We start from the raw sequence: 57,671 nt of genomic DNA, 5'->3' as shown, positions 1-57,671 counted from the left end.
AACGAGCTCCTTGATCGACGATCGACGCCGCAAGATTGACGCCGCAAGCCTGTCGAGACCTCGAAGTCTCGGACCGGACGGCCAGAGGAGGCAGGCTCGTCCCAGAGGCTCATTCCATTCACCAAAGCCTCCGGCATGCCCGTTACCCCCCCTTAGTACGTTAAACATCCGCCCCTGCGTTCCTTCACGGACACACGGGGCGGCGAAAGCGCGACGCCGGCCTTGAGCCGTGACGGCACCGGCCGGCGTGGCAAGCACCAGATCAGAGGGGCGGGTCAGCGGGTCTCAGCGGGTCAGCGTGAAGTCCCCGTCTATTCTCACCCCTTGGAGGGTGTCGGACACGGGACAGCGAGACTTTATCATCTTGACCAGCTTTCGGACGTTCTCCTCGGGCGAGCTGGATGTTATGTTCATAGTGAACCTTATGTGCTGGAAACCCGTGCGAACGTCCTCGCGCTTTCCCATGAATCCGTCGGGATCCAAGTCGCCTTCGAGGTCCACGCGGAACCCGTCGAGCCTCACACCGCACGTCGGAGCAAACGCAACGGCGCAAATGGTGATGCACCCTCCCAAGGACGAGAGCAGAAGCTCCACGGGATTCATCGCCTGGTCTCCGCCTCCCAGCTCTTTCGGCTCGTCCATGGCCACCTCGAAACCCCGGACGTTCGCCTTACACAGGAGCCCTTGTCCCACACTGCGCACCGAAGCGCGAAAGGTCTCAAGCGCCATCGTCCATCCTCCTGTTCCCTCGGCGCAAGTAGGGTTCTTCAGCTAGTATCTCCTGACCGCGTCTGGCGTATAGATTACGCAGAGGAAGACGCTCCGGCAGGTAACCGCGGCCAGCCTCGTACCGATCCCGAGGACCGCCGCCGGCTCGATGCAGCCTCTAGCAACCTTCTCACGCCCGGTGGAATGAAGGCATATCGTATACTGGAAGCCCCCCTTGCCGCGTCGCGGAGGGTTGCGATCGAAGCGATCGGCCGGGGAATACGAGGAGGCAAGCCAGGGGCGGGAGGCGCTCTTGATGGAGCCCGAAGTACCACGCTCGAAGGTGCTCCAAATGGTGGTTAAGATCCAGTGGACCGTGGACAATCTGCGGACCCTGGGTCCCGGCAGCATGTACCATCTAGCGTACAGACCAAGCGAGATCTCGTACGACGTTCTCGTGGACATAAACTCGGGCAAGCTAGGCCCCGGAACGCCAGCGGAGGTCATATTCGTCGGCGGACAGCGTCCAGCGAAGGTGGCAGACGTGGTCATCGAGAACGTAGTCGCATCGAAGGGCTTTCGACGGTTCGACTTCCGGATCGTGCGCACGTTTCCCGCCGCTGCAAAGTGTACGAGCTATACGAACATCGGGATCCTGTGTCTCTACTCACCACCTCATTGACATCCGCGCGAGCCCGGCCTCGCTGCCCGCGCCGCGCTACCTTGGATCATCCCGGCCGGGCTCTCCCAACGTCAGAAGCTCAGAAAGAGGCACCAATCTGTAGCCTTTCTCACGAAGGCCGTCGATCACACGGGGAAGGGCTTCATGAATCTGCTTGCTCGAGTCACTCGCATGCATGAGAATGATTGCGCCCTTGAAAGCTCTTTTCAGCACCCGGTCAACCATGAAATCCGGCCCGGGGTTTTTCCAGTCGAGGGAGTCGACAGCCCATATCACGGTCTCGTACCCGCAGGCCTTCGCGACTTCAACGACCACGTCATCGTAGTCGCCATTCGGGGGACGGAAGAACGGCGCGACCCTTCCCGCCGCATTAAGAAGGTCCTCATGGGCGGTCCTGATGTTGTCCTCGACCACAGCCCGGTCGTAACGGCTGAGGTTGACGTGGGCATCGCCATGGCTGCCGACTTCGTGACCCGCCCGCACGATCTCCTGAACGAGCTCTGCGTTCCTTTTCGCCCACGGGCCCGAGAGAAAGAAGGTGGCCCTCACGTTCTTCTCGCGGAGGATCTCGAGCACACGCGGCGCGGTCTCGTGGCCCCAGCTAATGTCGAAGGTCAGGGCGATGGCCGGTTCCTCCGTCTTGACGTAGAAGAGGGGCATCGTGGTCCGGGGCAGCACCAAGATGGACTCGGTCACGGGAACGTGGCGAGTCACGACCCATTCCACGCCGCGTCCGGCAAGGAACCCGAGGCCCAACACGAGACAAGCCGCGCACGCGCCAACCAGGACGACCGCCCGTCTCGAAATCACCAGCATCTTGCCACCTCCCGCGTTTGTGGATCCGGATCTGAACAACCATCCCTGACAAATGGTATGACACGGCAGGTTTTCTTATTCTACCAACGCCGAACGGGCACCAAACCAGAGGGATGCAGCAGGATTCTCGGGATCTGACCGGGAAGTAGTGATTTGGGACTCGAAGGGCTGCAGTCTGTCGCGCGTACGCGCAACCTCGCCTGTCGTGCGCGACGTGACGGGTGGATAGGAGGGACGATCATCCCATGAGACTTGAATTCGTTGGCGCCACCCGAACCGTGACCGGATCGTGCCACTACGTGCAAACCGGTGTCACGGAATTCATAGTGGACTGCGGGATGTTCCAAGGAGACGACGAGATCCAGAAGCTCAATCGCCTTCCCTTCCCGTTCGACCCCTCGGGCCTCGACTTCGTCCTCTTGACTCACGCGCACATAGACCACAGCGGCCTCATCCCGCGGCTGGTGCGCGAGGGCTTCAAAGGCAAAGTGTACGCTACCGCCGCTACCATCGCTCTGTGCAAGATCATGCTCCTGGACAGCGCCCACATCCAGGAACTCGAAGCCGGTTGGCAGCAGCGCAAAGCCCGCCGAGCGGGCGAGGTTCCGTTCGAGCCGCTCTACACGCTGGACGACGTTGAGAGGAGCATTTCGAGCTTCGAGGCGGTTCCTTTCGGTCAGATCGTGGGGGTGGCTCCGGACGTTGCGGTGAGGTTCCGGCATGCCGGGCACATTCTCGGATCCGCCGTGATCGAGGTGTACTTGCGGCATCACGGGTCCGGAGAGGGCATGGCGCGGCCTTCCGCATCCGGCTCGCCGGCTGCCGCCGGTCCCGAGAGCGCTATGGAGCCTGCGCCCGCGCTCACCGGCGGCGAGGTGAAGATCGTCTTCTCGGGAGACCTCGGCAACGTGAACCAGCCGATCATCAAAGACCCAGAGTTCGTGTCGGACGCCGACTTCCTCATAGTAGAGTCGACGTACGGGAACAGGGTTCATGAAGACCGCATGGAAAGCATTGAGAGGCTCCGGAGAGTGATCTGCGACACGTGGGCGCGTGGCGGAAACGTGATCGTCCCTGCCTTTGCCGTGGCACGCACCCAGGACGTCCTTCACGATATCGCGAAACTGGCCTACAAGCAGGAGGTCCCACCCGTGAGGGTGTTCATCGACAGCCCGATGGCCGTATCTGCCACCGAGGTGTTCAGCTCGTATCGGGACGAGTTCGACATCGAGACCACGGCTCTCATTGAAGCCGGAGGTGATCCCTTCGACTTTCCAGGGCTCCAGTACGTGCGGACCGCAGAGGAATCTCGTGCCCTCAACGATATCACAAGAGGTGCCATCATTATCTCGGCCGGCGGGATGTGCAACTTCGGCCGGATCAAGCACCACCTGAAACACAACCTCTGGAGGCCGGAGTGCACAGTCCTCTTCGTCGGATTCCAGGCGCGAGGCACGCTCGGTCGTCTGCTGATGGATGGAGCCAAGAAGGTCAGGATTTTCAACGAAGACGTGGTCGTGAGCGCGTCCATCGAGTCCATAGACGGGTACTCGGCTCACGCTGACCGCGACGCTCTGCTCTACTGGGTGAGAAGCCTTCGCAGCAAACCGAGGCGCGTCTTCGTGGTGCATGGCGAGGAAGAATCGGCCGAGGCCCTCGCGGTGACCCTCGAGAACACCCTGGGACTGTGGGTGGGAGTTCCCCACAGAGGAGACACCGTGGACCTTGTAAGCGGTGAAACAACGGTGACTCCGGGCGTGAGCACGGAGGGAGAAAGGGCACTCTCGTTGAAGGCCGCGAGCGAGGAGCTCGACCACGCATATGCCGCGCTCCGGAAAGCGCTTGACCAGGGGGGATCGTTGAGAGACCCGGCGGTCTTCCGCGCGTCTCGTGAGGAGATAGCGAGGCTCGTGGCGCTCATGAGGAGTCTCGCACGGGAAGACCGCACGGCCTGATTAGGTATGACGGGGCACAGTCAGGGGCCGGCGACCTGGCGTGCCCCGTGAAGCCTGAGGAGACGCGGCATCCGGCTCTAGCTGTTCAGACCTATGACAATGCGCGCGACCTCGAAGTACACGATGAGACCGATGATGTCAACGACGGTGGTGATGAACGGGCCGGCCATCACCGCCGGGTCCACTCTCAGCCGCTTGGCGGCGAGGGGCAGGAAGGCGCCAGCCACGTTCGATACCGCTATCACCACGAGCAGCGAAAGCCCGACGACAAAGGCGATCCTCACGTCGGCCTGTGTGAGGTAAGCCCGCACGTAAGCGAATGCGCCGAGAAAGAGCCCCAGCACCACTCCGATGGCGCATTCCCTGAGCATCACCCTGAACCCCTGCCGCAGGTCTATCTCGCCAGTGGCCATGCCCCGGATGACGAGCGTGGCTGACTGGGTCCCGGTGTTTCCCCCTGTGTCGATGAGGGTGGGTATGAAGAACGCCAGTGCCACCACAGCCTCGAGGGAAGCTGAGTAGACCTTCAGGATGTTGCTGGAGAAGCTCTCGAAAAGAACGAGCAGCGCGAGCCATCCGACACGCTTCTTCACGTTGTCCGCAAGGCTCATCCTGAAGTACTCCTCCTCAGGAGCACCCAAGCCACCCATCCTGTGAATGTCCTCGGTGTCTTCCTCACGAACGACCTCGAGTATGTCGTCGTGGGTGATGATCCCGACGAGGCGGTCCTCTCTGTCCACCACGGGCACGGCGAGGAACCCGTAGTCCTCGAAAACCCGGGCGACATCCTCCTGGTCGGTATCGGTCGAGACCCTCACCACGTCCGGGTGCATTATCTCGCCGACCAATCTATCGCCCGGCGCCAACATGAGCTCCTTGAGAGATAGCCCACCCACGAGCCGCCTATCTCGGGATATGACGTACAAGTGGTATATGGTCTCCTTGTCCGGTGCCGTCTTTCTCACGTGCGCGAGGGCATCGTCGACGGTCTGATCCTCCTTTAGATCCACGAAGTCTGTGGTCATGAGACGACCAGCAGACTCCTCCCTGTATCCCAGGAGCATGTTGGCCACGTGCCGTTCCTTGTCGGACAAGAGCGAGAGATACTTCTTGACCACCTTGGCGGGCAGTTCCTCGAAGAGCTCCGTCCGATCGTCCGGGCTCATCTCGTTGAGGAGCATCGCAACCATGTCTCCACCGAGGGATCGCAGAAGGACCTGTTTCCTATCGACATCCATGAAGTCAAAGACCTCAATGGCGAGATTCTTGGGGAGAAGCCTGAATACGAATCCGATTGAGTCCGAGGACAACTCGTCAATGACCCTTGCGATGTCTGAGGGATGGCACCTTTCAAGAGCCCGCTTGAGTCCAATGTAGTCCTTCTGAGTAAGAAGCCCCTGTACTCTGTTCGTGAGGTCGATGGCCACCTGCATCCCCTCCCTTACGGCGTCGTCGGTTAGTCGCGAGCGGCGTTCAGCCTCAGACGAGGCGTCCGACGCAGCACGGCGCGGAGGCGAACAGGTGCGGGCATGCCGAGCAGGGACGTGACGCGGACGATTGGCGTCCCATATTCGAAAGCGCCCTTGGCCCGTCATCCCGACGAGCCAAGGGCGTGTGACGAACAAGACTCACCCAGCTCCGGGAAACGACGAAGACGGACATCTCGCACGAGCTAGCGCCGCGTGCGCCGTTCTCTGGTACCTTATGCTGAAGCTACTACTCCCTGGGTCAGCGTCCATCTTCATCATCTCCTTTCGCGGATGCCTGCGTTAGTGGTGACGAATCCTCGTTGGAGGCCCTTTCCCGCTTCAGCTTACGCTCTTTCTCCACACTATGTCAAGCCTCCGCTTTTGGGGGACCCTCCGGCCGCCGAAGGGTCCCTCACGGCTTAGCGAGCTTCCACCTACCTCCTCGGAACCTAAACGTTATGATCGCGGAGCGCACGACCTGATCTATCGCCATTGCGATCCACGCGCCCACGAGCTCCATGCGTGAGATCACCGCGAGCACGTATCCTAGCGCGACCCTGAAACCCCAGATCCCGACCGCCGTAGAGTAAAGCGGCCACTTCGTGTCGCCTGCCCCGCGCAGCCCGCCCGCGAGGATGAATTGCGTGGACTGGGCCGGCTGCACGAGTCCAATGATGCGCAAGACGATGGCTGTCTTCGCCACGACTATGGGATCATTGGAGTACAGCATTGCGATGTACCTGCCGAACAGAATGAAAACGAACGCCATGAAACCGGAGACGATCATCCCGATGCGCCGGGTCTCGAGCGCTCCCCTTTCCGCGAGATCCGGTCGACGCGCGCCAAGGCCCTGTCCCACTAGGGTCGTCGCCGCCACAGCGAACGCCTGGCCCGGCATGAAAGAAAGGCCCAGGATGTTCATGGCGATTTGGTGTGAAGCCACCACGGCCGTCCCGAAACCCGCCACAATTCGAAGGTAAGCGAGCTGGCCCCCTCGAAGGATGATCTGCTCAATAGCAGCGGGAATCCCGATTCTAACTATGCGCCTGATGAGGGGGGCGTCAAGTCGAGTCGGTCCCGTGAGGTGCAGAGCGAATCTGCCTCCGGTTACGGCGCGCAAGATGAGCGCGAATGCAATGGCCCTCGATACGCTGGTTGAGAGCGCGGCTCCCGCCACGCCCATCCTCGGGAACCCCAGCTTCCCGTATATCAAGACGTAATTCCCGATGACGTTGAGGACGTTGCAGAACGTGTTCACCTTCATCGGCGTGGTCGTGTCGCCCGCCCCCCTCAACGCCGCGGCGACGTTCATGGTAAGGAGCATGAAAACGAGACCGGCCGCGACTATCCGCATGTACGCCGCGCCCAGGGGTATGACGTCTTCCTCCGCTCCCATCAGTACAATGACGCCGCGTGCTGACAGGACTCCCAGCACGCTCACCCCGATGCCCATCATGACCGTGAGCATGAAACTCTGCCTGAGGGCGTCGTTCGCCACCTCTCTCATTCCGGCACCGACGGCTCGGGCGATGACAGCCGTTGTGCCGACGTTGAGGGCCATGAACACGGCTTGTGCGAGAAACATGGGCTGGTTGGTGAGCCCTACAGCGGCAATGGCGGCCGGGCCTATCCTGCCCACCATTATCATGTCCGCCATCCCGACCAGGGTGACGAGGAACATCTCGACTAGGGCTGGTCCCGCGAGGTCTATCACGCGACGCCTTATCCCTGGAATGGCGTCCACGGACACGGGAGGCGAGGTGCGCGCCTCTACTGCTTCTCCCAGATCGCTCATTGGGAATTCTCACCTTCGCTACTTGAACTTGGCGATGTGCATGTCACAGTCCCACCTGGTTTGACAGGAGCGAGTACACCCTTGCCAGCAGGTCTCGAAGCGTCGCTTGTTCCTCGTTCGTCATCTCCTCGAGGACGCGACCGAGGTGCCTCCGCCGCCTCTCTCGTACCCTTCCGAGCACCGCCTCTCCACCACGCGTGATCCTCACACGCACCACCCTCCGGTCGTCGCCATCTCGGACGCGCTCGGCGAGACTCGCCCGCTCCATGCGGTCCACGAGGTCCGTGACCGTGCTGCACTTGACTCCCAGCCGCTCGCTCAGCTCGCTCATGGTGAGGTCGCTGCCGCACAGGGCCAACAGCGCGTGGAATTGGTCCCTCGTGACGCCGAGATCCGCCAGTTCCGCCCTTCCCTGGGTCCGCATGAGCCGCTCGATGCGCGCGAGGAGCATCTCCACATCGTCCACGAACGAAGAGGAACCGCTCTCATGGCGGGCGCCAGCATCATCACCGGGAGAATCCACTAGCATCGCCTCCATCTCTTCACCCTGCACGGACAGCCTGGATTCCGGGTCCCGTCCTTCCCGCGCTGAATCTTCGTGTCCCAAATCATACGTGCTACGAAATATTATACCTTGCGCACCTGATTTTGCCAAGACCGCTCCACACTTAACTTCTCAAGGTCTCGCCTTAGGCCCAGTCTCTTCCGTTCCTCTCCATTCCTCCAGTGCGCGGCATTGACGCGTCGGGTTGCGGGGCGTTATATTATGATTAAGCATTTATTCAATTGATACATTGTGGAGAAAGTCGTTCCGTTTACGGAGAGACGGAGAGCCGGATAGTCGCCCGTGACGTCGGGCGGACGAAGGCCCTGAAAGCGACCGATGAATGGTGAGGGGATCGAGCATGCCCGCCAACGACGTCTGCGCCGCGTTCACTCCTTTGAGTGAGAAGGCTGCTAAACTCAAGGAAAGGCTCACGGACGTGTCCGGGCTTTCAGAGATATTCAAGGTGCTCGGCGACGACACGCGGACCAAGATCATCTACCTGCTGTCCCTCGAAGAGCTCTGCGTGTGCAATTTGGCTCAGATTCTGGACATGAGCGTCCCAGCCGTGTCGCACCACTTGAGGCTCCTGCGCGTTCTGCGATTGGTCAAGTACAGGCGCGAAGGCAAGACAGTGTGGTACTCCCTGGACGATCACCACGTCGTGGACATGATAAGACGTGCTCAAGAGCACTTCGCAAAGAGCACGTGACGGCGGCAAGGGCCTTTCCCCAGATTCCCGCAGGCAGGCGCGCCAGCCATAGTAGCAGCGCCCCCATTAGGAGAGCGAGGAGAGAAAGACAGGATGGACGCATCAGCCAGGAAATGCGGCACATGCCGCATGCTTGCCGAGCGACAAGAGGGCAAACCCGCCCCGAACAGGCGACGCAAGGACGAGCACGCAAAGGAACGTGGCAGTGCACACGCGAGTGTCCCCGCTCACCACGAGGAAGGAATGGACGACCCTAGAGAACGGCTCGGCAAGGCGGTGCTCGCGGGAGCGCTCCTCATCGCCGGCCTTTTGATCGAACACGCGCTTCACGGCGGCGTGTACCGGGTCCTAGGGTACGCCATCTATCTCCTGGCGTACGTCCTCGTCGGCAGCAAAGTGATCCGATCCGCCTTGCGCGGCCTCATGCGGGGCGAGCTCTTCGATGAGACTTTCCTCATGACCGCGGCAACTTTCGGAGCCATTCTCATCCGGCAATTGCCCGAAGCCGTAGCCGTCATGCTGTTCTACAGCGTAGGAGAGCTCGTCCAAGATGCCGCTGTGGATCGGTCTCGCCGCGCCATCAGCTCTCTCCTCGATGTCCGCCCCGACGTCGCCAACCTCAAGACGGGCGATAGGATCGAGCCGGTGAGCCCCGAGGAAGTACGCGTGGGCGATGTCGTGCAAGTCAGACCCGGAGAACGAGTCCCTCTCGACGGCGAGGTCATCGAAGGCGAGTCCTTCGTGGACGTGTCCGTGCTCACGGGAGAGCCTACCCCGGTGAGGGTGGGGCCCGGAGAGAAGGTGCTTGCGGGGATGGTGAACCAGGGAGGCACGTTCGACTTTCGAGTCGAGCGGCGGATGGATGAGTCCACGGTGTCAAGGATTCTCAACCTCGTGGAGAGCGCCGCGGCGCGCAAGGCCCGAACCGAGCGGCTCGTGACGAACCTGGCCAGGCGTTACACCCCCGCCGTGATGACCGCAGCGCTCGCCATCGCGATCGTGCCGCCCATCGTCATGCCTGGCGCCGTCCTCAGCACGTGGGTATACAGAGCTTTGGTGCTATTGGTCATCTCGTGCCCATGCGCTCTCTTGATCTCGATCCCCTTGGGTTATTTCTGCGGCTTGGGCGGCGCTTCGCGCCACGGCATCCTTGTGAAAGGAGCTAACGCTCTTGATGCTCTCACCGCCCTTCACACCGTCGTGTTCGACAAGACGGGGACTCTCACGAAGGGCGTGTTCCGCGTCACCGGCGTATCCGCCCGCAACGGCTACTCTAGGGAAGACGTCCTCGAGCTCGCCGCCCTCGCAGAGACGAACTCCGCGCATCCGATAGCGAGGTCCATCATGGACGCGCACGGACACCCGGTACAACCTGGCCTCGTACGAGATTACCAGGAGATTTCGGGCTACGGCGTGCGAGCCCTCGTGGACGGCAAGGAGATATTGGCAGGCAACGACAAGCTGATGCACAGGGAGATGATAGATCACGATTCGTGCGATCTGGAAGGGACAGTCATCTACGTTGCGGTAAACGGGGTGTTCGCAGGGTACATCACGATCTCGGACGAAGTGAGACCAGACGCCGAAAAGGCCGTCGCGAGCCTCAGAAGGCTCGGCATCAAACGAGTGGTCATGCTCACCGGAGACGATGAAGCAGCGGCAAGGGCCGTTGCGGAGCGCGTTGGAATGGATGAGTACTTCGCGGGTCTGCTCCCTGAGGAGAAGCTGGCAAGACTCGAGGATATCGAATCCCGAACGCCCGGTCCGCAAAGCCGGATGAAGCTCGCGTTCGTTGGAGACGGCATCAATGACGCTCCTGTGATCGCCCGGGCGCACTTGGGTGTGGCCATGGGAGGGCTCGGCAGGGACGCAGCCATCGAAGCCGCGGATGTGGTTATCATGAACGATGAGCCTTCCAGACTGGCAACCGCAATCCGGATCGCCCGGAGCACCCGCACGGTGATCCTGCAGAACATCTTGTTCGCCCTCGGGATGAAGGCGGCTTTCGTGCTGCTCGGCGCGGTCGGCGTCGCCACCATGTGGGAAGCGGTATTCGCCGATGTGGGTGTCGCCTTGGTCGCGATAGCGAACTCCACGCGGACCCTGCGCCGCAGGTACGATAGCCCGGCGCTCTCTTCGGAGCGGAGCTGACTTGGGTCATCAGGGCCTTCATCCTCATCAGTCCTCATCAGAGGTCCCGCCCGGCGCTTGGCGCCGGCTCCCTCGGCTTGCGTCAAGTTACAAGAATTCGGGGCTTTGGGGATAATAACCCTGACGATCCCGCGAGGGGGATGGATGATGAGGAGCATCGCCTACGCAATCATAGGCGCCTTCGTGGCGCTCGTAACGATGGTAGCAAGCCCCAAAACCTTTGATACCATTCTACAGTCGAGAATACTGGGAGACACTACGCTTCCCCGCTTCACCGACGGTACAGAGAAAAAGAACAGAACACCTGAGCCGCAGGACCTTGTGAAACTCTTTCCCGATGTCGTGGTGAGGCAGTGGACACCCGCGACTCCGGCTGTCGCAATAACGTTCGACGACGGACCCGATACCACCTACACCCCGAAGATCCTTGACGTCCTCGCGAGGCACGGAGTGCGCGCGACGTTCTTCCTCATCGGGCAGGCAGCGGAGAAGCACCCCGAGGTGGTGGCGCGCATAGTCAACGAGGGCCACGCCATAGGAAACCACACGTACTTTCATTCCAACCTTTCGCGCATGGCCGCTTGGCAGGTCCTGGCAGACCTTGAGAAAGCGCAGCAGGTTTTCTCGCGCTTGACGGGCCAGGAGCCCACGGTCGTAAGGCCGCCGTATGGAGCTCTGGATCCGCCTGCCGTCGAGGCCATAGGAAAGAGAGGCCTCAAAGTAGTTCTTTGGACCGTGGATTCATTGGATTGGTGGGGGCTTCGGAAAGACCAGATCCTGAAGAACGTTCTGCCTGCGCTCAAGAGTGGTGTCATAGTTCTGCACCATTCGTCAGGAGGCCCCGAGGAGGATCTCACCGGCACCGTCGAAGCACTCCCTGAGATAATCGCCGCCCTCAAGCAGAAAGGGTACCGCTTCCTTACCGTCCCCGAGGTCCTGGACGAAATCGCGCGACAGCGCGAGGCTGCCAAAGCAGAGAAAGGCGCGCCGGCGTCGGCCTTCCCCTCAGCGGGGAGCTCCTGACCTCCGGACATGGGGAGGCTGCGACCCCCGGACGTGTGGTCGGACACCGAGGACCGGGCGCCTCATCGCTCTCCGTGTGCAGAAGCAGCCCTGTCCACCTTTGAGGAGGTGGTCGGCTCCTCATCTCCGGTCACGCACTGATCGCCTTTGCCTGCGTCGCGGTCTTTCTCCAGCCCCGCACCGGCCTCATGTTTCCTACTGAAAGCGAGGAGCTTCTCGCGTAGCCGGCTCGCGCCCGCGATCCCAGGTCGGGTCATCTGCTCTGGGCTGAGTATGAGATTCAGTTCGTCCTCAGTGAGGAGGCCAGTCTGCAGAACCAAGTCCCTCACAGGTCTGCCAGACGCGAGGGCCTCCTTGGCGATGGCCGAGACAGTGTCGTAGCTCAAGTAAGGATTCAGGGCGGTAAGGATGCCCACGTTGTTCTCGACCACTGCGCGGCATCTATCCTCGTTCGCGGTGATCCCCGTGACACACTTGTCTACGAAGGTATTCACCGTGTTCTTGAGGATGTCTATCGATTGCAGGAGGTTGAAAACCAGGACGGGCTCGAAGACGTTCAGCTCGAGCTGGCCGGCCTGCGCTGCCAGCATTATCGTCACATCGTTCCCGATTATCTGGAACGCGGCCTGGTTCACAGCCTCGGGGATGACCGGATTCACCTTTCCCGGCATGATGGAGGACCCCGGCTGGACGGGCGGCAGGTTTATCTCCTTCAGGCCCGCGAACGGACCCGACGCCAGGAGCCTTAGGTCGTTAGCGATCTTGGACAGCGTGATCGCGCACATCTTGACTGAGGACGAGACGTCCGTGAACAAGTCCACGTTCTGCGTGGCATCCACGAGGTTCTCCGCGAGCCGAAGAGCGTACCCCGTGATGTTCTCGAGCTCTTCCACGACGAGCCTCATGTACTCTGGATCAGCGTTAAGGCCCGTTCCAACCGCCGTCGCGCCCATATTGATCGCAAGTAGTCCGTCGGCGCTCCGGGCTATGCGCTCGAGGTCGCGCTTGACCGCCCCGGCGTACGCCCCGAACTCCTGGCCGAGAGTAATTGGCACTGCGTCCTGCAGATGCGTGCGACCCATCTTGATGACGTCCCTGAACTCCTCGCTCTTCTCCCTAAGGGCGTGGACGAGCCTGTTCAGAGCTTTGATCGCGGGGTGTATCTGCTGCAGCATTGCGAGCTTCGCCGCGGTGGGAAACACGTCATTCGTGGATTGCGACATGTTCACGTGATTCAAGGGATGGACCATGTCGTACTGGCCTTTCCTGCCTCCTAAGATCTCGATGGCCCGGTTCGCCAGCACCTCGTTGACGTTCATGTTCATGGAAGTGCCCGCGCCGCCCTGGATGGCGTCGACTATGAACTGGTCCCGAAACCCGCCTGATACGACCTCGTCGGCCGCTTGAACGATGGCTCTGGCCACATCCTTCTCAAGGTAGCCCATGCGCATGTTGGCAAGGGCGGCCGCCTTCTTGACCATCGCGAAGGACGTCACCAGCGCGGGATGCATCCTGAGACCGGTGATCTGGAAGTTCTCCGCGCTGCGCAGAGTCTGTATCCCGTAGTAAGCGTCTTCCGGAACCTCGCGCGTTCCGAGCAAGTCCTTCTCAATGCGCGTCCTCCCCCGGTCATGGTCGTCTCTCTCTCCCATCTGAACACCCCCAGTGAGCCGTGCGTTGCGTTGCGCCTTGCTCTACGCCGTCGGTCGCGGTCCCGCCGCGCATACGACCCGCCCGCGATCATCCCACCGATCTTGGACCCGTCACTGCGCCAAGCGGGGCATCTGTCTCACCCATCGGAGCAGTAGGAGCTATCCCGATTATACGCCATCTTGAACTGGAAATGAAGGGACGCCGGGGCAGGGACGCCGGGACGTTGCCGCGGGGCTCGGGGCCGCGGCGACCTGAACAGGCGGAGAGTTCTGGCAGGAATTTCCCCAGACGCGGAGAATCAAGGGACTGTTGTGTGTACAGAGGGTTGCGGCGGCGCCTGCCTGAATCGAGGAGGTGCGCTCGCTCGGACCCGGCTTTTCCAGACCAGGGCACGGGAGGCTGGCTGAACTTGGCAAAGCGTCTCGAACTCATCGGTTCTGCGCGGGAATGCGGAATTGACGAACGCGGCGTCATCATGTATACGGATGGAGCTCGCGTGGAGGTACGACTCATCGCTAACGACCTCGTTCAAGTGGAGATGCGCCCGGCAAGTCCTCAGAGTGCGGACACGGGCATCGAGGAGGTCCGCTCGCGGAGATCGTGCGCCGGCACAAAGCCCTCATGGCCGCAAGTAGCGGCGACAATAGAGGACTCTTCCGACGCCGTGTGGCTTAGGACCGAGGCGGTCCTCGTGCGAGTCGCGAAGGCACCTGTCCGCATCGATTTCCTGAGGCCGGACGGAACGCCGATTTGTCTGGAGAGTCCCAGCTGCGGGATGGGATGGCGCGGCACAGGCGCAGGATGCAGCAAGCTCCTGGACGAAGGCGACCATTTCTACGGGTTCGGGGAGCGCACCGGGTTCCTGGACAAGCGCGGCTGTGCCATGACGCTCTGGAACACCGACGCAAATCCACACACACCCTCGACCGACTCGATGTATGTCTCGATCCCGTTCTTCATGAGGATCTCGCGGCAGGGCGCGTATGGCGTGTTCCTGGACAGCGCCGCTCGATGCTTGTTCGATATGGGCAAGTCGTCGCCTGACGAGTACTCGTTCGCCACGGACGAGAAGACTTTCCGCTACTACTTTTTCGCAGGACCCGACGCGAAAGGCGTCCTGAGACGGTACACCGAGCTTACGGGGCGCATGAACCTGCCGCCGCTCTGGGCGCTCGGGTACCACCAGTCCCGCTTCAGCTACCACCCTCAGCAGCAAGTCGAGGAAGTTGCCTCGCGCTTCCGGGAGAGCGGTATCCCATGCGACGCCATATACCTCGACATCCACTACATGCACGGCTTTCGCGTCTTCACTTTCGACCCGGAGGGATTCCGGGACGCGCCGGAACTCATGAGGCGGCTCGCGGCGATGGGATTCAAGGTCGTTGCGATAGTCGATCCGGGAGTGAAGGTCGACCCGGACTACGCCGTGTATCGGGAAGGCGTTAGCAAGGACTGCTTCGTGAAGTTGCCGGGAGGAAAGGTGTTCGAGGCGAGCGTGTGGCCAGGGCTCGTAGCCTTCCCCGACTTCACCCGCGAGGACGTGCGGACATGGTGGGCAGCGCAGCACAGAGCGCTCTTCGATGCCGGCGTTCGCGGCATATGGAACGACATGAACGAGCCCTCGTGCTTCGACACTCCTACGAAGACCATGCCAGGCCAGGCGCTTCACGGGGAGCCCGCAGAGGAGGTGCCGCACGCCCAGGTCCACAACGCCTACGCCAACTTCATGAGTGAAGCCACGTGCCAGGCGTTCAGAGAGCTGTTGCCAGGCGTGCGCCCGTTCGTCATCAGCAGGGCGGGGCACGCCGGGATACAGCGCCACGCGTGCATCTGGACGGGAGACAACTCGAGTTGGTGGCAGCACCTGATGATGGCGGTTCCCATGTGTCTCAACCTCGGCATGTCAGGTGTATCGTTCGTAGGAACGGACGTCGGGGGCTTTTCCGGTGACAGCGATCCCGAACTCGTAGCAAGATGGACGCAGTTGGGGGCGTTCACGCCCTTCTTCCGCAATCACACCACGCTCGGAAGCCGGCCGCAGGAGCCATATTCGCTTGGAGAGCCGTATGTGTCAGTGTGCCGGGACTACATAAGGCTCAGGTACAGGCTCCTTCCGTACATCTACACGCTCATGCGCGAGTCCGCCCAAGAAGGGATCCCAGCGATGCGAGCCATGTTGCTGGAGTTCCCAGAAGACGACAAGGCCCGCGCGGCCTTCGACCAGTTCATGCTCGGGCGGGACATCCTTGTCGCTCCGGTGTACCATCCAGGTTCTTCGTGTCGAATGGTGTACTTGCCTGAGGGGGACTGGGTGGACTTTCACACAGGAGAGAAGGTGCGGGGTGGACGATGCGTCATAGCTGACGCGCCCCTCGAGCGAATCCCCCTCTTCTACAGGGAAGGAGCGATCGTCCCGTATGGAAGGGAGATGAACTATGTCGGAGAGGTTCCCCAGGCGCTGGAGATCGTCGACGTGTACCCCTCTGCCCGTGTCCCGGAGCGAGCTTTCGAGCTATACGTGGACGACGGCGAAACCACGGACTACATGTCGGGCGCGTTTGGGTTCGTAGAGCTAAGATACAAGCTGACGGAGTCAGGAGGAGGACTCCCGGGCGATCCATGCGGCGCGGCGCGCGGCTTCGGAAAGGCCCTTAGCGTCACCGTGGACGCTCATGACGAACGCTACCCGTGCGCGCTTCCCCTCGGAGTGATCAGGATCTTGGGCTGTGATGCTCCCCCTTCGAGAGTCGTCCTAGGTGGCGAGGTGTTGCGCGAGGTAAGCAGCTTGTCGGAGATACGCGGTGGAAGGCGCGCGTACTTTGTGGACGCGGCGAGACACCAGGTGTACGTCGGCGTGCATGGAATAGCCCACGGCGTGCGCATCGAGGCACTGTGGGCATAGATTGTGGGCACGGGACGACGCGGCCCTTGGCTCCTTGACCGAAGGGAAGGAGCGACCCACCCCCCTCGCCGGCCCAGACGCTTCGCGCGTTCGCCGCGGGCCGCGGAGTGAGCGGCCGGTGCTGAGCGGCCGGTGCTGAAGGGAGGAGGATGATCAGAAACCGGGGATCGCGAGCATCCCTCGCGAGCGCCCCGGTTTTCTAGTGCAAGCCCTCTTCAGCATGGGCTATTCGGGCTATCTCGCTGTCAGCGGAAGCAACCCGGCCGTGCCCCAACCGCTGACCGACCGCCGGATGGTTCAAGCATTCAGCGGGATGAGAAAGATGAAGAAGAATGGGAAGACGATGATGGCAATGATGATGATGATCCACCACCAGTTGCCGCCGAACCAACCGGACTTGGGCTTGGTTATCTCTGCCATGTTGCCACCCCCTCGGCGTGCCGTCACCGGCTTGTCGTGGTCCGCGGATACCCCACAGCCACGATATCATATGTCCGACCTATTGGGGATGACACATCGGAGAGGCGGCGGTGTGAAACCAATGGTGGAGGCGGCGGGAGTCGAACCCGCGTCCGAAGAGGCAACTCGAGGAGCTTCTACGAGCGTAGCGTGGGGTTTCCGTTCGCCCCGGGGGCGCTCCCGCGCCGGCTCCCCGCGAGGCTATCTCGATGATCTTGACTCGACCCTCCGAGAATTGGGACGAGAGCATCCTGGTTTAGATGACGCCCGCACCGGTCTCCCAGGCCAAGCCCGGATTGGACGGCTGCGTTAATTACGCAGCGTAAGCGTACTCGTTGTTGGCACTTATCGTGCGTTCCACCGTTTAACGAGGTCGGCGGGATCTCGGCTCGCTACCCCTGTCGTCACAGCTCCCCGTCGAAACCGTAACGCCCCCACAAACTTGAGCTCCCGATCACGCTCTCCCGGCTCTTTCCTTGATCGCACGGTCCGTCTCACGCGCGAGATCTCGCTTCGCGACGGCCTCGCGTTTGTCGTAGAGCTTCTTGCCCTTCGCGAGGGCAAGCTCGACTTTGGCGAGGCCCCCTCTAAGGTACACCTTGAGCGGCACCAGCGTGAAGCCGCGCTCTTGGGTCTTGCCCTGGAGCCGCCTGATCTCCTGCTTGTGTAGGAGAAGCCTTCGCGTGCGGAGGGGCTCGTGGTTGAACCTGTTCCCATGATCGTACGGGCTTATGTTCATGTTATAAAGCAGAACCTCGCCATCCTCCACTCTCGCGAAGCTGTCGCGAAGGCTCACCATTCCGCGTCGAACCGATTGGATCTCCGTGCCGGTGAGGGCTATCCCCGCCTCGTACGTCTCATGGATATGATAGTCGTGATACGCCTTTCGATTCGTCGCGACGATCTTCTGCTCTGACAAAGCCCCTCACCTGCACGCCCATTATACCATGGCGGCAGGGGGCGTTCAAGCGACACCGGAGGGACGACGCCGAAGGCAGGGCCCTCGCCTGGCTACAGCCCGAGCTCCTCCGCGATTCCCTGCATGGCCGCAAGCCCGATCCCGATGAAACCTTCGAGCGAGAGGCCGAGCTCGGAGCAGCTCCTGATCTGGTCCCTGTTCGCTCCGCGTGCGAACGACGACTCCTTGAACCTGTTCATCACGAAGCCCACGTCTATGGCTGAAAGCCTCTTCTCCGGATGGATGAGAGCCGCCGCCACGAGAAGCCCGGTCAGAGGATCCACAGCATAGAGCGCCTTGTCCAGGCGAGTTTCGCGGGGAATCCCGTGGACTTCGTTGTGCGCCTTGACAGCGCTCACTACGTCGCCAGGTAGTCCCAGCCTCTCGAGCATCTCGCCGCCCACGAGGCTGTGACGGTCAGGGTCGTGAGAGGTCTCGTCGTAGTCTATGTCATGAAGGAGGCCCGCCAACGCCCACTTTTCCGCGTCCTCTCCGAAGTGCTCAGCGAGTGCCTTCATGACTGCCTCCGTGGCGAGCATGTGCTTTATGAGGTTCTTGGTCTTCACATGCCTCTTCACAAGTTCAAACGCGTCTTGTCTGGACATCATGGGATCATCCGTCTCCTTCCCGAACCGGCCGAAATGTGTGGGTGCGTACCGAAGGGCCCGGGCCCCGCCCGGGCCCCGTAAGTGGCGGAAGAAGTGCATGGAGACCATGCACTTCTTCGGAATATCCACGTCTCCATTACACCGACGCCCGGCTTCACGCGGTGCTTCTCCAAGAGTCCGGCGCGCCGACGAAGGTCAAGTCACCCAGAGGTCACGCGAATCCTGACGCCCAAACGGAACCCAAACGTCACGATACACAGCGTCGTGGGGGCACCAAGCCACATTCCGCCATAGGCCGCCACAGGCCTACCTGAACAGCCCCGTGATGGCCGCGTTCAACTCGATGATTAGCGGTGCAAAGACGAGAGCGACCACGGTCATGAGTTTGAGAAGGATGTTCAGGGCCGGACCCGCGGTATCCTTGAACGGATCGCCGACTGTGTCACCTATGACGGCGGCGGCGTGGACCGGTGTCCCCTTGCCTCCGAGGTTCCCGGCCTCGATGTGCTTCTTGGCGTTGTCCCACGCACCTCCCGCGTTGGCAAGCTGGATTGCCAGCGGCACGCCGGTCGCGAGGGACCCCGCGAGAAGCCCACCGAGCGTGTCCACACCCAGGGCTATTCCGACTATGAGAGGTATGACCACTGCCAACAGTCCCGGCACGACCATCTCTCGCAGCGCGCCCGCGGTCGTGATGTCAACGCACCTCGCGTATTCCGCGCGCGCCGTGCCCTCCATGAGGCCAGGTATCTCCTTGAACTGCCTGCGGACTTCCTCGACTACCTTGAACGCTGCGCGCCCGACGGCCTCCATGGCACTGGCAGCGAAGATGTAGGGAACCATCGCCCCGACAAACAGGCCTGCCACCACCCTCGCGTTCAGAAGATCCATCACGGAGAGCTTGACCGCTTGGGCATATGCGAAGAACAATGCAAGCGCTGTGAGAGCGGCGGATCCGATGGCAAACCCTTTCGCTATGGCCGCCGTTGTATTCCCGGCGGCGTCCAGTGAATCGGTGATCTTTCGAACCTCGGGCGGCATGTGGGCCATCTCGGCGATGCCACCGGCGTTATCGGATATGGGCCCGTACGCGTCGACCGACACCGTCATGCCCGCGATAGAGAGCATCCCGAGAGCCGCGACCGCAATTCCGTAGAAGCCCGCCGCGGCGAAGGCGACCAGGATGGCAACGGCGACAAAGAGCAGCGGGAGAGCGGTGCTCCTCATGCTGAGGGCGAATCCCCCGATGATGTTGGTGGCCGGTCCGGTGAGGCACGTCTTCGCGAGGTTCTCGACGGACTTCCCAGATGTGTACCTCTCCGCTACCTGCCCGATGACAACGCCAGCCAAGAGCCCCAGGAGCGCCGCCCAGAAGACGTTGAGCTCACCATAATAGAACCTGCTAAGAATGAACGAGCCCACCACGGCAAGTGCCGCGCTGGCGAACGTGCCCGTCCGAAGCGCCGCGCCCGGATCTCCGCCGGTCTCGCTCGTCCTCACGAAGAACGTCGCGATAACGGAAGCGATGATTCCTACCGCCGCGAGCCCCAGAGCAAACACTATGCCTTTGAACTTGGCTTCAGGTGTGGGGAACGTCGCAACCGCTATCACCATGGCCGACACTATGGAGCCGACGTACGACTCATAGAGGTCCGCGCCCATCCCGGCTACGTCACCCACGTTGTCACCCACCAAGTCGGCGATGACTGCTGGGTTACGAGGGTCATCCTCGGGGATGCCCTTCTCCACCTTGCCTACGAGGTCGGCTCCCACATCAGCGGCTTTAGTGTAGATACCTCCGCCCACCCTGGCGAACAGGGCAACGAAGCTCGCGCCCATGCTGAAGCCTGCCACGAGTTCCGTGGCTGAGAAGGGATCCTGCCCTGGGAGCCTGGCCAATATGTAGTATACGAGTGATAGCGTGAATAACCCGATGCCGACCACGTACATCCCCATGACAGCCCCGCCGGGAAACGCCACGCGCAGGGCGTTGTTGAACCCCTTCGTGGCTGCCTGGGCAGTCCTAGCGTTTGCCCGCGTGGATATCTGCATGCCTACGAAGCCCGCTGATATGGACGCGCCGGCCCCAAGCGCGAACGCCAGAGCGCTGTACGGGCTTATGCCCACCACGAGGATGACGAAAACTATCACGAGGAACACGAATACCACGGTGTACTCCCGCTTCAGAAACGCCATCGCTCCCTCATGGATGGCGCCGGAGAGCTCTCTCATCGTGGCGTTGCCCGGATCTTTGGCGAGAACACTGGAGATCAGGTAGCCGACGAACGCTAGCGCAAGTGCTCCCGCAAACGTTGTGTACAGGACGGACGACGTGGCAATACCCGGCATTTCACTTCACCTCTCGACCGATTCCATCGTCTGTGCCGCGCCATACATCTCAGCCGCACCGCACGCAAGCGCGCCTCGCACTCCGAGGACAAAGTGCCCCGGCCTTTGCACGGCACGGGGCGCGGGTCTATCTAACCACAGTGAGCAGAACCGAGGACACCAGGAAGGCCACCGCCACCACGGTGGTGATCTTGCTCAGCAGGTCCTCCCAACCCTTGTTCTTCGCAAAGAACAACTGCCCGCCGCCGCCTATGGATCCGAGTCCCTCGCCCTTGCTGGACTGCAGAAGCACGACGACGATGAGAGCGACGGACACGATGAACTGGATCACGATCAGCGCCGTTCGCAAAGCTTGCCACCCCCCATGCCGCTGCTCTACGAAATGATGTACCTCTCCGCCCGGTGAGAACCAAAACCCATTGTAGCACACCGCCAGGGAGGTGGCAAGCGTTCGACCAGCCGGCTGACCGGGCAACCGCGCCTCGTACCGGCCCGGACACTCAGCCGCCGGACCTCGCACGGTCTCCCTTCCTTCCTCCGCCAGGCCTCCGCCAGGGTGCTTGTCACACGCGGAACGCCGCACGTCCCGCGAACATCCCGGCCTCGTCGAGCATGTCCTCTATCCTCAGTAGCTCGTTGTACTTGGCCACTCGGTCCGTGCGCGACGGCGCTCCCGTCTTTATCTGGCCGCTGTTCGTGGCGACCGCTATGTGGGCTATGGTGACGTCCTCTGTCTCCCCAGAGCGGTGAGATATGACCGCCGTGTAACCAGCTCTGTGGGCCATCTCGATGGCCGCCAGCGTCTCGGTGAGGGTCCCGATCTGATTCACCTTGATGAGGACCGAGTTCGCGACGCCGGACCTTGTCCCGCGCTCGATTCGCTCGGTGTTCGTCACGAACACGTCGTCCCCCACTATCTGGACCCTCTTGCCGAGCGTGTCAGTGAGCAGCTTCCAGCCGTCCCAATCGTCCTCGGCAAGCCCGTCCTCTATCGATATGATCGGGTACTTCTCGGCGAGTCCCTTCCAGTAATCTACCAGCTCAGCAGTGGTCCGCTTTCGACCTTCGCCCTCGAATACATAGGCACCGTCCTTGTACATCTCACTAGCCGCAGGGTCCAGCGCTATGAGCACGTCATCCCCCGGCCTGTAACCGGCGGTCTCGATAGCCCGCACGATGAGCTCGAGGGCTTCTTCGTTCGATCCAAGATTCGGGGCAATGCCGCCCTCGTCTCCGACAGCCGTGCTCATTCCCTTCTTCTTTACGACATTTCGGAGGTTGTGGAACACCTCCGCTCCCATGCGCAGCGCGTCCGCGAACGTGACGCCGCCCACCGGCGCTATCATGAACTCCTGGATGTCCACGTTGTTGTCGGCGTGCTTGCCGCCGTTCAGGATGTTCATTAGCGGCACAGGCAGCACGTGCGCCGCGGTACCTCCGATGTATCGGTAGAGAGGAAGCCCGAGCGATTCGGCCGCGGCTTTCGCGCACGCGAGCGACACGGCGAGAATGGCGTTGGCTCCCAGCTTCTCCTTGTTGGGCGTACCATCCAGCTCGAGCATGATGTTGTCGATCTCCATCTGCTCGGTGGCGTCCATGCCCTCCAGCTCGGGGCCAATGGTCTCGTTGACGTTCTCCACTGCCTTCTGGACGCCCTTGCCGAGGTACCTCTTCTCGTCCCTGTCACGCAGCTCGAGCGCCTCGTGAGTCCCCGTGGACGCGCCTGACGGAACCGCCGCCCTCCCGACGGTGCCGTCGGCCAAAGTCACCTCCGCTTCCACGGTGGGATTCCCGCGCGAGTCTAGGATCTCCCGTGCGTACACATCCACGATCGTAGTCATGAAAACACCCCTCTCGCTCACACAGATGCCATGTTCGGCTTGTCCATGAGTCACCTGGACTTGACAATGGCCGCGAAACTCTCCGAGTCGAGACTCGCCCCTCCGACGAGGGCGCCGTCTATGTCGGGCTGACCGAGGAAGTCCGCGATATTCTGGGGTTTCACGCTGCCCCCGTACTGAATTCGAACCTCTTGTGCGATCCTCTCGTTGAAGACCTCGGCCACCGACTGCCTGATGAGGTGGATCACCCTGTTTGCTTCTTCAGCCGAGGCGGTCCGGCCGGTGCCGATGGCCCAGACGGGCTCGTAGGCTATTACGATCCTCTCGGCGCCGTTCGTCTTCACGCCGCTCAGGGCAGCTTTCGTCTGCCTCACGACCACGTCTTCGGTCCTGCCTGCGTCGCGTTCCTCAAGGGTCTCGCCTACGCAGATTATGGGAAGCAGCCCGTTTGCCATGGCCGACTTGACCTTCCTGTTCACAGCCTCATCCGTCTCGCCGAAGTAGGTCCTGCGCTCGGAATGGCCCAGGATCACGTACATGCACCCGAGGCTCCGCAGCATCAGAGGGGATATCTCGCCCGTGTACGCCCCCTCCTCCTCCCAGTGCATGTTCTGCGCTCCGAGCTCGATGTTGCTGCCGCGGAGAGCCTCCCGAACCGCGTCGAGGGCGGTGAAGGGAGGGCACACCACTACCTCCACGTCTCCCACATCGGCAAGAGTCCCCTTGAGATCCTCGACGAGGTCCACCGCCTCATCGCGGGTCTTGTTCATCTTCCAGTTGCCTGCGATTATCCGTCGCCGCAAACCATTCACCTCCGCATCCCCGCGTGCCCGCGCCGCCCATGATGGCCGTGAGGATCGTGAGGACGTCCCACGGCTCCTCGGTGCCCGGTTCCGGGCAGGGCTCATTCGCCCGGAGCCTCGCCCGCAGAAGGGCTCACCACCTCACGGGCCAGCCCAGGCATCGCCCCCTTTGGCACACGCATCGTCGTTCACGCCTTGTCCTTGAGCACAGCCACGCCGGGCAGTTCCCTACCCTCGAGGAACTCCAGCGAAGCTCCACCTCCCGTGGAGACGTGGGTCACCTTGTCGGCGAAGCCCATCTCTTCGAGGGCAGCCGCAGAGTCTCCGCCCCCGACTATGGTGACAGCTTTCGACTCGGCGAGAGCCCTCGCTACACCTCGCGTGCCCTCGGCGAACGGCTTCATCTCGAACACACCCATCGGGCCGTTCCACACAACCGTCCTCGCGCCTGCGATCTCCCTGCTGAACCTTGTGACAGTCTCGGGTCCGATGTCAAGCGCCTGCCAGTCCCGCGGGATCTGGTCCACCTGTACTACGCGGGTCCTCGCATCCTCGGCCATGCGGTCGGCGATGACCACGTCTGACGGAAGAAGGAACCTCACGCCTCTAGTCTCGGCTCTCTCCATGAGCTCCTTGGCGAGATCGATCTTGTCGGCCTCTAAGATGGACTGGCCCACCTCAAGACCCTTGGCCTTGAGGAACGTGTACGCCATTCCGCCTCCGATCATTAGCGTGTCCACCTTGTCGAGGAGGTTGCGCACCACGCCCACCTTGTCCCTCACCTTTGCTCCACCCAATATCGCCACGAACGGCCTCTCGGGGTCGGCGAGGGCCTTTCCCATGATCCGTATCTCCTTCTCCATGAGGAAACCCGCGACAGCCGGCAGGAATCTTGCCACACCTGCGGTTGACGCGTGAGCGCGATGAGCGGTTCCAAAGGCGTCATTCACATAGAGGTCGGCCAAGTCCGCAAGATCCCTCGAGAACCCCTCGTCATTGGCCTCCTCTTCCGCGTGAAACCTGAGGTTTTCGAGGAGCACCACGTCTCCCGGGTTCATCGCGGCAACGGTCGCCTTGACCTCGTCGCCCACGCATTCGTTCAGCTTGAGTACGGGTTTTTCTAGGAGTTCCGAAAGCCTCCTGGCCACGGGGTCCATCCTGAACTCGTCCGTAGGCTTGCCCTTGGGACGTCCGAGATGGGAGGCAAGGATCACCTTGGCCCCGCGGTCGACAAGGTACTTTATAGTCGGCAGTGCTGCCTTGATACGGGTATCGTCCGTTATCTTGCGGCTTGCGTCCATCGGGACGTTGAAGTCCACCCTAACCAGGACGCGCTTTCTACCTACATCCACATCTCTGATGGTAGCCTTCGCCACGCGCGATCACCTCTTTCTGGATTCCGTGGCTCCCCTTGTGCCGGAGCAACCTCCTGGAATGGCCGCGTCGTCCGGCCCTGCCGGCCTGCTGACGCGGCCATTCCCTTCCCTTCAGCACATAGCCGCTGCGCTAGCTGCCCCACTCGCAACGTCTCGAGCTCACAGCCCTTTGCCGGCGATATAGGCCACGAGGTCCACAACCCTCACCGAGTAAGCCCACTCGTTGTCGTACCACGCTATGACCTTGACCATCGTGCCGTCCATTACCATCGTGGACATCGCATCGACTATCGCGGAGTGCGGGTCTCCGTTGAAGTCCTTGGAAACGAGCGGCTCCTCCGTGTAAGCAAGAATGCCCTTGAGCGCCCCTTCCGACGCCGCCCTCAAAGCTGCGTTCACTTCCTCGGCGGTCGTGGGCTTTTCCACGTCAGCCACGAGGTCTACCACAGACACGTTGGGGGTAGGCACGCGCATCGCAAAACCGTTCAACTTGCCGTTGAGCTCCGGAAGCACCTTGCCTACGGCTTTAGCCGCGCCGGTCGTCGTTGGAATGATGGACATTCCTGCGGCTCGCGCGCGCCGGAAGTCTTTGTGCATGAGATCCAGAGTCCTCTGATCGTTGGTGTACGAATGAACTGTCGTCATAAGCCCCCTGATGATGGTGAAGTTCTCGTGAATGACCTTGGCGACCGGGGCAAGACAGTTCGTGGTGCAGGACGCGTTGGAGATGATGTTGTGCTTTTGGGGATCGTAGCTCTTCTCGTTGACCCCCATCACTATCGTGAGGTCCTCACCCTTGGCGGGAGCCGTGATGATGACCTTCTTCGCCCCGCCCTTGAGGTGTCCGGCAGCCTTGTCGGCGTTCGTGAACACGCCTGTGGACTCGATGACTATGTCCACACCCAGATCCTTCCATGGTATGGCCGCGGGGTCTTTCTCGGATATCACCTTGACTGACTTGCCGTTGACTACTATCTCTCCCTCTTTCGCTTCCACAGTGCCACGGAAGGTGCCGTGCACCGAATCGTATTTCAATAGGTGAGCGTTGATCTTCGCGTCGGCAAGGTCGTTCACCGCGACGATGTCGATGGCCGGGTTCTCCAAAGCCGCCCGGTACGCTATCCTTCCGATCCTGCCGAAACCGTTGATTCCAACTCTGACTGCCATTTTCCCTCTCCTCCTCATAGCTTCGGGTCTTGCGTCTATCTCTCGAGCTCTCGCATTCTCCGAGCCGCCGCCTCGTCGGTCACGAGCGCCTCCCGACTCTGTTGCTTGATGACGGCCAGCACCGCCTGCGCCTTCTTGGCTCCGCCGGCCACAGCCACCAGCTTCTTTCCGGCGAGGTCCTCCGGGCGTATGCCCATGCTCGGCGTGTAGTATACCATCCTGCCCTCGCTGTCGAAGTAGTATCCGAACATCTCGGCCACGGCGCCACTCGATGTGAGGATCTCCAGCGCCTGTCCGGTGATGCCACGTCTTCTCGCCATCTCCTCAAGGGTGCCAACCCCGTGAACAACGATTCGAGCCCTCTTTATGAGGTCCAAGACTTCCTTTATGCGAGGCTCGTCCACTATCCGCGAAATCGTGTCCGGGTGGAGATCATCAGGCACGTTGAGCACCCGGTAGGCGCCCCCCATGCGCTTCGCCATGGTCACCGCTATGGTATCGGCTTGTGTCTCTACCTCCTCTCCGAGGCTTCCCCGCGCTGGGACGACAGTGATGCCCTTGGGCCATCCCGAAGGCACGATGGCCGACGCTACCTCGGCCATGGTCGTGCCCCCACCGGCGGCTATGATGTCCCCTTCCTCCACGATATCCCGGAGGATGCGCACCACTGCTCTGCCCATCTCTTTCTTGACTGTGGGATCGCGCCCGGAGTCACCCGCAACCACCACCACCCTTGCCACTGGCAATTGCTCCTCCAGACTCTGCTCGAGCCTGGCAAAGCCGCGAAGCTCGCGCACGTACTCCCCCAATTCCGCGAAAGTGCGCTCGCCGTCTGGAGTCAGAGTCACGCCAGCCGGGCCGACAGCAACGAGGCCTTGCTGACGCAAGAACTCCAGCTCTCCCCTGACCGCTCGCTCTTTCTCCGCAAGCCGTGTGGAGAGGGTGCGCCTGCCCACCGGCTGAGAGAAGTGTATGTGACGGAGGAGCGAGTAACGGATGTCCACGAGCTCTCCGATCTCGGGGGCTATCTTCCGCTGCAGACTCACGAACCTGTCCATATCGCGTGTCCCGGCCTCTTTCCTCGGAGCCTGTTTCGGCAAGCCACCACGCAGGCTGGACAGTCTGCAGGTCGGCTGCTTGCACGGCGCGACACGGTCCGCGACCCACCATGGGATTGGATGGCAACTCCGTGGGACGCCTTCCGTCCCGGCGGAGGCATCAGCGTCCCACTAGATCCAAAATAAAAAGTCCCATCGTCCTCTGTATTTTATTCTTCACGCGGCGGAAAAATCCTTCTCCTCGGCATCCCAAATCTGCTCAAAACCTCTTACGCTGCTTGGAGGCGGGAATCATGTCCTCCTCACGGTACTTGGCCACGGTGCGCCTGGATATGAGGATGCCTTGCGCCCTCAGCAGGTCAGCTATCGCCTGGTCGCTCAAGGGCTCCTTGGGATCCTCTGACTCGATGATGTCGCGGATCATCCTCTTGATGCTTTCGCTCGATGCCGAGTCACCGGTGGCCGTCGGGACGCCGCTTGCGAAGAAGAATCTCATCTCGTACACGCCCCTCGGGGTCTGGACGTACTTGCCTGCCGTCGCTCTGCTGACCGTGGATTCGTGGACGCCGATCTCATCCGCGACTTCTTTCAGAGTGAGCGGCTTCAGGTGCTTGATGCCTTTGTCGAAGAAGTCGCGCTGGAACCTGACGATGCACTCGGTGACCCTGTAGAGAGTCCTCCTCCGCTGCTCAATGCTGCGTATTAGCCACATCGCCGAACCCAGCTTGGACTTGACGAACTCGACCGCACCCGCCTCCTGCTGTGGGTTCCTGAGCATCTCCCGATAAGCCGGGTTTATGGTAAGGCGCGGAGCCGACACGTCGTTCACGACGATCACGTAGTCGTCGCCCACCCTCTCCACCGTCACGTCCGGCACTATGTACCCGGCCGGGCGCGTTCCAGAGAACTCCCTACCAGGCTTCGGATCGAGGGTCTTGATCACGTCGCACGCTCTTTGGACCGCCGCGACCGGCCTCTGAAGGCGCTGGGCTATCTTAGCCAGCCTCCCAGCGGCCACATCATCCAGGTAGTCCTTGATGAGAGTGGACGCGAGGTCTCGCTCATCGGCCGGAACGTCGATGGTGCCGAGCTGGATGAGAAGACATTCCCTGAGATTCCGAGCGCCCACCCCCGAAGGCTCGAACCCCTGTACCACACTGAGCACTCGTTCGACTCGCTCGACGCTTACCCCCGCCATCGCTGCTATCTCGGAGACCTCCATCCGAAGGTAGCCGTCATCGTCGATCCCCCCGATGATGATGCTCCCGATCCTCATGTCATCATCGCTCAGGGGCGACAGGCGCAGCTGAAACATTAGATGCTCCTGAAAGGATTCCTGGTGACCCACGTAGGACTCATACGACGATTCAGCTTCCTCGTTCCTCTCCCTCGGCATGACGTATCCAAGGTCGCTCGCATCGTCGAAGTACGCCTGCCAATCGACGTCCGGGCCGTCCGTTACCGCGTCTCCCCGGTCGTCTTGCGAGCCATCCGAGGCTTCGCCTCTTTGGCGCTCGTTCACATCGCGGGACAACGTCTCATCCGACCGCGCGTCGGCAGCCTCTATACCACCGTCATCTCCCGAGGCTGTTTCAGGCCCGGTCGCGTCAGCCAGCTCGAGCACGGGGTTCTCCAGCATTTCAGTCTCGATGTACTCGCGGAGCTCCATCCAGGGCAACTGGAGGACGGTTATTGCTTGGCGAAGCTCAGGGGTTATCACGAGCTTCTGAACCTGCTTGAGGCTCATCTCATAACCCATCCTCATTGCCCCGTTCACTTCTCGTCACACCTCCCTTCCCCACTAGAGTATTCGCCCCAGGGCTTGAATCTCCTCTGTCTTCCGCTCTGAGGCGGCGGGCAAGATTCAGGAGCCGCCTCATCCGGTGATTGGCCGCGGACTTGGTAATGGCAGGCACTGCCATCTCACCAAGCTCCTTCAGGCTGGCTCCGGGATGCTCCAGCCGAAGCCGGGCGATCTCTTGAAGGCCCGGAGGAAGATGGTGCAAGCCGACCCGCGCCGCGAGCTCCCTTATGGCCTCCATTTGGGCAAGCCCCGCCTCGACCGCCTTCTCTACGTTCGCGGTGTCGCAGTTGACCGCACGGTTGACATTGCCGCGCATCCCGCGCACGACGCGCACGCTCTCAAGGGCGATCACCGACGCGTGGGCGCCGATGACCCGGAGGAGTTGGGCAACGTCATCGCCCCCTTTGACGTACACCATGACCCCCCTCCTGCGCCCGGATATCCTCGCCGCGACCGCGAAAGAGGCGGCCAGACGCACTATCCCCTTCGCGTGCGACTGTGCGTCAGTCATTATCTCCATGTGATATGCGTGCTCGGGGTCTTGGACGTACCCCCGGGCAAGGAACGCTCCCCTCAGGTACGCCCTCCGGCAGCACATTCTCGCTAGTATCCTCCAAGGAACCCCTGGTCTCATGGCACAGCGCCCGTCGCGGCAGGTTCTCCGCAAGACCACGCCCATCTCGTCTAGTGCCGCACAGGTCCTCTCGTCCAACGGAAGCGACACGACATGAAGGTGTCCAGGAGCGCCCCCCTTGCGTTTCACGGTGTTTACCGGCGGCCTCAGACCGAAGAGATCGCGCACGAGAGACACGATTCTCCTGGCAAGCGCCGCGTTCTCCGTGGTCATCTCGAAACGCGAGTCGCCCCGATCCTGCCTCCCCCCGGCGAAGCGCCCCGTCATGCGAGCGATGGCCGCAAGTTCAGCCAGAACGCAACACCTGCTCTCCGCGCTGAACCGCGCGAGCTCGTCCTTGGTATTGGCCGAGAACATGAGACATCCCACCCGTCTCGATTCTACCACAGCCTCCTAAGACTCGCCTTGGGAATAATCGAAGCGGCTGCCAGAATAGCTTTACGGTGGGGCCAAACCCGGCTCGGTCGCAACCAAGTTATGGGCGGTGCGTGCTGGGCGAGGTGAACGGCCCTCGTTTCTCAAAGAACGGAGGCGGTGGAATGGCTGTCGACTCACCACGTTCGGCCTCGCGACTATTGCTACTGAGGAGGCGTACGCCATGGCAAGCGCGGTGTGGCTCTTCTTGATAGCGGCAGGAGTGGTAACGGGGCTATTCACGGGAACGAGCGAGGCGGTGACCCGCGCGGCGCTGGACTCCGCGGGTTCGGCCGTCACCCTGTGCCTCGGCCTCATCGGCGCGATGGCCCTGTGGTGCGGCATCATGAAGGTCGCAGAGGAAGCCGGCGTCGCACGTTCGATCGCGCGACTGGTCGCGCCTGCTGCAAGGCTGCTCTTTCCCTCAGTTCCAGCGCGGCACCCCGCCGTTGCCGCGGTCGCCATGAGCATCACCGCAAACCTCCTGGGCATGGGCAACGCGGCTACGCCCCTCGGAATCAAGGCCATGGAGGAGCTGGCCGCGTTGTCGCGCGACAAGGGAGAAGCAAGCGACGCCATGTGCACTTTCGTCGCCATGTGCACAGCCGGCGTGACTCTCGTCCCGACCACGATCATCGCGGTCAGGTCCCAGTTGGGCTCGAGAAGTCCTTCCGAGGTCGTAGCGCCTATCATCCTGGTGAACCTGCTGGCGACACTCGTGGCCGTGATCGCTGACAGGTTCTTCAGGCCCGTTTCGCGGTCGATGTGAACCCGGGGGCGGCGGTGACCCGTCGGATGTCTTTCCTAAGCGGCCGAGGGAGGTGATCCCATGCTCGTCAGGGCGATCTCAACAGCCTCGAGCGTCATGGTTCCCATCGTGATCCTTGCGATATGTCTTGTAGGTCGTCTCAAAGGGGTTAGAGTGTACGAGACGTTCGTAGAAGGGGCAAGGGAAGGCTTCGACACGGCAGTCCGCCTGATCCCGTTTCTTGTAGCCATGTTCGTCGCCATCGGAATGTTCAGGGCGTCGGGCGCCCTCGGCATCGTCACTTCAGCCCTCTGTCCCGTCGCACGCCTAATCGGAATGCCCGAGGAGCTCCTTCCGCTCGCCATCATCCGTCCGCTCTCCGGCAGCGGCGCGCTTGAGATCGCGACTAACCTGCTGAAGACATATGGACCGGACTCGGCCATAGGAAGGATGGCTTCGACGATGCAGGCAAGCTCGGAAACGACGCTATACGTAGTCACCGTGTACTTCGGCGCGGTAGGTGTCAAAAAAACCCGTCATACACTGGCGGCGGGTCTTCTCGCGGATCTCGTGGCTTTCTCTTCCTCTGTCGTGATATGGCGTCTCCTCCTTGGCTCCGTCTCATGATGACACCGGGATGACGCCGAAAGGAAATGAAAGAGTGTGCGCCCCAGTCAGCTGCCGCCCGACGTCTCTGGAGGCCGGCCCTGCAGTAGCCCGCAATAGCCCGCACACGACACCGCTCACGAAACTGACGCGCGCCTCCGTCCGTTCGCCGGCCTGTTCCCTCTGCCGACCGAGGCCCTCGCCTCGATGACCAGCTTCATTATAGCGCGGGCGAGACGCTCTGGATCGTGTCGGGCGTAGTCTGCAACGGACACCAGGTCGCCCTCTACCACAGACACCCCCAGCGCTCTCAGTCCTTCGCCATCCACGGCCACCGGGTACGCGCCCTCCTGCCTGTACCTTTCGGCCAGCTTTGGCGGCACTTCTCCGGTGTTGACCACAACCACGTCTACCATGCCGCTCCCGACGTGCTCAAAGAGCGCCCTGAGATGGTCGGACGCGTCGAACCCGTCTGTCTCGCCCGGCTCCGTCATGACGTTGCAAACGTACACCTTCAGCGCGTTGCTGCGACGGATCGCCTCCCTGATCCCTGGCACTAAGAGGTTCGGCAACACGCTGGTAAACAGGCTTCCCGGCCCGAGCACTATCACCTCCGCACCTGCTATGGCCTCAACTGCGTCGGGAAGCGCCATGGGGTCCTGCGGCCTGAGGAAAACCCGCCTTATTGAAGCGCCGCATGTCGAAAGGGTGGACTCCCCCTCAACCATGAGCCCACCTTCGCACTCCGCCACGAGCACGACATCGTCGAGCGTGGATGGCAAGACCCTCCCTCTCACCGCCAACACCCGACTCGACTCTTTGACCGCCTGCTCGAAATCGCCTGTGATGGCGGACATGGTAGCTATGAAGAGGTTCCCGAACGTGTGACCTCCCAAGCCGGTCGGGTCCCCATCCGGAAACCTGTATTGAAAGAGGCGGGCCATGAGAGGCTCGGAGTCCGCCAGGGCCACCAGACAGTTGCGGATGTCCCCCGGAGGCAGTACCCCCATTTCCTTGCGCAACCTGCCGGAGCTTCCGCCATCATCTGCAACCGTGACTATTGCGGTAACGTTGCTCGTATACGCCTTGATGCCTCGAAGCAGCGTGGAAAGACCGGTTCCCCCGCCTACCACGACGACCCTGGGGCCCCTTCCGAGCTGGCGCTCGCGCTGGACGAGCTCGGCGATGTGATTCTCCGCTCCTGGCAGGAGCGCTGCCACTATAGAACGGATGACCGCTCCTGCGGACAACAACATGACCACCAGGCCGGAGAGCGTGGCCGAGATGCCCACGGCCGTGGCGATGCTCCTGTGGAATGGCCCCGGTTGAGGGCCCACAAGCCACAGGAGCCACTTGCGCAGGATTCCGATAGCTGCGCCGTTGAGAATCGTCACGCTTCCCAACACCACGAGCGCCGCTCCGAGCGCAAACGCCAGGAGCCACCTCTTGACTCTCATCCCCGGATACAACCACCGGAGCGTTCTCATGTCTCCATCACGTCTCTTGTCCCGCCATCGTGCGGGTCTCGATCTCGCTCTCGCTCCGCCACCTTATCCTGCACGTCCCTGTCGCGGTACTCCACAGACACGTTGTACCCACGTTCCTTCAGAAAACCCGCGAGTCGGTCTGCCACGGCTATGGACCGGTGTTTGCCACCGGTGCAGCCAATGCCCACCACAAGCTGCGTCTTGCCTTCTTTGACGTAATGAGGCAGGAGAAATGCCATGAGGTCGAAGAGTTTCTGAAGGAACCTCCGCGTCACCGGCGACTGGAATACGTACTCCCGCACGGGCTCGGTGTCTCCGGTAAGCTTCCGCAGCGACTCCACGTAATGCGGATTTGGCAGGAACCTCACGTCGAAAACCAGGTCAGCGTCCATTGGGATCCCGTGCTTGAAACCGAAGGCCACGACTATCACGTCGAGCCGCTCTCTCCGGGACTCTCCGGTGAACACGTTCATTATGCGCTCCCGCAATTGCCGCGGTGAGAGGGACGTCGTGTCTAGGATGCGGGTGGCCCTCCCGCGAATCTCTCCCAACCTGCGACGCTCATCCTCTATGCCCTCCAATACCCCACCGCCCTCCGACGAAAGGGGGTGGCGTCGCCTGGTCTCCTTGAACCTACGGACGAGCACCTCGTCGGACGCCTCGAGGAAAAGGATCTCATAGGTCACTCCCATGCCTTCGAGGTCATCGAGAGCGCTGCAAAGGCTGTCGAAGAATTCCCTGCTCCTTATGTCAACTACTAGGGCTATCCTATTCGTCTTGCCCTCCGACTGTGCCACGAGCTCCGCGAACTTCGGTATGAGGGTGGGCGGAAGGTTATCCACGCAGAAGAAGCCCATGTCCTCAAAAGCTCGAACCGCCTCGCTCTTACCGGCGCCCGAAAGCCCCGTTATGATTACGAACCGTTCCTCGCCCAAGCCCTCAATCCTCCGGTTTCCCCCCGCATTCGTGTAGGGACGCCGCGCGCACGCTTACGCGCGCACGTTGATGATCCTCTCCGGGTCCACGCCCGCGCGGAGCGCGACCTCCAATGCGTTCCCGAAATCGCCAACCTCTTCAGGGCTGTGAGCGTCGCTGCTTATGCAGAAAGTCGCCCCCTGTTTCGCTGCAGCCCTGATGAACCCCACATCGAGATGGGCGTGTTTCGCGTTGATCTCCAGAGCCGTCCCGGCCCTCGCGCACTCGCGTGCGAGCTCCTCCGTATCAATGGATACATGGAGACCGGGATGAGTTACGATATCCACTCTGTTCTTTCTTATAGCTTCTATCAGCGACTTCGTGTTGTCAACCCGTGCTCGCTCGGCAAGACGACGACTCCACCTTGCGACGTAGTTGCGCGCCGAGATCTTCCACCATTCCACCAGACTACTCCCGCGCACGACGAGGTGGTGTCCAGCAAGCACTATGTCGAGGCGCTCGAGCAGCTCCTCCGGGACGTCGAGGCCCCCCTGGGTGTTGATGACGTTCGCCTCCACGCCCATCAGCACCCTGACCTCGGGGAACTCCTTCCTGCTCCTCTCCACCTGCTCAGCGATGTCATCGAAAGCCGCAAGACTGCTGATACCCAGGCCAAACAGGTTGGCCGGGCCGTGGTCCGTGATGGCTACCGCCTCCAGGCCCTTCCGGGCCGCCGCGCGAACGTTGTCCAGCACCGTGCCCTTGCCGTGGCTGAATCTCGTGTGGGTGTGGTAGTCCGCAAATACCTTCATCAGCGATCATCAGCGATCAGTATACCATGGTCCGCGTGCCGGGGCCGGGGACGAACCCCTCGGGCGACGGCTCCAGCTGCATAGCCGCTTCCTCGTCCACGATCAGCGTGACGTCCGGATGGAGCTGCAACACCGAGCTGGGTACCATCTCCGTAACAGGCCCCTGCACGGTTTGGGCGATGACCTGCGCCTTGGCCTTGCCGCTCGCGAGAAGAAGGATGGACCTGCTGTTCATTATGGTGCGTATGCCGACTGATATGGCTTGCCTCGGAACGGCTTTCTCGTCGCCCCCAAAGAACCTCGCGTTCGCCTCAATCGTGCGCTTTGCAAGGAAGAGCGCCCGAGTGCGTGACCCGAACTCGGTCCTCGGTTCGTTGAACCCAATGTGACCGTTCCTTCCGACTCCGAGGACGGCAAGATCTATCCCTCCCGCGTTTCTTATTGCCCGTTCGTACGCCCGGCATTCCTCGCGAACGTCCGCGGCGAGCCCGTTCGGAATGAAGATGCGGTCCTGTCTGACGTTCACGTGGTTGAAGAACCGGGTATACATGTAGTAGTGAAAGCTTGCGGGATGGTCAGGAGCGAGCCCTAGATACTCATCGAGGTTGAACGTTGTGATCGCCGAGAAGTCCAGCCCTTCCTCTCGGTGCATCCTTACCAATTCGGCGTACAGGCCGAATTGGGTCGCGCCCGTCGCAAGGCCGAGGACACTCGCGGGTTTCCTCCTGACCTGTTCGGCCACGGCCTTCGCAGCCTCTCGGCTCATCGTGTCAAAGTCCTGAGCAATGACCACAACCATATGCTCACACCCCCAGCGTCCTTCTCTACCCACGTATTGCTTCGGATCCTCAGCGCTCCGCATCTCAGACAAAGACTACCCACAACCGCCTGAGAAGCCGCGTTAGTGGGATGTCACACCCTCACGCTAGAGCCTGGTGGACCAGCACACCCCGAACGAAAGTAGCTCCGATCATGCCGGACCGGTCGATGAGGACCATGTCGGCATCCTTGCCATTCTCTATACTGCCCTTGCGATCATAAACCCCTGCAACCCTCGCGGGGACTTGTGACGCCATGGCCACGGCCTGAGCAAGCGTTATGCCCAGGTCGTCCATCGCGCGGCGGACTGCCCTGTCAAGGGTCAAGGCGCTTCCGGCCAGGTTTCCGTCGGGAAGTCTCACGGCGCCGTCTGCAAAGCTGACCCGCTGCCCGCCGAGCTCGTACTCACCTTCCTGCATGCATGCCGCCATCGTGGCGTCCGTGACCAGAGCAAGCTTGTCCACACCTTTGCACTTGTGAAGGACGGCCACCGCCGCAGGATGCAGGTGAAAGCCGTCCAAGATAGCTTCGGCGGTGAGTTCGTCGCACGCGAGCATCGCTCCTACCATCCCCGGTCTGCGGTGATGGAGCCCGCTCATGGCGTTGAAAGCGTGAGTGATGTGGGTCGCGCCGGACCTCATCGCACACACGACTTCCTCGAACGACGCCATGGAATGACCGAGGGAAACCCTTACACCCCGTGCGACAGCCTCTTCGATGAACTCACACGCGCCTTCGAGCTCGGGCGCGACAGTAGTGATCCGCACGAGCCCGCCCGACTCCCCTATGAGCCTGTCGAGCTCCGCGACGCTAGGCGGCCGGATCGCTTCCAGCGCTTGCGCGCCTCTGCTTTCAGGGTTGATCCACGGCCCTTCCAAGTGAACTCCCAGGACTTCGGCACCCCCGGTGCCGCGCCTAGCGGCGTCCGCCACAGCCCGGACCGCGTCAAGCAGATCCTCGTGGCGCGCGGCCATGGTCGTCGGTAACAAGGAAGTCGTGCCGTGGACTGCGTGGGCGCGGCACATCGCGGCCACGGCCTCGTACGTTCCCTCAAGCACGTCATGGCCTCCGCCCCCGTGTACGTGGATGTCCACGAACCCGGGCACGAGCGTGAGACCGCGCGCGTCAAACACTTCGTGTCCAGACGTCGGATACTCCCGGAACTCCCCGTGCGACCCGACTTTCGCGATCTTACCGCCGCATGTCACAACGAAACCCGACACCATTATACCTCGCGGCGTCAGGATGTCAGCGTTCTTGATGATCACCGGTCTTCTCTCCTCCGATCGCGCACCCATCCGGCCGCCCGACCAGGCATCCTTACGCCCGGCGCTCACGATGAGCGCACGAGCGAGTCTTCGATGTTCTCGACGATCTTTCCTGTTATACGGAAGCCGGCCTCCTGGATCCCCAGGAGATACGCCCCCACCACAGGCGGGAACCTCGCCCCCACGACCTCGCACACGGGAGCCGTCTTCTCGAGCTCCCTGGCCAGGGCCTTCCTTACGACGTCCCCCGCTGCGAAGACGCCTCCCGAGGTTACACACAGCACGGCGTCGTCTTGCATTCCAAGGGCCTTCACAACGCTCGCAGCTGCGAGACCGAGCTCCTCTCCCGCCCGGCGAAGTATTCGACGGGCCACACGATCGCCCTTGCGGGCAGTCTCAGCCACTACGACTGCCAGACCAGCTATGTCCGTTCGCCCCAGGCCCTTGCGGTACGCAAGCTCCACCAGGTCCTCCGGAGAGGCCACTTTAAGATGCTGCAGCACTGCCTCGAAGAGCGCCGTGGGGTCTCCCCGCCCATCGCTCGCCCTGACCACCGACGCGAGGGCCTGCCGCCCGATATCATACGCGCTGCCCTCATCCCCCAGGAGGTAGCCCCACCCCCCGGAACGAGCCCTTTCTCCACGCGAGTTCATGCCGAACGCGATCGAGCCCGTGCCGGCGATCACTACGACCCCCGGCTGGCCCAGCGTACCTCCGGCAAGCGCTATGACGGCGTCATTGTCAACCACTGTCCTGCCCGCAAGGCCGGCCCCATCAAGAACGCCGGCGACCTCCTGGAGATCACCTGGCCTCCCCACGCCCGCGATGCCGAGGAACGCAATGTCGAACGCCTCGTCTCCGGCAGGCAGCAGATTTCGTGCTCTTCCGATCGCCGCCAGGACCTCTTGTTTCACACCCGCCGGACCCGAAACCTGGAAGTTCGCGGGACCGGCCCATGCTCGTGCCAGCACCTCACCATGGACTGTTCCGACAAGGCAGTCTGTCTTGGTTCCACCAGCGTCTATCCCAATGATCAGCCCCATGTCGCCCCTCCCAGCTCCTGGCGGCGGCTCTTGAGACTTGATGCACTGCCCGCGCGACTTATCTCGAGTCTCGGGCGTCAAAGGGTCGTCTCCCACGTCTTCCAGAGAGTTTCTCGAATTCCAGAGTCTGTCCCGACGCCCGCCAGTTCTAGAGCCAGGAGCACCGCGCCCAACACGGGCGGAACTTTGAGCATGATGAACTCGGTAGCCGGGAAGTCCGCGAGGACACGTGCCTTGAGCGTGGCGGTCATCGCAGGGTCTTCGTTTGCGAAGACCCCACCCGACAGCACGACCTTGACACACGCATCCGGCGGGAACAGCTTGCGGAGCGCGGCGAGTATCGCGATTGCGAGCTCTCGCCCCACCTCCCGCAGAATGTCGCAGGCCACCTCGTCGCCACATCGTGCGGCTTCGAACACGAGAGGGGCGAGGGACGCCACCTGCGCCCGGTCGCCGGATCCAGATCCAGGGTAGAACTGCTCCACGAGATCGTCAAGGCTCCGTAGGTGGAGCTTCTCGCAAAGCATGTCATGAAGGATGGTGGGCTTGCCGCGGCCATCCCGCCCGCGCGTCGCCATTCTCACCGCAAGCACGCCAATGTGGCCCGCGCCCGCGCCGTCCCCGAACATGTATCCGAGTCCCCCGATCTGCACGCGCCTGCCTTCTCGATTGAACCCGATCACGTTCGTGCCGGTGCCGCACACCGCCACCACGCCCACACCGTCGACAGTAGCAGCCCGGAGCGCTATCGTCGCGTCATTCTCCAAACCCATCCGAGGCGCCGGGTTCACGCTGGCCAAGAACCGCTCTATTGTCGCGAAGTCCGCGGGACGGTCGGCTCCCGCCATCCCGAAGAAGGCCGCCTCCACGCAACAGGCCGCGACGCCGGCTGACTCGAGCGCAAGATCGATGGCCTTCTTCACGTTAGCCCTGGCGAGATCCACGCCCACCGCCTGGAAGTTGGCAGGGCCGGCCTTCCCTGCTCCGACTGCGTGTCCCTCCATGTCGCTCACGAGCGCGAGGGTTTTCGTGCCTCCCGCGTCCACGCCCACTACGTAGCTCATTGCCTCCCCCCTCTCCCGGGCCTCCCAGGCTCATCCTCCTCACTGGCACGTCCCGTCTTTCCTTGCTAACGGCCACTGGAGCTCGCACCAGCGCCCTTAAAAGCGCCCCCCGCGACGTGGCGGGCAAGGGCCGGCGCAAGCGCCTTGTCCCTGAACGGACCGCGGGCAAGGCTCTGCCAGTACCCCGGATTGTCGGAGATAGCGTCATACGAGAAGAGCACCACCCCCGCGGCCTTGAGGAGCCTCGCGATGCGGATCTTCTCGACACAGCCTTCCGGGTCTTCCAGCATGTTGTAGGCACCCACTCCAGCCAGAACACGTCCTCTTGCCCTGCCGCGGGCGGCCGCCTCCACCGCGTCGCGCACGTGCCTCGTGAATACGTCCCCATTGGACGTATATACCATCGGAACCAGAAAGTCAACGATCCCTCGTGAAAGCCAGGTATCCCAGTCCTGAAGCCTCCTAGATGCTGCATCCGCGGCATCGGGGAACACGGCGCAAGACACTGCGACACCAGGTTTCACGCGCTTGACTTCCTCATAGACACGCCGGACGACCTCGGTGACCTGATCTCGACGGAACTCATCCCATTTCGCCATGAGCTCGCCGCGCTGCGTCTCCCGTTCCTTCCCCGCCCCGTCCTCGACCGCCTCCTGGCCTCTCGTAAGGTCGAGGGGGTCGAATCCCGTAAGGTCCCTAAACGCACTCCTCGCAACGTCTCCGTATCCAAACCTCGTCGACGGATACCTGATGTAATCGAAATGGACCCCGTCCACATCGTAGTTTCGAACGACCTCCATGAAAACGTCGTGAACGTACTCCTTCACGCCCTCGATGGCAGGGTCGAGCATGGGAGATACGAGCTCGCCCTCGGCCATGTCCTTGGTGTAGTCAAGCGTCGAGACGCCCGCTTCGTCCACGAGCGCCCACTCGGGGTGCCTGGAAAGCACGTGCCCCGGAGGATACGTCCTCCTGCCGATCTCACCGACGGTGAACGCATTGATCCACGCGTGCACCTGGAGACCGGCCTCGTGAGCCCGCTGGATGCAAAACTCCAGGGGATCGAATCCCTCGTGCACACGCGGCGCCCTCGGCACCAGGCTGCTCGTGTAATATGCCTCTCCTCTGCCGTTCACCTGCACGAAGAGGGCATTGAAGTTGTGCTTGGAAGCAAGGTCCACCATCTTCTCCACAGACCCTCGAGTGGCCATGCTCGTGCGGACCACCCACAGGCCCCTCACTTCTTGATCCTTCATCCATGCCACGTTCGACTGAGACCTCATGAAAAGGCACACCACCCCTCCCACGACGAAAACGGCTGCAGCCGAGCAGGCGCGGCGATGCTCCGGGCTCGCGCCCGCGCATCTCGCGGCCAGCCTCGTTGTGCCCTCCATGAAAGCAAGGAAGGCGCGCAACCACGCCTCGAACGCGAGGACGAGCCGCCGCCTTCGGGTCACAACTCCCTTTTCCACGTCTCGCCTGCCTCCCCGAACCCACGTGCATCTTCCGTCCATCGATACGCCGGGGCCGTTCATCAGCATCGCGCGGGTCAAACCTCGGGCCTTTCCTGCTCCGTCCGGATCTTCCCGCGTGACCGGAGGAAGTCCATGATCCTCCGCGTGCTGGTGTTGAGCACGAGGTCCTCAGTGAGGCCAGCGCTCTCCGCAAGCTCAACCGCGGCGTCGAACACTCCGACCCGCGAGGCATGATGTGCGTCGCTCCCGATGACCACGGTCACCCCTAGCGCCCCCGCGAGCTCGGCGAACCGATGACAGTTCTCCCGGCTGTCCAGCCTCACTATAGTGAGAGACGAGTTGTTGATCTCCAAGAGCTTGCCGAGACGCTTGGCAGCCTTCACGACCTCCTCGACGTCCACCTGGAAGGCGGGATTCCCGGGATGGGCAATGGCATCCACATGGGGGTTCTCCATGGCGGCAATCATGGCCCGGGTATTCTCCTCTACAGTACCCCCATCATAGCCCGTACCCACGTGAAACCCGGCCAGCACGAATTCCAACTTCTGTAGGGTTCGATCCGGGAGGTCCAACTCGCCGCTGGGGCTTATTATGTTCGCTTCGACACCCTTGAGGACCTCCACTCCTTCGATCGTCGCGGGGATGACTCTCAGGTTGCCGAAGTAGTATCGATGCGGCCCGCCGGGGATGCTCGGCCCGTGGTCGGTGACGGCGATCATCTCCAGGCCGGCTTCGCGGGCCGCTCGGGCCATTTCGTCGATGGTGTTGTAAGCGTGTCCGCTTGCGATGGAGTGAGTGTGGAGGTCAGCAACGAGCCGCATTTCCGGGTCCTCCCAGGTCATTCCCGTCCTCAATATCGTAGCGCACACCAGCGTGCGCTGCAATGAGCAATTCAACGCTGGGAGGCTGATCCCTGCTTTGCGGAGAAAGCCGACAAGTCGATATCCGGGAACACCGAGTCTATGGCCTCGATCTCCTCGAGGTACCGGACGGTCTCAAGCGCTTGGCTCCGCCGCTCGAGGGCCTCGAGGAGCCGGACGAACCTGCACTTGTGCTCGAGGAACCGCCGTGAGGCGTAGTCGGCAGCTTGCTCTGTCGTCACCAGGAACGGCCAGTCGCTGCTCTGAAGGAGCAGCGCCTCGCGCGCCGCCTGGCGGACCAGCCGTCCCGTAAGGTCTGGGGCTTCCGGGACTCGTAGCTCGCCGAGGTCCGGGCGACCCACCGCGTCCCCGATCGTGGCCGAGATCCTTTCCATCTCCTCCTCCGCAGAGTGGATCTCTTCCCACATCCAGCCTGTGGCCTCGTTGTCCCAGATGTAGTGCCCGCCTCCCATCCCCCAGGAGCTTTCCACCAGGTCGATCTCGCCTGCGGGCCTGTGGTTCTCCAAGTACCCGGCAGCTGTCGCAAGCTCCACGCTCTCGCTGCGTGCGAGACCTTCGAGAACCCATCTCAGCCAATCCAGCCCCTCCATCCACCAGTGGCCGAAGAGCTCGACGTCAAAGGGGGCGACGATGACGCCGCGCTTCCCCGTCTCCCTGTGGAACCCTTCGAGGAGCCTCTCCACGAGGGCGACGAAGTGTTCCGCGTGGTCTTTCGCCCGACCCAGAGCGGCTTGTGGCTCGTAGATTTCCTTGGAGCCCAGATCCACCAACCTACTCGTGACCTTCCAGTAACGAAACCCGGAAATGGAGTCCCGCTTGTGAAACTCCCTGTAGTTTCCATCACCAGGGTAACCCCATTCGGATGACCACACCTGGAGGGCGGTTCTCTCGTTCCGCCCGAGGACGAGGAGGCCGCTGCCGGATACTGAGTACGGCAGGTACGTGGTGAACCCTGGTCTGGCTGGAATGTACCTGGGCTTGGGTTGTTGTCGAGCATACCTCGCTCCGTACATGCCGGCGGACGCCCCGCCTTGGATGGCGTGGGAATCCACGAAGAAGTGCTTTATCCCCAAAGTCGACAGCACTCCGTCGACGCCCGCGCCCCCGAAGGCGGCTCCGGGTCGAGCGACGGATGAGTCGCGGGGACGGTACCCGCACTCGGGCAGCCACATGCCCAGAGGCCTTCTCCCGAAGCAACGCTCGTAAGTGTCACAGCCCACCTTCACCTGGGCGTATATCGACGATTCCCTGGCCAAGAGAGGCAGGTAAGCATGGGTCGCGGCGCCCGCGATGAGCTCGATGTGACCGCCGTCCTGAAGGGAACGGAAAGCGGAGATGAGGTCACGCCCGTACCTCTCATGGAAGCTGGTCCGCACGCGCTCATATCTGTCGCGATAGAACTCCGCGAGATTGCGGAGCCGTCCCTCGCTTTCCGCTTCGAACCGTGAGATGTCTCCTTCCGCCGCGGCAATCTTCGTCTCCACGTACTCATCGAAGCGAAAGAGCATGTACGGGTCTTTGAGCTGATCGAGCAACACCGGTGTAAGACCGACGGTCAGTTTGGCGGGGATGCCGCTTTCCACGAGATCCGATATGATGTCAAGAAGCGGAATGTACGTCTCCGCCATCGCTTCGAAGACCCACTCCTCGCCGAACGGCCAGACGCCTGCCTTCCTGCAGTACGGCAAGTGGCTGTGGAGAACGAACACGAACGTGCCCGTCGACACGATGGCCCCTCCTCTCTTGCGCTTCACATAGTTTGGCCTTGCGAGCAGCACGATATTCTCGAGCGCGGAGAAGCCTGGAAACCTGGTAAGGCTTGGCCAGGTGCAGCGCAATACATGGTGATGTGGCGTCAACACGAAGAGAGGCGGCGACGCATCGCGGCGTAGTGCGAGCGGCGGAAAGAGGCAGGTCTGCACTCGTTGCCGTTTCTGGCAAATCCACACAGCGGCTCTCGAATAAACAGCTAGGACGCAAGGGATATTATTACAGAGATACGGTGGAGCGTATCTTGACGCTCATTGCTTGACAAGGCCGTGCGACGCAATGAATTCCGGGAGGTAGCCGGGGTGGCGGCGATAGTTGACGAAACTAGATCATCGGCATCATCGGACGGGAACGTGAGCCAATCTGTCCTTTACGAGGAGAAGGGCGGGAAGTCTGCTGTTCTCGGCGGCGTCGAGGAGGTGCGCCTCCCGGAGAGCGTGTCAGAGCTTCGCATTGTGGAGACGCAAGAGCTCAAAGTCGCCGAGGATATCGCCCACGCCGCCACGCACCCCATGTACACGGCCCAAACGCAGACAGAGCCGGAGCTCCCACAAGGATACGGCTCTACGAGGCTCGTCCTGATGGTGCGCGACCCGTTCTGGCTCCACGCTTACTGGGAAATCGCCCATGACGTGTCGGAGACCGTCACGGCGGCCTTGGGACCGGATGGGTGGCTTGTCGCCAGAAAGACCCTTCGCGTGCACGACGTGACAGACGTGGAGTTCGACGGAACCAACGCCCACCGCACGTTCGACATCGACGTCAGCTGCGGCGCCAACAACTGGTACATCAACGTGGATCGACCGAACAGATCCTACTGTGCCGAGCTAGGCCTCATCGGTCCCGGTGGTCGGTTCGTGCTCCTTTCCAGATCCAACGTCGTTCGCACACCTCGCGCGGGCCCGTCTGAGATCATAGACGAAGAGTGGATGACCATCTCAGCGGTGGAACGGTACTACCCGCACCCAGGGCGGCTGCCTTCGTCTCCCGAAATGATCACCGCGCGCCTGGAACACATGGCGCTCGAGATGGGGTCGGGTTTCGTCGCGGGCATATCCAGCCCGGGAGTAGGAGTGTCGGCCCCGGAAAGAAAGGCTTTCTGGCTGAACGCCTCCGTCGAGGTGATCGTGCACGGCGCCACTGAACCCGGGTCCACCGTTACGATCCAAGGCGTTCCCGTGAGACTCCGTCCCGATGGCACGTTCTCCGCCAGGTTCCAGCTGCCCGACGGACAGCAAGTCGTTCCCATCGAAGCTGTGTCCAAAGATGGAAGCATGAAGCGGAGCATTACCACGAGACTTGCTCGCGACACCTGGTAGAACCGCTCGGCTAGACAACCCACGGTCTGAGCTGACAGCTCGCACCACGCACAGCACGCATCAGGCGCGCAGCAGACAGGGGGATGAGACCGGGATATGGCTCATGAAAAGGGTTACCTCGCGCTTGTCCTTCACGCGCATCTTCCGTACGTCAGGCATCCGGAACACCCTGACTTCCTCGAGGAGACATGGCTCTTCGAAGCCATCACCGAGACGTACATCCCGCTCATCAAAGTGTTCCAGGGATTGGTTCGCGATGGCATCAGATTCCGGATCACCATGTCCATCACGCCGCCTCTCGCCTCGATGCTCCTGGATCCGCTCCTACAGGAACGGTACCTCCGCCACGTCGGGAAACTGATAGAGCTTGCGGAGAAGGAAGTCGAGCGTACGAGGTGGCTCCCCGAGTTCAACGAGAACGCAAGGATGTACCGGGACAGGTTCCACGAGGCTCGCCACGTTTTCGAGGACGTGTATGGCCGGAACATCCTCACGGCGTTCAAGGAGCTCGAGGCCATGGGGCGGCTGGAGATAGTCACTTCCGGGGCCACCCACGGGTACCTGCCGCTCATGGAGGTCTGCCGGGAAGCCGTGCGAGGCCAGATCAACGTCGCCATTGACTTCCACGAGCGGACCTTCGGTCGGAGGCCGGTGGGCTTCTGGCTTCCCGAGTGCGGGTACAACCCTGGGGACGACAGGTTCCTGAAAGAACACGGCATCAGGTACTTCGTCACCGATGCCCACGGCGTCCTCTTCGCCTCGCCAAGGCCCAGGTACGGCGTGTTCGCCCCCGTGTATTGCGAGTCCGGCGTGGCTGCGTTCGGTCGGGACATGGAATCGTCCAAGCAAGTGTGGAGCGCGCGCGAAGGCTACCCTGGCGACTATGATTACCGCGAATTCTACAGGGACATCGGGTACGATCTCGATTACGAGTATATCCGCCCGTACGTGCACCCTAGCGGCGCGAGGATCAACACCGGGATAAAATACTATAGGATCACCGGAAAGACCCACGACAAGGAGCCGTACAACCGCCAACGGGCTCTGGAGAAAGCTGCGATTCACGCAGGCAACTTCATGTTCAACAGGGAGAAGCAGATAGAGTACCTCGCCTCGGTCATGGACCGCAATCCGATAGTCGTGGCACCGTACGACGCCGAACTCTTCGGCCACTGGTGGTTCGAGGGTCCCGAATGGCTCGATTTTCTCATAAGAAAGATTGCGTACGACCAGAACACCATCGCGCTCATAACCCCTGGGGACTACCTCGACATCTACAAGCGCAACCAGGTGTCAACCCCGTCCCTCTCGAGCTGGGGATACAAGGGCTACAACGAGGTGTGGCTGGAAGGGTCCAACGATTGGATATACCGGCACTTGCACAAAGCGGCCGAAAGAATGGTTGAGCTGGCCCGCACATTTCCCGACGCAGACGGGCTCGTTCGTCGCGCCCTGAATCAGGCAGCGCGGGAGCTCCTTCTGGCGCAAAGCAGCGACTGGGCGTTCATCATGAAGACAGGCACGATGGTGTCTTACGCTCAGCGGAGGACGAAAGAGCACGTATGGCGGTTCACCAAGCTCTACCATGACATCCACGGCGGGACCATCGACGAACCCTGGCTCGCCGAGATCGAGTGCCGGGATAACATCTTCCCTCACATCGATTACCGGGTGTATGCGGGCGGCGCACGGGCGGCTACGCCAATCGCGGCCGCCTCAGGATGAACTGGGGCTTCGGTGCGAGCGGCCGCAGCGAGAGCGTGATCCGTAATCCGCCGTCACGTGGCTCTGATCTCGTCGATCTTGGCCATGTACATCTCTCGCAGCGTCTCGGCGTCCGCGGGGGTGGAGGCCTCGCTGTAAACATGGAAAAGGGGCTCCTCGGAATCAGGGAGTACCAGCGCCCAGCCGGTATCGTGGTACACCTTGATTCCGTCGATCAGTTCCACCTTCTCGTTTCGCACCTGCTCGATGAGCATGCGCATGACTTTGCCCTTGTCTTCCCAGGGGCACTCCACCGTCCTCTTGCTCATGTAGAACCTGGGCACCAGAGAGAGCAACGACGAAAGGCGGGCGTTTTCCGTTGCCATGACCTCGAGAATCTTGGCGAGGGACAAGAGCGCGTCGAAGGCGGGGTGGAACCCCGGCAGCTCCCTTTCTCCGATGAGTATCTTCTCCTCGATCACCCTCTCCATGACCGACCGTGGATTGGTCCGCGTACGAATCACACGGCCGCGGTAGTTCCGCGCCATCTCCTCTATGATCTTGGGCGCGGTCACAGGCACGGCCACGGTTGCGCCTTCCTTGGACTTGAGGATGAGAAGGGACATGAGCGCGCAAAACATCTCCTCCGAGACACCGTTGCCTTGCTCGTCCACGAGCAGGAGCCGCTCAGCGTTGGCATCCACGGCTATGCCGAGGTCAGCCCGGTTTGCGACGACAGCCTTCGATAGCAGGGAGAGAGAATCGAGCATCTCGTAGTGGTTCCTGGGCTTGGCCGTGCCGCCGTCGTTGGGGTTCAATGCGAGCACTTCGCACCCGAGAGCGTCCAGAAGGGTCGGGAGGAGGAGGGACAGGTTCCCCGGATCGAAATCCACGATCACCTTGAAGCGACGGGCGCGCACGGTCGCCACGGACACAGCTTTGAGGAGGCCGTCCAGGTACTGCTCGACGACCCTCGTGAGGAAGGCGACCTCTCCTATGTCCTCGGCGTCCACACGCCTGAAATCCTCGCTGAAGAAAGCGTTTTCGATCTTGCGTTCCATGGATCTATCAACGTTGAGGCCTCGTTCGTCCAGGAACTCGACGAGCCCGATGTTCGGGTCGTAAGGGGAAAGCCTCACGTGAAGGCCGCCCGCGACACCCAGGGCGGCCACGGCATGGCGGGTGACGGGAGTGGTCATTCGTCCGATGTCGTACACGTTGGTGCCGCTCGATAGAAGGCCGGCGGTGATCGCTCGCTTCAACATGCGCGAAGGCTTGTACGCATCGGAGCTCACCACAATCGCCCGCTTCTCGCCGAGACACGCGCCGTACGCCGCACCCAGCTTCGCCGCGAACTCAGGGGTGAGTTCCACGTTGAGGAGACCGGATACGCCGTACGACCCGAAGAGTCTCCTGGACCACTTCGCGCCCCAGACAAGGCTCGTAGTTATCGTGGTGCCGGCATCGATGATCTTGTTCGGCCATATCTTCACGCCCGGCTTGATGACGCTCCGTTCCCCGATGGAGCAATCCGCCCCGACCACCGACCCCTCGAAGATGGCGGTCTTCGTCTTGATGCTCGCCCTGGAACACACTATGGCGCCTCGTAGCTCGGTCTCCTTCCCCACGTAAGAGTTGTTCCAGATTATGCTCCTCTTCACCGATGCCCCCTCGTTGAGGAGGTTCTGTTCGCCGATGACCGTGCCGTCCCCCACCTCCGCATTACGCTTCACGCGGCAACGATCCCCGATCACCACGGGCGGAATGAGCCGCGCGTTCGGGTGGATCTCCGCCCCCTCTCCGATGTACACCCCCCTCTCCACTTCCTCGCCAGGCATGTCCACCTTTGCCCGGCCTTCCAAGATGTCGTAGTGGGTCTGACGGTACTGCTCTATGGTCCCGATGTCGCTCCAGTAACCGCTCGCTATGTACCCGAAGAGGGGGAGCCTCCTCCTGAGGATGAGTGGGAAGAGGTTCTTGGAGAAGTCGAATTCACGTCCGAAGTCCACGAAGCCCAGCACCTCGGGCTCGAGCACGTAGATGCCGGTGTTTACCGTATCGCTGAACACCTCGCTCCAGCTGGGCTTCTCAAGAAAGCGCGCTATGCGCCCATCGTCGTCGGTGATCACCACGCCGTACTCCAGGGGGGTCGGCACTCGAGCGAGGACGATAGTAGCTATAGCGCCTTTTGACTTGTGAAAATCAAGCGCCTGCGCGAGGTCGAAGTCGGTGAGGGCGTCTCCGCTGATAACTAGGAACGTCGAGTCGAGGTGCTCCTCACACGCCTTGACGCTCCCAGCCGTTCCCAGAGGTGTCTCCTCCACCGAGTAGCGCATTGTGACCCCAAAGGACTCACCGGTACCAAAGTAGTCTTGGATCACCTCGGGCATGTAGTGAAGAGTCGCGTAGATGTCAGTGAAACCGTGCCTGCGGAGGAGCCTCACGATGTGCTCGAGAATGGGCCTGCCCACCACGGGAACCATGGGCTTGGGCTTGTCGCACGTTAGCGGACGAAGGCGTGTGCCCTTTCCGCCCGCCATCACCACGGCTTTCATATTGCCCGAACCTCCAGACCGTGCAGAGTCTTGAGCACTCCGTACAGCTTGCGGTCGCCAGCGACCAGACAACTAGTGAGAGACGCGAGAGAACGACCATCGCTCACATGGAGCTCAGCGTGCGTTCTCTGGCACCCCATAGCGCGAGTAGCCCCGTGACGCCTCGGCGGTTTGCGCGAACCAGCGCGGACCCGCTACCGCCCATGGACTGGAGCGATAGGCAGTCAGCACTTCGTCGTAAACCGCCTCGGTGCTCTCGGCTATTACGTCCCAGTTGAACCTCTCCCGGACGTCGCGACCGGCCGCCTCGCGAATTCGCTCACGGACCCTGTCGTCTCCGAGGAGGGTCAGGATGTTGTCCGCAAGAGAACCGGGGTTCGATACCCACGCTTTCATGCCGGTGATCCCATGAGTCACGACCTCGCCGAGCCCGCCCGTGTCTGACACGACCACCGGCACGCCACACGCCATGCCTTCGAGCGCTGTGATGCCAAAGGGTTCATAGAGACTCGGGACTACCGCGACGTCAGCGCACTTGTAAAGACGGTTGCGCGTTTCGTCATCCACGAAACCCGCAAAGTAGATTCGATGGTAGATCCCGAGCGACTGAGCGAGGTGCCTGAGATACGAATCGGCCGGCCCCTTTCCCGCTATGACCAGCTTGGCTTTGTCGTAATACGCGAGGACCTTCGCGAAAGCCTCGATCAGGACGTGAACGCCCTTCTCGTGGACGAGTCGGCCGATGAAGAAGACGATCTTTTCGTCTGGCGCCGCCCATCGCGACCTGAACGACACAAGGTCCTCTCCTTCGGGCACTTCGAACCTCGACGGATCTACGCCGTTCGGGATCACGCGTACCTTGTCCGCTGGGAACTGAAAAACCCACGCAAGCTCGCCGCGCATGTATTCGCTGCAGCATATGACGCGCCATGCCTCGAAGCCCAGCCACCATTCGACGCTGCTGATGTATCGCTGCAGATCGTTGTGAAGCCCCCAGTTCCGACCGTACTCCGTGGCATGAATGGTGGCGACGAGCGGGAGCCTGAACGCGTGCTTGAGCGTCTTCGCAGCGTAGGCTGTGACCCAATCGTGGGCATGTATGAGGTCGGCCCCTTGAGCCGCCTGGGGAATGGCGCGCTCCAGGAGGCTTAGGTTCATTTGCATGACCCAGGTCACGAAATCCGGGGGCGACGGGCCACCGAACGGCACCCTGAAAACCTTGACGCCGGAATCGTCTTCCATCTCTTCAGCGCCGTCGCAAGCCAGGGTGACAACGTCGACACGCACGCCCCGCCGCGCGAAGGCCCTGGAGAGATCTTGAACGTGTCGAGCGATCCCCCCGACTATCCTCGGCGGATACTCCCACGAGAGCATGAGAACACGCATCTCGTCCCCTCCCATCCAACGTTCTGGGAACGTGTTCCATGCTCTTATGATTCGCTGGCGGACGCGGATTATTCGCATGAAGAGGCGCGTCGTTCGCCATGTCCACACGAGCGAGGTCTACCCGCGCCAACTTAGGAGTCGAGAGGGCAATTGCATTGGAGGCGGACCCTGCCGAGCGCAGGCCCTAGTCGCTGTAGGCGTGACACCGGACGGTACGATGCAAGTCAACCGACACCGGCCCGGGCTCGAACGTGTCGCAGCATGGCCGACGCAGGTCGCAACGGGGTGCGAAACCGCAACCCGGCCCGAGGCAGGCAAGGTCAGGGACCTCGCCCATAATCGGAGTCAGCCGTTTCCTCTCGCCCATGCGCGGAATAGAACGAAGGAGCCCCCGAGTGTAGGGGTGCATCGGGTCCTCCAAGACCGCTTCGGTGGGTCCCTGCTCCACGATCTGGCCCGCGTACATGACCGCCACCTCGTGACAGAATTCGGCAGCGAGAGCGAGGTCGTGAGTTACAAGCGCGACGGCCGTCCCTGCAGTCTCGTTGATCTCGCGCACGAGCTCAAGCACTTGAGCTTGAACCGTGACGTCCAGCGCAGTAGTGGGCTCGTCCGCCAGCAGGACTTTGGGTTTGCACGCAAGCGCAATCGCTATGAGAATGCGCTGCTGCATTCCCCCGCTAAACTGGTGCGGATACTCGAGGTGTCTCGTCTCGGGCGACGGGATCCCCACCTTCCGTAGTAGCTCTGTCACAAGTTCCCGCTCCCGCGCCCGGCTTGCGCGCGAAAGGCTGGCCGGGAACCGCGGGAGAAGCCCGTGCACCCGAAGGGATTCGGCTATCTGCTCGCCCACCCTGAAAACGGGATTCAACGTGGTCATGGGATCCTGGAACACCATGGCAATGTCCCTGCCTCGCACCTCTCGCATCGCCCCGGGGTTCAACTCCATGAGATTCTGTCCGGCGAAGAGGACGCTTCCTCCCACGATCCGCCCCGGACGGGGCACCAACCGCATGATCGAGAGGAGCGTGGCGCTCTTGCCGCAGCCTGACTCCCCTACTATCGCCAGCAAGTGCCCTTCGCGGATCGTAAAGCTCACGTTACGCACCGCTTGGACGTCACCCCGGGACGTAGGGTACACGGTGGATAGCCCGGTCACCTCAAGCACGGCGTGGGCCGCTTGCGTCGCGTGCAACGCGCTTCACACCTCTTTCAGCCTCGGGTCGAGGACGTCTCGAAGGGCTTCTCCGACGAGGTTGATTGCGAGCACCAACACCACGAGGGCGAGCCCCGGCAGGGTAGCGATCCACCAAGCGGTGAGCATGTACCGCCTTCCGTCATTCACCATCGATCCCCAGGCGGGAACACGCGGCGGCATCCCAAGGCCAAGGAAGCTCAGGGACGACTCCAACACGATCATGTTGCCCATACGCAACGTCCCAAGGACCACTATTGAGTGGACGATGTTGGGCAAGATCTCCGAACAAATGATAGCCGCGTGGGAGCGTCCGAGCGCCCTCGCAGCATCTACGTACTCCTTCGTCTTTTCAGACATGGCCTCCGCCCTCGCCAGCCGATAGAACTCCACCCATCCCTTGAAGCTCAAGGCCCAAACGAGGTTCCAGAATCCGGGTCCAAGCATGGCCATGGCACCGATCACGAAGATGAGATATGGGAAGGCAAGGAGCAAATCGGTGAACCTCGACACAAGCCTGTCGAAGGGTCCCCTGAAATAGCCCGCCACCACTCCCAGACCGACCCCGATCGCGATTGAGATGGCGATGGTGAGCACGCCCACCATGATAGAGACCCGGGCACCGAATATCACTCGAGACAAGATATCCCTTCCTAGCTGGTCGGTGCCAAAAGGAAACTCTCCTGCCCAGCTGGGTGGAGTAAGACGTCGCGCCAAAGACACTTCGTCGGGAGCGTGTGGAGCCAACCACGGGGCGAATACAGCAGCCGCGAGATACACAAGGATCACCGCCCCGCCCACGACCGCGGACCGATGTGCAGCCATGCGCCGTGCGAGGTCTGCGAGGTCTGAGAGACCGTCGAGCGCAAGACCGAGACCCATGGCTACCGACGCCAACGGTTTTCCGGCTTCTCGCGACCGCGCGTTGCCCACGGCGCTCCCGGATGCAAGCGTGTGGCAGCTCTTGTTCGCGGCATCAGTTCCATCAACCTCATCCAGCCACACGGACGAGTCCCCCAAGGCTCCCATCCCTCCCGGTGGTTCCGCGGCTCCCGAGCCTGAACTTATAGAGTCATCCTCGGATTGAGATACGTATAGAGAACGTCCGTCGCAAGGTTCACGGCGACGAACGTCAAGGCGTACACCATCACGGCCGCTTGCACCAGCGGATAGTCCCTCGAAAAGATGGCGTCTACCACGACGCGCCCGAGGCCCGGCCAACTGAAGACCGTCTCTACTATCATGTTTCCGCCAAGAAGCGTGCCGACCTGGATCCCGAACACGGTCACAGCCGGGATGAGCGCGTTGCGCAGGGCGTGGCGGACGATGACAGCGCCCTCGGCCACGCCCTTGGCCCTCGCAAACAGAACGTAGTCGGCTCGGAGCACCTCCAACATGCTGGAGCGTACCACCCTCGCCACCACGCCCGCCACGCCGGCCCCCAGGGTGGCAGCGGGTAGAACGAGATGCCTCAGAGCGTCCCGCAATGCTGGGAAGTTCCCGGTGAGCAAGGCGTCCAGCGTGAACAGGCCCGTGATGGTCTCGGGCTCAAACCCGTACGTGATGCGCCCAGACGTGGGGAGCCACCCCAAGCGTAACGAAAACACGATGATCCCGATAAGGGCGAACCAAAACCCCGGCATCGATACACCCAGAAGCGACGCGGTCATGCTCGCCCGGTCGATGGCCGAGCCCTGCCTGAGTGCGGAGACGACACCCGCTGGGACGGCGACGATCAGCGCGAAGACCAGAGAATACATGGCGAGCTCTATCGTCGCCGGCAAGGCCTCCACGATCATGTCCGCGACCGGACGCGAGCTTTGCATGGAGTATCCGAGGTCGCCTCTCACCAGCCCGGCCAGGTACGTTCCGAGCTGCACCAGGACTGGCTTATCCAACCCGAGCTCTGCCCTGAGTGACGCGATGTCTTCCTGCGTCACGCCGCCGGACTCTCCGATCATGATGTCCACGGGGTCTCCTGGCATGAGCCGCATGAGAACGAAGACGGCGATGGCGACGCCGAGCGCCACGGGCATGGTCGCAAGCACCCGCTCAAGGACTTGCACGTGCGTCTTTCGCACATCTATCCCTCCGTATCCGCTATCCCTCCGTATCCGCCTGAGCATCCGCCGGCCGATTCCCTTCATGCCAGACGGCCTGGCCGACCCGGCCCCGCCGCCGGACCCTCACTTCACGGAATAGCCGGCTTCTCTCAAGAGAGCCTTCGCCTTCTCAGGATCGTACGGATAGGGACGGAGGTCGGGGTCGAAACCAAAGCCGCTGGGCAAGAACGCCGTGGCAAGGCGCTTCCCCGTACCCCCATAGATCGTCTTGAGGATCCTATCCCAGTTGACGGCGTAGTTCATCGCCCTGCGCACCCTCACGTCGTTGAAGGGCGGCGCGGAGCAATTCAGCTCGACGCAATACACCCTGGTTCCCTCGACCGCTTTGACCTGCACGTTCTTGTCCCTCTCAAGGCTCGCCACCAGATCGGGCGGCACCTGCTGCGCTATCTGCACCTCGCCGGCTTTCAGGGCGGCGATGCGGACGGTGGGATCGGGCATCATCCTGAAGATCACCCGCTTCACCTGCGCGAGCCCTACCGGGGGAAGGTCGGGCGAACCGCCGTAGTAGGCGTCGAACCTCTCCATCACGATCTGATCGTCGAGTCTGCCTCCGACGAACTTGAACGGGCCGCAGCCCACGGGATTTCTCGCGAACTCCTCGTCGCCCACGGTCTCAATGTAGTCTTTCGGGACCACCTGCGTTTGCACCAGGGCCTGCAGGAAGACGGGAAAGGGGTTTGACAGCGAAAACCTGACTGTGTATTTGTCGAGCTTCTCCACCTTTTCGATGGGTCCGAGAAGCCCTGCTCGGGGGGACGACCGTCCACCGATGGTGCCCGATTTCAGCGTTCGCTCGAATGTGAAGATCACGTCGTCAGCGTCGAGTTCCTCGCCGTTATGAAACTTGATTCCCTTGCGGATCTTGAATACGTACACGTTGTCCTGTGGCGTCGCCCACGACTCGGCGATCTCCGGCACGACCTTGCCATCCCACGTGCGCGTGACGAGGCCGTCGAACATGTTGCGAATCACCGTCTCTGTGTCGCGCTCGCGGTGCATGGCTGGGTCCAAGGTCACCACCTTGTCGGTCTTCATCGCCACGACAATGGTGTCGCCGCGTGCGAGCCCGACATCGTGAAGGTTGATGCGCGAGTCCATCGCCGGCTGCCAGCCCTTGACGTCAGCCCTCGCCGCCTCGATCTCGCTCAGGTAATACCCGAAGATCCACGGCGCGTCCTCGCGTATGATGGCCTGCGCGTCGCGATAAGCCTTTCGCCTGACTTCCGGGTCGACTGCGGAAAGAGCAGTGTCCATGGCAAGATCGAAGGCCGGGTTACTATAGTGAGAGTAATTGCCGCGGTCTCCGGTGCGGAGCTTCGGCACGGCCAGATCAAAGGGATCGAAGTACGCGCTGCCCCAGTCCGTCAAATACATCTGCCGCTCGCCTTTGAGAGCGCTGTCCTTCAGCGCGCTCCACTCCCAGATTCGGACGTCTGCCTGAACGCCGATTACCCGAAGATCGGCTGCTATGGCCTCTGCCTCGTCCGCCCTGTTCGCCTCGGCATCGAGCACGACTGTCAGCGTCTTGCCCGACGCCTGGAGCGCCCCGCCGCTCGGAAGGCCCATCGGGAGGAGGGCGAGCCCCAGCACGACGACAGCGATCCAGCTACCTCTCCCGCTGTACACGCTCTTTCCTCTTCGCACGCTCGTCGTCATCTCAAACGCCTCCCTTACGTCCATGATGGGTTTCGTCTCTCTGCTGCCACATGACCCAAGGTCACGCAGGCACGCTCTCGTGTGCGAGCTCGCTTGACCTTCTTCAAACGGGGCCAGAACGTCACTGCCCTGAGCATCCAACGGGGCAAGGGGGTCTCACGAAGCGAGTGGGAAGCATACGCTTTGCGCTAGGCTGGAGGACCGCAGGAAAACGATAGCCCAGGAGGACCCTGGGCAAAAGAAAGGCGTCCCCCTTTCGACGCTTACGAGGTTAGCTGACGGACTCGGGCCGAAGGAGCTGGCCCTACCTGCGGCTCCCCGCAGGATTCGCCCCGTGTCTCTCGGACGTTGGTTCCCCCGCTCTTCCCGAAGGAAGATTAAGCGGCCGCGCGTGGTTCGCGACGGCGAGACCGACGCGTCTATTCAATTGTCTTTCATGCTGTAATTGTAACACCGGGGTACAACTCGCGTCAACCCGGACCCCGCGACACCCGCGGGCAGAGACGTGCCGTGCCACCGTGCGCCGCGAGCCCGCCTGACCGGCCACCGGGCAGGGGGAGGGCCGCGACACGGCGGTCTTGGTTGAGAAGAGGACGGCAGTGTGGTACACTCATAATGGGTGGTTCAGGGACGAACACGCCGGCCTGCCGAAGCGCCGTAGAACCTGACCGGAGGCGCGTCTGAATGACGAGTGGGACGACAAACCCAAAGCCACTAGTGTCGGCACGCAACCTGTCCAAGCACTTCGTGCTGCGCGAGACGCTCCTTTCGAGGTACCTGGCGGGAGTCAGAGAGCGCACGGTGAGAGCGGTGGACGGAGTCAGCCTCGACGTTTATCCAGGCGAGACTCTCAGCCTCGTTGGGGAGTCGGGGTGCGGGAAGAGCACCCTCGGTAGAACGATCCTGGGACTGCACGAACCCACCTCAGGCTACGTCGTGTTCGACGGGAACCCAGTCACGGGGCCGCGTGCCCTGCCCCGGGCGAGCATCAGGCGCGAGGCCCAGATCATATTCCAGAACCCGTACAGCTCCCTCAACCCTCGTCATACGGTGAGGCGCATCCTTGGAGTCGCGCTTGCCGCGCGCGGGGTAACTCCACGCGAGCGGGACGGGGAAATCGAGGCGTTGCTACGCCGTGTGGGCCTGGGCGCGGAGCACGCGGACAGGTACCCGCACCAGTTCAGTGGCGGCCAACGCCAACGCATCGCGGTGGCCCGGGCTCTCGCCACGCACCCCAGGTTCGTCGTGGCGGACGAACCGCTCTCCTCGTTGGACGTTTCGGTGCAAGCCCAGATAATCAACCTTCTGCAAGAGTTGCAGGAGGAGTTTGGGCTGGCGTACCTCTTCATCGCCCACGATCTTCGGGTCGTGTATCACATCAGCCACAGAGTCGCGGTGATGTACCTCGGACAGATCGTGGAATCTGCTCCCACCGACGAGCTATTCGAGAACCCGCTCCACCCGTACACACAAGCTCTCCTGTCGGCCATCCCCAGCATCGAGCGGTATCGCCGAAGACAAAGGATCGTGCTGGAAGGCACGGTGCCCACGCCGATCGATCCCCCTCGTGGGTGCCGCTTCCACCCGCGATGCCCGCGGCGCACGCGCCTCTGCCAGGAGAAAGCCCCGGAACTACTCCGAATCGCGGACGCGCCGGCGCCGGATTCTGCGGCGGGCTCTGGGCACGCCGGCCATTTCGTCCGCTGCCACATGGTGCTGGCCTGACAGCGGCCCGGGATGAGTCGGCCTGGCCGGACCGGCTCGCACCCTATCCTTTATCCTTTGTCCCATCCTGTTTGACGTGTACCTCGCCAGCCGCGGCCCTCGCCCTGCGCACGGCCTCCTCAAAGTAATCCCTGTCTATCTCGAACCCCACAAACGATACGCCAAGCCTGACGCAAGCTATGGCGGTGTTTCCTATGCCAAGGAATGGATCCAACACCAGCCCACACTTATCCATGCCGTGCAGCCTCACGCACATTTCAGGGAGGCGAGGCGGAAACGTCGCAGGATGCGGCCTGTCCTTCTCTCTCCTGTTTATGGTCTCGTAAGGAATGAACCAAGTGTTCCCTCGACACCGCACGCCCGCCCGCGCCGTTTTCCAGCGCCCCACGTTGGACTTGTCTTGGTACGGCACGCCAATGGCCAGCCTGTCCAGTGGCACCCTGCCCGTCTTCGTGAAATGAAAGATGTACTCGTGACAGTCGTTGAGGTACCGCCGGCCGTTGATTGGCTTGTAGTGGCCGACAGCAGCGTCAGACGCAAGGGCGCCGTAGTCACCCACGTCGACCTTGGAGATGGCGATGGACTTGACCCAGTGGATCACGTTCTGAAGGTGGAAAAGCCCTCGCATCACCCCTGCCACCTCGAAGGGAACCCACGGGTCGGTGGGTTTGGACCCCACGTTGAGGAAGAACGAGGCTTCGTCAGACATCGCTTCCTTCACGGCCTCCGCCCACTTCGCAGTCCAGGCGAGATAATCGCCTCGGTCGATCGTGTCGTCATACTGGCCGTAGCGCACGCCCAGGTTGTAGGGGGGCGACGTGACGACCACGTCCACGCTTCCAGGTTCCAGCCGCTGCCTCATCCCCTGTACGCAGTCTTCCAGGTAGAAGTCCCACCGGACTTCCGGGGAGCCCTGGTAGCCCTTATGCACAATACTCTCTTGGCGCGCATCCTCTCGCAGGCTATCCACGCTACTCCTCACCCCTGCGCGGCGGCATCGCGTTCCGCTCGCCACGTGCTCGGTTCCGAGCCCGCCCGCCGCGTTGAGCACGGCAATCGCGGCAATGGTGAGTTCGACGCGTCTCCAGATGATCCTCCACCTGTCGAGGCGGTGGGCGGGCGCCCTCGGGGGATGCGAGGGCACCGCGCCTCAAGCGGCGTGCGTCTGCGGGGGTGGCCTAGAAGATCACGACTGTGCTCCAGTACTCCAGGTACGGAACCGTGAACTCGTACGTA

Annotated in this window: 47 protein-coding genes, 1 other RNA gene and 1 riboswitch (1 of these 49 only partly in view); of the genes, 11 read left to right on the top strand and 37 right to left on the bottom strand. The window is 61.9% G+C overall.

Going from position 1 to position 57,671, the window contains the following annotated elements:
* Positions 1-285 precede the first annotated feature (285 nt).
* Entirely contained in the window at positions 286-729 is a 444-nt protein-coding gene (locus NUW12_00680) for an OsmC family protein (protein MCR4401290.1), read from the bottom strand.
* Positions 730-1,024: 295 nt separating this feature from the next.
* Here NUW12_00680 and NUW12_00675 point away from each other — a divergent pair, with 295 nt between their 5' ends.
* The gene (locus NUW12_00675) at positions 1,025-1,390 is read left to right on the top strand and encodes a hypothetical protein (GenBank protein MCR4401289.1); all 366 of its coding nucleotides are present in this window, start codon (positions 1,025-1,027) and stop codon (positions 1,388-1,390) included.
* Between the two features lie 36 nt (positions 1,391-1,426).
* Here the strand turns inward: NUW12_00675 and NUW12_00670 are convergent, their stop codons facing one another.
* On the bottom strand, positions 1,427-2,206 hold the full coding sequence (locus tag NUW12_00670; protein ID MCR4401288.1) for a polysaccharide deacetylase family protein: 780 nt from the start codon (positions 2,204-2,206) through the stop codon (positions 1,427-1,429).
* Positions 2,207-2,451: 245 nt separating this feature from the next.
* On the opposite strand from NUW12_00670, the gene NUW12_00665 reads away from it, so the two are divergent.
* Complete coding sequence (locus NUW12_00665; GenBank protein ID MCR4401287.1) at positions 2,452-4,161, top strand: MBL fold metallo-hydrolase; 1,710 nt, start codon at positions 2,452-2,454, stop codon at positions 4,159-4,161.
* Positions 4,162-4,238: 77 nt separating this feature from the next.
* Here NUW12_00665 and mgtE read toward each other — a convergent pair whose 3' ends face one another.
* The 3 genes from mgtE to NUW12_00650 all read right to left on the bottom strand — a co-directional run bounded on the left by mgtE (position 4,239) and on the right by NUW12_00650 (position 7,954).
* On the bottom strand, positions 4,239-5,588 hold the full coding sequence (gene mgtE / locus NUW12_00660) for a magnesium transporter (GenBank protein MCR4401286.1): 1,350 nt from the start codon (positions 5,586-5,588) through the stop codon (positions 4,239-4,241).
* Between the two features lie 454 nt (positions 5,589-6,042).
* Complete coding sequence (locus tag NUW12_00655; protein ID MCR4401285.1) at positions 6,043-7,425, bottom strand: MATE family efflux transporter; 1,383 nt, start codon at positions 7,423-7,425, stop codon at positions 6,043-6,045.
* A gap of 43 nt (positions 7,426-7,468) precedes the next feature.
* The gene (locus NUW12_00650) at positions 7,469-7,954 is read right to left on the bottom strand and encodes a MarR family winged helix-turn-helix transcriptional regulator (protein ID MCR4401284.1); all 486 of its coding nucleotides are present in this window, start codon (positions 7,952-7,954) and stop codon (positions 7,469-7,471) included.
* A gap of 376 nt (positions 7,955-8,330) precedes the next feature.
* Here NUW12_00650 and NUW12_00645 point away from each other — a divergent pair, with 376 nt between their 5' ends.
* From NUW12_00645 to NUW12_00635, 3 genes are all read left to right on the top strand, one after another.
* A complete protein-coding gene (locus NUW12_00645) occupies positions 8,331-8,681 on the top strand; it encodes a metalloregulator ArsR/SmtB family transcription factor (protein ID MCR4401283.1) in 351 nt (116 codons plus the stop codon).
* A gap of 93 nt (positions 8,682-8,774) precedes the next feature.
* Positions 8,775-10,832, top strand: a complete 2,058-nt coding sequence (locus NUW12_00640; protein MCR4401282.1) for a heavy metal translocating P-type ATPase — start codon at positions 8,775-8,777, stop codon at positions 10,830-10,832.
* Between the two features lie 144 nt (positions 10,833-10,976).
* Positions 10,977-11,855 (top strand): polysaccharide deacetylase family protein, encoded by an 879-nt coding sequence (locus NUW12_00635; GenBank protein MCR4401281.1) that lies wholly within the window; start codon positions 10,977-10,979, stop codon positions 11,853-11,855.
* Positions 11,856-11,917: 62 nt separating this feature from the next.
* On the opposite strand, the gene aspA is transcribed toward NUW12_00635, so the two are convergent.
* Complete coding sequence (aspA, locus tag NUW12_00630; GenBank protein MCR4401280.1) at positions 11,918-13,507, bottom strand: aspartate ammonia-lyase; 1,590 nt, start codon at positions 13,505-13,507, stop codon at positions 11,918-11,920.
* 410 nt (positions 13,508-13,917) lie between these two features.
* On the opposite strand from aspA, the gene NUW12_00625 reads away from it, so the two are divergent.
* On the top strand, positions 13,918-16,410 hold the full coding sequence (locus tag NUW12_00625) for a glycoside hydrolase family 31 protein (GenBank protein ID MCR4401279.1): 2,493 nt from the start codon (positions 13,918-13,920) through the stop codon (positions 16,408-16,410).
* A 297-nt stretch (positions 16,411-16,707) separates the two neighbouring features.
* On the opposite strand, the gene NUW12_00620 is transcribed toward NUW12_00625, so the two are convergent.
* The 13 genes from NUW12_00620 to whiA all read right to left on the bottom strand — a co-directional run bounded on the left by NUW12_00620 (position 16,708) and on the right by whiA (position 29,824).
* On the bottom strand, positions 16,708-16,830 hold the full coding sequence (locus tag NUW12_00620) for a hypothetical protein (protein ID MCR4401278.1): 123 nt from the start codon (positions 16,828-16,830) through the stop codon (positions 16,708-16,710).
* A 122-nt stretch (positions 16,831-16,952) separates the two neighbouring features.
* Positions 16,953-17,305, bottom strand: a transfer-messenger RNA (tmRNA) gene (gene ssrA / locus NUW12_00615).
* Positions 17,306-17,323: 18 nt separating this feature from the next.
* Entirely contained in the window at positions 17,324-17,788 is a 465-nt protein-coding gene (smpB, locus tag NUW12_00610) for an SsrA-binding protein SmpB (protein ID MCR4401277.1), read from the bottom strand.
* A gap of 92 nt (positions 17,789-17,880) precedes the next feature.
* On the bottom strand, positions 17,881-18,432 hold the full coding sequence (locus NUW12_00605; protein ID MCR4401276.1) for an HDIG domain-containing protein: 552 nt from the start codon (positions 18,430-18,432) through the stop codon (positions 17,881-17,883).
* Between the two features lie 309 nt (positions 18,433-18,741).
* Positions 18,742-20,784 (bottom strand): sodium-translocating pyrophosphatase, encoded by a 2,043-nt coding sequence (locus NUW12_00600; GenBank protein MCR4401275.1) that lies wholly within the window; start codon positions 20,782-20,784, stop codon positions 18,742-18,744.
* A 127-nt stretch (positions 20,785-20,911) separates the two neighbouring features.
* A complete protein-coding gene (secG, locus tag NUW12_00595) occupies positions 20,912-21,133 on the bottom strand; it encodes a preprotein translocase subunit SecG (protein ID MCR4401274.1) in 222 nt (73 codons plus the stop codon).
* A gap of 214 nt (positions 21,134-21,347) precedes the next feature.
* On the bottom strand, positions 21,348-22,625 hold the full coding sequence (gene eno / locus NUW12_00590; protein ID MCR4401273.1) for a phosphopyruvate hydratase: 1,278 nt from the start codon (positions 22,623-22,625) through the stop codon (positions 21,348-21,350).
* Between the two features lie 50 nt (positions 22,626-22,675).
* A complete protein-coding gene (tpiA, locus tag NUW12_00585) occupies positions 22,676-23,428 on the bottom strand; it encodes a triose-phosphate isomerase (protein MCR4401272.1) in 753 nt (250 codons plus the stop codon).
* 188 nt (positions 23,429-23,616) lie between these two features.
* A complete protein-coding gene (locus NUW12_00580; protein ID MCR4401271.1) occupies positions 23,617-24,804 on the bottom strand; it encodes a phosphoglycerate kinase in 1,188 nt (395 codons plus the stop codon).
* Between the two features lie 159 nt (positions 24,805-24,963).
* Positions 24,964-25,971, bottom strand: a complete 1,008-nt coding sequence (gene gap / locus NUW12_00575) for a type I glyceraldehyde-3-phosphate dehydrogenase (GenBank protein ID MCR4401270.1) — start codon at positions 25,969-25,971, stop codon at positions 24,964-24,966.
* A 35-nt stretch (positions 25,972-26,006) separates the two neighbouring features.
* Positions 26,007-27,029, bottom strand: coding sequence for a hypothetical protein (locus NUW12_00570; protein ID MCR4401269.1), 1,023 nt, complete (start codon positions 27,027-27,029; stop codon positions 26,007-26,009).
* A 259-nt stretch (positions 27,030-27,288) separates the two neighbouring features.
* A complete protein-coding gene (gene rpoN, locus NUW12_00565) occupies positions 27,289-28,794 on the bottom strand; it encodes an RNA polymerase factor sigma-54 (protein MCR4401268.1) in 1,506 nt (501 codons plus the stop codon).
* Positions 28,778-29,824: a DNA-binding protein WhiA gene (gene whiA / locus NUW12_00560; protein ID MCR4401267.1), complete on the bottom strand. Its 1,047-nt coding sequence runs from the start codon at positions 29,822-29,824 to the stop codon at positions 28,778-28,780. The genes rpoN and whiA overlap by 17 nt, the downstream gene beginning before the upstream one ends.
* Positions 29,825-30,065: 241 nt before the next feature.
* Between whiA and NUW12_00555 the strand changes: the two genes are divergently transcribed.
* Together NUW12_00555 and NUW12_00550 are read left to right on the top strand one after the other, a co-directional pair.
* On the top strand, positions 30,066-30,650 hold the full coding sequence (locus NUW12_00555) for a spore maturation protein (GenBank protein ID MCR4401266.1): 585 nt from the start codon (positions 30,066-30,068) through the stop codon (positions 30,648-30,650).
* Positions 30,651-30,710: 60 nt separating this feature from the next.
* The gene (locus tag NUW12_00550) at positions 30,711-31,256 is read left to right on the top strand and encodes a spore maturation protein (GenBank protein ID MCR4401265.1); all 546 of its coding nucleotides are present in this window, start codon (positions 30,711-30,713) and stop codon (positions 31,254-31,256) included.
* Positions 31,257-31,372: 116 nt separating this feature from the next.
* On the opposite strand, the gene NUW12_00545 is transcribed toward NUW12_00550, so the two are convergent.
* The 10 genes from NUW12_00545 to NUW12_00500 all read right to left on the bottom strand — a co-directional run bounded on the left by NUW12_00545 (position 31,373) and on the right by NUW12_00500 (position 42,726).
* Positions 31,373-32,722, bottom strand: a complete 1,350-nt coding sequence (locus NUW12_00545; GenBank protein MCR4401264.1) for a YvcK family protein — start codon at positions 32,720-32,722, stop codon at positions 31,373-31,375.
* Positions 32,719-33,657, bottom strand: a complete 939-nt coding sequence (gene rapZ / locus NUW12_00540; protein ID MCR4401263.1) for an RNase adapter RapZ — start codon at positions 33,655-33,657, stop codon at positions 32,719-32,721. The genes NUW12_00545 and rapZ overlap by 4 nt, the downstream gene beginning before the upstream one ends.
* A 54-nt stretch (positions 33,658-33,711) precedes the next feature.
* A complete protein-coding gene (locus NUW12_00535) occupies positions 33,712-34,449 on the bottom strand; it encodes a PHP domain-containing protein (GenBank protein MCR4401262.1) in 738 nt (245 codons plus the stop codon).
* Positions 34,450-34,465: 16 nt separating this feature from the next.
* Entirely contained in the window at positions 34,466-35,248 is a 783-nt protein-coding gene (gene nagB, locus NUW12_00530; protein MCR4401261.1) for a glucosamine-6-phosphate deaminase, read from the bottom strand.
* A 121-nt stretch (positions 35,249-35,369) separates the two neighbouring features.
* On the bottom strand, positions 35,370-36,536 hold the full coding sequence (nagA, locus tag NUW12_00525; GenBank protein MCR4401260.1) for an N-acetylglucosamine-6-phosphate deacetylase: 1,167 nt from the start codon (positions 36,534-36,536) through the stop codon (positions 35,370-35,372).
* Positions 36,537-36,601: 65 nt separating this feature from the next.
* Entirely contained in the window at positions 36,602-37,579 is a 978-nt protein-coding gene (locus NUW12_00520; GenBank protein ID MCR4401259.1) for an ATPase, read from the bottom strand.
* 77 nt (positions 37,580-37,656) lie between these two features.
* Positions 37,657-38,643, bottom strand: coding sequence for a hypothetical protein (locus tag NUW12_00515; GenBank protein MCR4401258.1), 987 nt, complete (start codon positions 38,641-38,643; stop codon positions 37,657-37,659).
* Positions 38,644-38,708: 65 nt separating this feature from the next.
* The gene (locus tag NUW12_00510) at positions 38,709-40,115 is read right to left on the bottom strand and encodes a family 10 glycosylhydrolase (protein MCR4401257.1); all 1,407 of its coding nucleotides are present in this window, start codon (positions 40,113-40,115) and stop codon (positions 38,709-38,711) included.
* Between the two features lie 77 nt (positions 40,116-40,192).
* Positions 40,193-40,939 carry a phosphatase gene (locus NUW12_00505; protein ID MCR4401256.1) on the bottom strand — a complete coding sequence of 249 codons (747 nt, stop codon included), beginning with the start codon at positions 40,937-40,939 and terminating at the stop codon, positions 40,193-40,195.
* Positions 40,940-41,010: 71 nt separating this feature from the next.
* Positions 41,011-42,726, bottom strand: a complete 1,716-nt coding sequence (locus NUW12_00500; protein MCR4401255.1) for a DUF1957 domain-containing protein — start codon at positions 42,724-42,726, stop codon at positions 41,011-41,013.
* Between the two features lie 345 nt (positions 42,727-43,071).
* Between NUW12_00500 and NUW12_00495 the strand changes: the two genes are divergently transcribed.
* Together NUW12_00495 and NUW12_00490 are read left to right on the top strand one after the other, a co-directional pair.
* On the top strand, positions 43,072-44,088 hold the full coding sequence (locus NUW12_00495) for a DUF4912 domain-containing protein (GenBank protein ID MCR4401254.1): 1,017 nt from the start codon (positions 43,072-43,074) through the stop codon (positions 44,086-44,088).
* Positions 44,089-44,184: 96 nt separating this feature from the next.
* Positions 44,185-45,813, top strand: coding sequence for a DUF1957 domain-containing protein (locus NUW12_00490; GenBank protein ID MCR4401253.1), 1,629 nt, complete (start codon positions 44,185-44,187; stop codon positions 45,811-45,813).
* A 53-nt stretch (positions 45,814-45,866) separates the two neighbouring features.
* Here the strand turns inward: NUW12_00490 and NUW12_00485 are convergent, their stop codons facing one another.
* From NUW12_00485 to NUW12_00460, 6 genes are all read right to left on the bottom strand, one after another.
* A complete protein-coding gene (locus tag NUW12_00485; protein ID MCR4401252.1) occupies positions 45,867-48,347 on the bottom strand; it encodes a mannose-1-phosphate guanyltransferase in 2,481 nt (826 codons plus the stop codon).
* Positions 48,348-48,461: 114 nt separating this feature from the next.
* Complete coding sequence (locus NUW12_00480) at positions 48,462-49,733, bottom strand: glycosyltransferase family 4 protein (GenBank protein ID MCR4401251.1); 1,272 nt, start codon at positions 49,731-49,733, stop codon at positions 48,462-48,464.
* A gap of 184 nt (positions 49,734-49,917) precedes the next feature.
* Positions 49,918-50,928: an ABC transporter ATP-binding protein gene (locus NUW12_00475; GenBank protein ID MCR4401250.1), complete on the bottom strand. Its 1,011-nt coding sequence runs from the start codon at positions 50,926-50,928 to the stop codon at positions 49,918-49,920.
* Positions 50,929-50,934: 6 nt separating this feature from the next.
* Entirely contained in the window at positions 50,935-51,957 is a 1,023-nt protein-coding gene (locus NUW12_00470) for an ABC transporter permease (GenBank protein MCR4401249.1), read from the bottom strand.
* A 35-nt stretch (positions 51,958-51,992) separates the two neighbouring features.
* The gene (locus tag NUW12_00465) at positions 51,993-53,009 is read right to left on the bottom strand and encodes an ABC transporter permease (GenBank protein ID MCR4401248.1); all 1,017 of its coding nucleotides are present in this window, start codon (positions 53,007-53,009) and stop codon (positions 51,993-51,995) included.
* Between the two features lie 105 nt (positions 53,010-53,114).
* A complete protein-coding gene (locus tag NUW12_00460) occupies positions 53,115-54,734 on the bottom strand; it encodes an ABC transporter substrate-binding protein (GenBank protein MCR4401247.1) in 1,620 nt (539 codons plus the stop codon).
* 221 nt (positions 54,735-54,955) lie between these two features.
* Positions 54,956-55,104, bottom strand: a riboswitch (cyclic di-AMP (ydaO/yuaA leader).
* A gap of 290 nt (positions 55,105-55,394) precedes the next feature.
* Between NUW12_00460 and NUW12_00455 the strand changes: the two genes are divergently transcribed.
* On the top strand, positions 55,395-56,435 hold the full coding sequence (locus NUW12_00455; protein MCR4401246.1) for an ATP-binding cassette domain-containing protein: 1,041 nt from the start codon (positions 55,395-55,397) through the stop codon (positions 56,433-56,435).
* Positions 56,436-56,478: 43 nt separating this feature from the next.
* Here NUW12_00455 and NUW12_00450 read toward each other — a convergent pair whose 3' ends face one another.
* Together NUW12_00450 and NUW12_00445 are read right to left on the bottom strand one after the other, a co-directional pair.
* Positions 56,479-57,297: a site-specific DNA-methyltransferase gene (locus NUW12_00450; GenBank protein ID MCR4401245.1), complete on the bottom strand. Its 819-nt coding sequence runs from the start codon at positions 57,295-57,297 to the stop codon at positions 56,479-56,481.
* Positions 57,298-57,613: 316 nt separating this feature from the next.
* Positions 57,614-57,671, bottom strand: the 3' portion of a protein-coding gene (locus tag NUW12_00445) for a glycoside hydrolase family 66 protein (protein ID MCR4401244.1). Its footprint extends 1,709 nt past the window's final position; the window shows 58 of its 1,767 coding nt (coding positions 1,710-1,767); the start codon falls outside the window, past its right edge; its stop codon occupies positions 57,614-57,616.

Source organism: Bacillota bacterium, from assembly GCA_024653485.1.
GTDB lineage: Bacteria > Bacillota > SHA-98 > UBA4971 > UBA4971 > UBA6256.
This window is presented reverse-complemented; position numbering and strand designations above follow the sequence as displayed.

Coding starts and splice junctions, on each gene's coding strand:
- NUW12_00650 (MCR4401284.1), bottom strand. CDS start 7,954: ATGCTAGTGGATTCTCCCGGTGATGATGCTGGCGCCCGCCATGAGAGC.
- NUW12_00670 (MCR4401288.1), bottom strand. CDS start 2,206: ATGCTGGTGATTTCGAGACGGGCGGTCGTCCTGGTTGGCGCGTGCGCG.
- NUW12_00490 (MCR4401253.1), top strand. CDS start 44,185: ATGGCTCATGAAAAGGGTTACCTCGCGCTTGTCCTTCACGCGCATCTT.
- NUW12_00545 (MCR4401264.1), bottom strand. CDS start 32,722: ATGAGAACGCTCCGGTGGTTGTATCCGGGGATGAGAGTCAAGAGGTGG.
- NUW12_00640 (MCR4401282.1), top strand. CDS start 8,775: ATGGACGCATCAGCCAGGAAATGCGGCACATGCCGCATGCTTGCCGAG.
- NUW12_00680 (MCR4401290.1), bottom strand. CDS start 729: ATGGCGCTTGAGACCTTTCGCGCTTCGGTGCGCAGTGTGGGACAAGGG.
- eno (MCR4401273.1), bottom strand. CDS start 22,625: ATGACTACGATCGTGGATGTGTACGCACGGGAGATCCTAGACTCGCGC.
- NUW12_00645 (MCR4401283.1), top strand. CDS start 8,331: ATGCCCGCCAACGACGTCTGCGCCGCGTTCACTCCTTTGAGTGAGAAG.
- NUW12_00550 (MCR4401265.1), top strand. CDS start 30,711: ATGCTCGTCAGGGCGATCTCAACAGCCTCGAGCGTCATGGTTCCCATC.
- NUW12_00655 (MCR4401285.1), bottom strand. CDS start 7,425: ATGAGCGATCTGGGAGAAGCAGTAGAGGCGCGCACCTCGCCTCCCGTG.
- NUW12_00450 (MCR4401245.1), bottom strand. CDS start 57,297: ATGAGGCAGCGGCTGGAACCTGGAAGCGTGGACGTGGTCGTCACGTCG.
- nagB (MCR4401261.1), bottom strand. CDS start 35,248: ATGGTTGTGGTCATTGCTCAGGACTTTGACACGATGAGCCGAGAGGCT.
- NUW12_00555 (MCR4401266.1), top strand. CDS start 30,066: ATGGCAAGCGCGGTGTGGCTCTTCTTGATAGCGGCAGGAGTGGTAACG.
- NUW12_00460 (MCR4401247.1), bottom strand. CDS start 54,734: ATGGACGTAAGGGAGGCGTTTGAGATGACGACGAGCGTGCGAAGAGGA.
- NUW12_00600 (MCR4401275.1), bottom strand. CDS start 20,784: ATGCCGGGTATTGCCACGTCGTCCGTCCTGTACACAACGTTTGCGGGA.
- aspA (MCR4401280.1), bottom strand. CDS start 13,507: ATGGGAGAGAGAGACGACCATGACCGGGGGAGGACGCGCATTGAGAAG.
- NUW12_00455 (MCR4401246.1), top strand. CDS start 55,395: ATGACGAGTGGGACGACAAACCCAAAGCCACTAGTGTCGGCACGCAAC.
- NUW12_00605 (MCR4401276.1), bottom strand. CDS start 18,432: ATGTCCAGACAAGACGCGTTTGAACTTGTGAAGAGGCATGTGAAGACC.
- NUW12_00665 (MCR4401287.1), top strand. CDS start 2,452: ATGAGACTTGAATTCGTTGGCGCCACCCGAACCGTGACCGGATCGTGC.
- NUW12_00515 (MCR4401258.1), bottom strand. CDS start 38,643: ATGAGCTACGTAGTGGGCGTGGACGCGGGAGGCACGAAAACCCTCGCG.
- NUW12_00620 (MCR4401278.1), bottom strand. CDS start 16,830: ATGGCAGAGATAACCAAGCCCAAGTCCGGTTGGTTCGGCGGCAACTGG.
- rpoN (MCR4401268.1), bottom strand. CDS start 28,794: ATGAGGATGGGTTATGAGATGAGCCTCAAGCAGGTTCAGAAGCTCGTG.
- NUW12_00535 (MCR4401262.1), bottom strand. CDS start 34,449: ATGAAGGTATTTGCGGACTACCACACCCACACGAGATTCAGCCACGGC.
- NUW12_00480 (MCR4401251.1), bottom strand. CDS start 49,733: ATGCGTGTTCTCATGCTCTCGTGGGAGTATCCGCCGAGGATAGTCGGG.
- whiA (MCR4401267.1), bottom strand. CDS start 29,824: ATGTTCTCGGCCAATACCAAGGACGAGCTCGCGCGGTTCAGCGCGGAG.
- gap (MCR4401270.1), bottom strand. CDS start 25,971: ATGGCAGTCAGAGTTGGAATCAACGGTTTCGGCAGGATCGGAAGGATA.
- NUW12_00505 (MCR4401256.1), bottom strand. CDS start 40,939: ATGCGGCTCGTTGCTGACCTCCACACTCACTCCATCGCAAGCGGACAC.
- NUW12_00470 (MCR4401249.1), bottom strand. CDS start 51,957: ATGGGAGCCTTGGGGGACTCGTCCGTGTGGCTGGATGAGGTTGATGGA.
- NUW12_00675 (MCR4401289.1), top strand. CDS start 1,025: ATGGAGCCCGAAGTACCACGCTCGAAGGTGCTCCAAATGGTGGTTAAG.
- NUW12_00635 (MCR4401281.1), top strand. CDS start 10,977: ATGATGAGGAGCATCGCCTACGCAATCATAGGCGCCTTCGTGGCGCTC.
- NUW12_00520 (MCR4401259.1), bottom strand. CDS start 37,579: ATGGGGCTGATCATTGGGATAGACGCTGGTGGAACCAAGACAGACTGC.
- NUW12_00570 (MCR4401269.1), bottom strand. CDS start 27,029: ATGGACAGGTTCGTGAGTCTGCAGCGGAAGATAGCCCCCGAGATCGGA.
- NUW12_00485 (MCR4401252.1), bottom strand. CDS start 48,347: ATGAAAGCCGTGGTGATGGCGGGCGGAAAGGGCACACGCCTTCGTCCG.